This is a genomic window from Paenibacillus sp. DCT19, from assembly GCF_003268635.1.
Classification (GTDB): Bacteria; Bacillota; Bacilli; order Paenibacillales; family Paenibacillaceae; genus Paenibacillus.
The window spans coordinates 6,098,357-6,156,027 of sequence record NZ_CP029639.1; the positions used below are offsets into that span (position 1 = coordinate 6,098,357).

At 47.9% G+C, this 57,671-nt stretch carries 43 protein-coding genes, 2 pseudogenes and 1 riboswitch (1 of these 46 cut by a window edge); of the genes and pseudogenes, 3 read left to right on the forward strand and 42 right to left on the reverse strand.

Features of this window, described 5'->3' with window-relative positions; genetic code table 11:
* Positions 1-836: 836 nt before the first annotated feature.
* The gene (locus DMB88_RS27660) at positions 837-2,198 is read right to left on the reverse strand and encodes an FAD-dependent oxidoreductase (protein ID WP_128103862.1); all 1,362 of its coding nucleotides are present in this window, start codon (positions 2,196-2,198) and stop codon (positions 837-839) included.
* A gap of 502 nt (positions 2,199-2,700) precedes the next feature.
* Between DMB88_RS27660 and pelA the strand changes: the two genes are divergently transcribed.
* On the forward strand, positions 2,701-3,915 hold the full coding sequence (pelA, locus tag DMB88_RS27665; protein ID WP_254438365.1) for a pectate lyase: 1,215 nt from the start codon (positions 2,701-2,703) through the stop codon (positions 3,913-3,915).
* Positions 3,916-4,954: 1,039 nt separating this feature from the next.
* Here the strand turns inward: pelA and DMB88_RS27670 are convergent.
* From DMB88_RS27670 to DMB88_RS27720, 12 genes and pseudogenes are all read right to left on the reverse strand, one after another.
* Positions 4,955-5,434: a glutathione peroxidase gene (locus tag DMB88_RS27670; RefSeq protein WP_128103863.1), complete on the reverse strand. Its 480-nt coding sequence runs from the start codon at positions 5,432-5,434 to the stop codon at positions 4,955-4,957.
* Between the two features lie 323 nt (positions 5,435-5,757).
* Positions 5,758-6,648, reverse strand: a complete 891-nt coding sequence (locus tag DMB88_RS27675; RefSeq protein ID WP_128103864.1) for an ABC transporter ATP-binding protein — start codon at positions 6,646-6,648, stop codon at positions 5,758-5,760.
* 406 nt (positions 6,649-7,054) lie between these two features.
* Complete coding sequence (locus DMB88_RS27680; RefSeq protein ID WP_254438366.1) at positions 7,055-7,171, reverse strand: CPBP family intramembrane glutamic endopeptidase; 117 nt, start codon at positions 7,169-7,171, stop codon at positions 7,055-7,057.
* 36 nt (positions 7,172-7,207) lie between these two features.
* Positions 7,208-7,720 (reverse strand): hypothetical protein, encoded by a 513-nt coding sequence (locus DMB88_RS27685; protein ID WP_128103865.1) that lies wholly within the window; start codon positions 7,718-7,720, stop codon positions 7,208-7,210.
* 443 nt (positions 7,721-8,163) lie between these two features.
* Positions 8,164-11,343: a GAP1-N2 domain-containing protein gene (locus DMB88_RS27690; RefSeq protein ID WP_128103866.1), complete on the reverse strand. Its 3,180-nt coding sequence runs from the start codon at positions 11,341-11,343 to the stop codon at positions 8,164-8,166.
* Positions 11,340-12,599 (reverse strand): TRAFAC clade GTPase domain-containing protein, encoded by a 1,260-nt coding sequence (locus DMB88_RS27695; RefSeq protein WP_128103867.1) that lies wholly within the window; start codon positions 12,597-12,599, stop codon positions 11,340-11,342. The genes DMB88_RS27690 and DMB88_RS27695 overlap by 4 nt, the downstream gene beginning before the upstream one ends.
* Before the next feature lie 38 nt (positions 12,600-12,637).
* Positions 12,638-13,285 carry a beta-mannanase gene (locus DMB88_RS27700; protein WP_128103868.1) on the reverse strand — a complete coding sequence of 216 codons (648 nt, stop codon included), beginning with the start codon at positions 13,283-13,285 and terminating at the stop codon, positions 12,638-12,640.
* Positions 13,286-13,306: 21 nt separating this feature from the next.
* On the reverse strand, positions 13,307-14,590 hold the full coding sequence (locus DMB88_RS27705; protein ID WP_128103869.1) for a vWA domain-containing protein: 1,284 nt from the start codon (positions 14,588-14,590) through the stop codon (positions 13,307-13,309).
* 75 nt (positions 14,591-14,665) lie between these two features.
* The gene (locus DMB88_RS31620; protein WP_254438367.1) at positions 14,666-15,343 is read right to left on the reverse strand and encodes a hypothetical protein; all 678 of its coding nucleotides are present in this window, start codon (positions 15,341-15,343) and stop codon (positions 14,666-14,668) included.
* The gene (locus tag DMB88_RS27710) at positions 15,316-17,082 is read right to left on the reverse strand and encodes a transcription initiation factor TFIID (protein ID WP_254438368.1); all 1,767 of its coding nucleotides are present in this window, start codon (positions 17,080-17,082) and stop codon (positions 15,316-15,318) included. The genes DMB88_RS31620 and DMB88_RS27710 overlap by 28 nt, the downstream gene beginning before the upstream one ends.
* A 1-nt stretch (position 17,083) precedes the next feature.
* A pseudogene (locus DMB88_RS27715) lies at positions 17,084-20,472 on the reverse strand (tubulin-like doman-containing protein).
* Between the two features lie 18 nt (positions 20,473-20,490).
* Entirely contained in the window at positions 20,491-22,284 is a 1,794-nt protein-coding gene (locus DMB88_RS27720) for a vWA domain-containing protein (protein WP_128103870.1), read from the reverse strand.
* Positions 22,285-22,719: 435 nt separating this feature from the next.
* On the opposite strand from DMB88_RS27720, the gene DMB88_RS27725 reads away from it, so the two are divergent.
* A complete protein-coding gene (locus tag DMB88_RS27725; RefSeq protein ID WP_128103871.1) occupies positions 22,720-23,652 on the forward strand; it encodes a hypothetical protein in 933 nt (310 codons plus the stop codon).
* Positions 23,653-23,845: 193 nt separating this feature from the next.
* Here DMB88_RS27725 and DMB88_RS27730 read toward each other — a convergent pair whose 3' ends face one another.
* The 3 genes and pseudogenes from DMB88_RS27730 to DMB88_RS27740 all read right to left on the reverse strand — a co-directional run bounded on the left by DMB88_RS27730 (position 23,846) and on the right by DMB88_RS27740 (position 29,342).
* On the reverse strand, positions 23,846-25,048 hold the full coding sequence (locus DMB88_RS27730) for a hypothetical protein (protein WP_128103872.1): 1,203 nt from the start codon (positions 25,046-25,048) through the stop codon (positions 23,846-23,848).
* 498 nt (positions 25,049-25,546) lie between these two features.
* Complete coding sequence (locus DMB88_RS27735) at positions 25,547-27,115, reverse strand: DEAD/DEAH box helicase (RefSeq protein ID WP_128103873.1); 1,569 nt, start codon at positions 27,113-27,115, stop codon at positions 25,547-25,549.
* 776 nt (positions 27,116-27,891) lie between these two features.
* A pseudogene (locus DMB88_RS27740) lies at positions 27,892-29,342 on the reverse strand (SulP family inorganic anion transporter).
* Between the two features lie 629 nt (positions 29,343-29,971).
* On the opposite strand from DMB88_RS27740, the gene DMB88_RS27745 reads away from it, so the two are divergent.
* On the forward strand, positions 29,972-30,490 hold the full coding sequence (locus DMB88_RS27745) for a pilus assembly protein (protein WP_128103874.1): 519 nt from the start codon (positions 29,972-29,974) through the stop codon (positions 30,488-30,490).
* A gap of 541 nt (positions 30,491-31,031) precedes the next feature.
* Here the strand turns inward: DMB88_RS27745 and DMB88_RS27750 are convergent.
* The 26 genes from DMB88_RS27750 to DMB88_RS27875 form a co-directional block, all read right to left on the reverse strand.
* Positions 31,032-32,702, reverse strand: coding sequence for an ABC1 kinase family protein (locus DMB88_RS27750; RefSeq protein WP_128103875.1), 1,671 nt, complete (start codon positions 32,700-32,702; stop codon positions 31,032-31,034).
* On the reverse strand, positions 32,703-33,080 hold the full coding sequence (locus DMB88_RS27755; RefSeq protein WP_128103876.1) for a phasin family protein: 378 nt from the start codon (positions 33,078-33,080) through the stop codon (positions 32,703-32,705).
* Between the two features lie 98 nt (positions 33,081-33,178).
* On the reverse strand, positions 33,179-33,817 hold the full coding sequence (locus DMB88_RS27760) for a ThuA domain-containing protein (RefSeq protein ID WP_128103877.1): 639 nt from the start codon (positions 33,815-33,817) through the stop codon (positions 33,179-33,181).
* A 419-nt stretch (positions 33,818-34,236) separates the two neighbouring features.
* Positions 34,237-35,832, reverse strand: coding sequence for a cobyrinic acid a,c-diamide synthase CobB (locus tag DMB88_RS27765; RefSeq protein WP_128103878.1), 1,596 nt, complete (start codon positions 35,830-35,832; stop codon positions 34,237-34,239).
* A 99-nt stretch (positions 35,833-35,931) separates the two neighbouring features.
* Positions 35,932-37,023, reverse strand: a complete 1,092-nt coding sequence (locus tag DMB88_RS27770) for a cobalt-precorrin 5A hydrolase (protein WP_128103879.1) — start codon at positions 37,021-37,023, stop codon at positions 35,932-35,934.
* Positions 37,016-37,813, reverse strand: a complete 798-nt coding sequence (cobM, locus tag DMB88_RS27775) for a precorrin-4 C(11)-methyltransferase (protein ID WP_056701998.1) — start codon at positions 37,811-37,813, stop codon at positions 37,016-37,018. Before cobM ends, DMB88_RS27770 begins: the two co-directional genes overlap by 8 nt.
* A complete protein-coding gene (gene cobI, locus DMB88_RS27780) occupies positions 37,810-38,526 on the reverse strand; it encodes a precorrin-2 C(20)-methyltransferase (protein ID WP_128103880.1) in 717 nt (238 codons plus the stop codon). The genes cobM and cobI overlap by 4 nt, the downstream gene beginning before the upstream one ends.
* A 32-nt stretch (positions 38,527-38,558) precedes the next feature.
* Positions 38,559-39,860 carry a precorrin-6y C5,15-methyltransferase (decarboxylating) subunit CbiE gene (cbiE, locus tag DMB88_RS27785; RefSeq protein ID WP_254438369.1) on the reverse strand — a complete coding sequence of 434 codons (1,302 nt, stop codon included), beginning with the start codon at positions 39,858-39,860 and terminating at the stop codon, positions 38,559-38,561.
* Positions 39,823-40,974: a cobalt-precorrin-5B (C(1))-methyltransferase gene (locus tag DMB88_RS27790; protein ID WP_128104638.1), complete on the reverse strand. Its 1,152-nt coding sequence runs from the start codon at positions 40,972-40,974 to the stop codon at positions 39,823-39,825. Before DMB88_RS27790 ends, cbiE begins: the two co-directional genes overlap by 38 nt.
* A gap of 1,030 nt (positions 40,975-42,004) precedes the next feature.
* Positions 42,005-42,652: a precorrin-8X methylmutase gene (locus DMB88_RS27795; RefSeq protein ID WP_128104639.1), complete on the reverse strand. Its 648-nt coding sequence runs from the start codon at positions 42,650-42,652 to the stop codon at positions 42,005-42,007.
* A gap of 120 nt (positions 42,653-42,772) precedes the next feature.
* On the reverse strand, positions 42,773-43,543 hold the full coding sequence (gene cobK, locus DMB88_RS27800) for a precorrin-6A reductase (protein ID WP_128103881.1): 771 nt from the start codon (positions 43,541-43,543) through the stop codon (positions 42,773-42,775).
* Positions 43,540-44,799, reverse strand: coding sequence for a sirohydrochlorin chelatase (locus tag DMB88_RS27805; protein WP_128103882.1), 1,260 nt, complete (start codon positions 44,797-44,799; stop codon positions 43,540-43,542). The genes cobK and DMB88_RS27805 overlap by 4 nt, the downstream gene beginning before the upstream one ends.
* Before the next feature lie 165 nt (positions 44,800-44,964).
* Positions 44,965-46,896, reverse strand: coding sequence for a precorrin-3B C(17)-methyltransferase (gene cobJ / locus DMB88_RS27810; protein WP_128103883.1), 1,932 nt, complete (start codon positions 46,894-46,896; stop codon positions 44,965-44,967).
* Between the two features lie 98 nt (positions 46,897-46,994).
* Positions 46,995-47,246: a hypothetical protein gene (locus tag DMB88_RS27815; protein WP_128103884.1), complete on the reverse strand. Its 252-nt coding sequence runs from the start codon at positions 47,244-47,246 to the stop codon at positions 46,995-46,997.
* A riboswitch (cobalamin riboswitch) is annotated at positions 47,233-47,423 on the reverse strand. It overlaps the preceding gene by 14 nt.
* 243 nt (positions 47,424-47,666) lie before the next feature.
* Positions 47,667-48,491, reverse strand: coding sequence for a uroporphyrinogen-III synthase (locus DMB88_RS27820; protein WP_128103885.1), 825 nt, complete (start codon positions 48,489-48,491; stop codon positions 47,667-47,669).
* Positions 48,492-48,623: 132 nt separating this feature from the next.
* A complete protein-coding gene (locus DMB88_RS27825) occupies positions 48,624-49,265 on the reverse strand; it encodes a GerAB/ArcD/ProY family transporter (protein ID WP_128103886.1) in 642 nt (213 codons plus the stop codon).
* Positions 49,223-49,825, reverse strand: a complete 603-nt coding sequence (locus DMB88_RS27830; protein ID WP_128103887.1) for a GerAB/ArcD/ProY family transporter — start codon at positions 49,823-49,825, stop codon at positions 49,223-49,225. Before DMB88_RS27830 ends, DMB88_RS27825 begins: the two co-directional genes overlap by 43 nt.
* 46 nt (positions 49,826-49,871) lie before the next feature.
* Positions 49,872-50,093: a hypothetical protein gene (locus DMB88_RS27835; RefSeq protein WP_128103888.1), complete on the reverse strand. Its 222-nt coding sequence runs from the start codon at positions 50,091-50,093 to the stop codon at positions 49,872-49,874.
* Positions 50,086-51,282: a Ger(x)C family spore germination protein gene (locus DMB88_RS27840; RefSeq protein ID WP_164848805.1), complete on the reverse strand. Its 1,197-nt coding sequence runs from the start codon at positions 51,280-51,282 to the stop codon at positions 50,086-50,088. The genes DMB88_RS27835 and DMB88_RS27840 overlap by 8 nt, the downstream gene beginning before the upstream one ends.
* 4 nt (positions 51,283-51,286) lie before the next feature.
* The gene (locus tag DMB88_RS27845; protein ID WP_251383545.1) at positions 51,287-52,747 is read right to left on the reverse strand and encodes a spore germination protein; all 1,461 of its coding nucleotides are present in this window, start codon (positions 52,745-52,747) and stop codon (positions 51,287-51,289) included.
* A gap of 374 nt (positions 52,748-53,121) precedes the next feature.
* Positions 53,122-53,457 carry a hypothetical protein gene (locus DMB88_RS27850; RefSeq protein ID WP_128103891.1) on the reverse strand — a complete coding sequence of 112 codons (336 nt, stop codon included), beginning with the start codon at positions 53,455-53,457 and terminating at the stop codon, positions 53,122-53,124.
* A gap of 46 nt (positions 53,458-53,503) precedes the next feature.
* Positions 53,504-54,205 (reverse strand): pirin family protein, encoded by a 702-nt coding sequence (locus tag DMB88_RS27855; protein ID WP_128103892.1) that lies wholly within the window; start codon positions 54,203-54,205, stop codon positions 53,504-53,506.
* Positions 54,206-54,461: 256 nt separating this feature from the next.
* Entirely contained in the window at positions 54,462-54,875 is a 414-nt protein-coding gene (locus DMB88_RS27860; RefSeq protein ID WP_128103893.1) for a DoxX family protein, read from the reverse strand.
* A 55-nt stretch (positions 54,876-54,930) separates the two neighbouring features.
* Positions 54,931-55,791 (reverse strand): M56 family metallopeptidase, encoded by an 861-nt coding sequence (locus tag DMB88_RS27865; protein WP_128103894.1) that lies wholly within the window; start codon positions 55,789-55,791, stop codon positions 54,931-54,933.
* A 1-nt stretch (position 55,792) separates the two neighbouring features.
* Complete coding sequence (locus DMB88_RS27870; RefSeq protein WP_128103895.1) at positions 55,793-56,209, reverse strand: BlaI/MecI/CopY family transcriptional regulator; 417 nt, start codon at positions 56,207-56,209, stop codon at positions 55,793-55,795.
* 248 nt (positions 56,210-56,457) lie between these two features.
* Positions 56,458-57,671 carry the 3' portion of a catalase gene (locus DMB88_RS27875; RefSeq protein ID WP_128103896.1) on the reverse strand. It continues 247 nt past the right edge of the window, so the window shows 1,214 of its 1,461 coding nt (coding positions 248-1,461); its start codon lies beyond the right edge, outside the window; its stop codon occupies positions 56,458-56,460.

The following is a 57,671-nucleotide window of genomic DNA, read 5'->3' on the forward strand; positions in this document are numbered from 1 at the left end:
TACAACAAATCAGTAATTGAGACTCGTATACCAGCGGTTTAAGTATTTCTGTATACAAGATGACTTATAAGGAGGAATCTCAACGGTGATGGAACTACGTTTCCTTATGCTCATGCCTAAAGATGCGATTTTCAATCACAATATTAGCTCTGGTGCAGCACCTATTGGGCCTAAACAAGTTTGAATCTATATCTTACGAACATGAGACACGCTATTTTGCCAATTCTGCACCGATCCGGTATCTTACGAACTCAGTGCACCTTATTGTTATCATTTGGAGTAGATCGGGACACTTTATGAGGCTTTTTCGCGAAATAGGGTTGCTGAGGTTCGTTACAATTCTAATATTGCTCAAATATGGGTTATAAGCTCACCTGAGTTCGTTAGAATTTTGGAGATGAATTTAAATGGTTCGAGTTGCTACTTCTAGACCTAGACGATTCACGTTAGTGCCCTTTAACCTAATGTTCCAATCGATTTTAAGTTATAGGAATGAAACGCTGGCGTGGTAACATTAGGAATTGTCACAGCCACTATTTTAGCTTTGATGCTGCACTTGCAGCATTCGAGGGGGGGGTTCAGGCTTTTCTCCACTAGGATACATTGTTACCAATCCAGAACAGCATTACAAAAACGCAGAAGTAAGAAATTCATCAGTAGTACATCCTACACACTATAGTTCGTCCATCTCCAGCTAATTTTGAGAATGCTGTTTCTCTCAGAACAACCAAAAAGCCAGCGATTGCTCGCCAGCCTTTTGGTTTGTAAGGTTCCTTGGATTAATTCCTTGGATAGTTCCTAATTTACTTTTATGACATCCACTAATTCGAACTTGCTTACACCAACGCCGGTGCTTTCACTTCAATTGGAGGTAGAGCTTGCAGTCCAGCTGTGTTCAAGAAGTTCCACGGTTTGTTGTAATGTGGCTGGAAGAAGAAATCGATGAATGCAAGCTCATCTACCGTCATGTTGTTCTGGATGCAGACCGAGATGGTATTGATCGATTGTGTCAGATCCACCTGGGACATCACTTGTGCACCAACAATGCGGCGAGTTGCTTGTTCATAGACCACTTTGAGCAGCAACTTCTCAGCTGTTGGCATGAACTCCGGACGGTAGCTATCCTCCAAGACGACAGCCTCAACCACCAGACCTTCATCCGCCGCTGATACCTCCGTCATACCTGTACCGGCAATGTTTTGCTCATAAATTTTGATACCTGATGTACCCTGTGTGCCCATATACGGTGTAGTCGGACGAACCAAGTTACGTGCTACGAGTGTTCCCATCCGTACAGCATTGGTTGCCAGTGGAATGTAAGATGCTTTACCTGTTGGGTTGTAATGAATTGCACAGCTATCACCTGCGGCGAAGACGTCTTTCTGGCTGGTTTGCATATATTTATCTACAATGATAGCGCCGTTCGGCAGCATATCCACCTGACCTTTGAGCAGCTCCGTATTCGGGCGGAAACCGATGCACAGGATAACGAGATCCGTTTCAAATTCACCTTTGGATGTAATAACTTTGCTCACTTTGCCATTCTCACCGGTAAATTTCTGTACCGTCTGACCCAATGCCAGCTTAATACCGCGGCTAGTCAGCGTGTCTTCGATGGCATCTGTGAACTCGGGATCAAGGTATTTGTTCAAAATACGATCTACGCTATCAATCAAGGTAACTTCTTTACCGTTCATTTGGAAAGCCTCGACCAGCTCGACGCCAATGTAACCTGCACCTACAACCGTGATGCGTTTGGCATCTTTGGCTTTTTCGATAATGGTATTGGAGTGGTTATAGTTTTTGCAGAGCAAGATGTTATCCATCTCAATACCTTCCAGCTTCGGAATAACCGGCCATGATCCTGTAGTGACAATGAGCTTATCGAAAGTATCTTCGAATTCTTCCCCCGTTTGCAGGTTTTTAGCCTGAAGTTTGTGATTAGCCGTATCAACGGCTGTAACTTCATGCAGCATTTTGGTTACAACGCCCAGATCGGCGAGCTGATTCGGGGAAGAGTAGAACAGTCCATCTGGATCTTTCACCACGCCACCAACATATAGCGCAATACCACAAGATAAGAAGGAGATGTTGTCATTGCGCTCGTACACGGTGATCGTTGCGTCCGGATACAATTTGGCGGTGTTAACAATAGCTGCGGTTCCTGCGTGTGTACATCCGATAACTGCGATTTTCATTTAAAATTCCTCCTTGAGTGTATGAAAAATTGTAGGATTTATAACGTTGATTAAGTTGTGAAATATTTCACTACTTTGTCGATACTGTTCATGTGATTTATTTCACTTTATACACTCATTATAATGTGATCTTTTTCACATTGCAATAGGTTTTTGAAAAAAAGTTGTCAAATACAGTTTAACTCGGCTTCCTGCTATTTAATACGATCCTCGTTCTTGGTACTAGCTATGCATGTGTTGCATACCTTCACGACGTTATTTTCCCCTGAAAATAAGCCCTTTATGCTCCAGTGTGATGATCTGAACTGCTTCAAAGAGGAACAGTAAATGGGTTAATTTTTACCCTCCCTTAACGTAAATTCAGGAAGGTAAATCCAATTTTTTTTCAAAAGCATAAGGTAAATGGGTTGATTTCATTATAGTAAGCGCTTACAATATATGCGTATGATCCTTTATTTGGATTTTATATGATACAAATACCAAAATCACAGGAGGCGTTCATTTGAAGAAACATTCAGTGCCTGCCACACTCAAATTGGTTCCCGTCGCGCTTGCCGTTGCCATGATGACAGCCGGAGTCGCTGTACCTTACGGTGCTTCTGCTGCTTCTGCTGCTTCCACTGCCCCTGCCGCTGCTCTCGATTCCCCACCCGTTACGATCAAAACCGAAGTTCTGTCCTCCAAAGCTTCAGCAGGTGTAGATGTCTCTTCTCTGCTTCATAAGTTTAGGGATTTCAGTAATTTTGCCACTGGTGATCTAGCTAAGGATACAGCCTATGCACTCAATATCGTTTCCTGGCAGATGCCGCATGGTGGATTCTACAAAGACATGGAAGAGCAATATGCAGCACCTTGGGACGGCGTGACAGCACGCTCAGGCTGGAAGGACCCAAATGGCACTGAACTGGGCACATTTGATAATGATGCTACAACATCCGAGATTCGTTTTCTGGCTGATATGTATAGCAAAACAGGAAATCCTGCCTTCAGAGACAGCGTCCGTAAAGCGGTTGGTTTTGTTTTGACCTCTCAATATCCGTCTGGAGGATGGCCACAGGTTTATCCTAAGCGAAGCAATTACTCCGACGCAGTGACTTATAATGACAATGCTATGGTACAAACGATGGTACTAATTGACGATATCGTGGAGCGAAGACAGGGATTCGACAACGATATCCTGAGCAACAGTGACCGCAATAAATTAAAGACTGCCCTTGATAAGGGTATCGATTATACCCTTAAAGCACAGATTATCAATAACGGTCAGCCTACCGTTTGGGGTGCGCAGCATGATCCTGTGACCTATGCTCCTGTAGCAGGTAGAGCGTATGAATTGGCCTCCAAGTCGGGATCTGAATCTGTAGCCGTAACGGCCTTTCTCATGTCCAGACCCCAGACTCCGGAGATTGAACGAGCAGCCAAAGCAGCGTTGCGCTGGTTTGATACCGTTCGGGAAAATGGAACCAAATATAATCGACAAGGACCTGTTTATTTTGAACCAGATGCGGGGAGCGTGATCTGGTACCGCTTCTATAACGTAGATGAGGATGTGCCTTTTTATGCGGATCGGGATGGATTAAAGTACATGAACATTCTGGACATCAGCGAAGAACGGCGACACGGGTATTCTTGGGCAGGAAGCTACGCGCGTAATCTGTTGAAGCTTGCTTCGGATAGCGGGTACTACCCTCTAAGCACACCTTTGCCTGGATCATAAAGCTTATGCCGCTAGGCATCCTTCGTAATCAAAAGCGGACTTTTTGAACAACCTCTTACAATCGAAGTTTACAAAGTTCGCTTTTCAGTACCAAGAAGATGGGATGAAGCTAGAAATGGAGTAGCGGAGCGTAGGTTGAGGCTACGTGAGCAACGGACATTTCGGCTGAATCCTATATTCGGCACTGATGATGCCGCTAGGCATCCTTCGTAATCAAAAGCGGACTTTTTGATCAACCTCTTACAATCGAAGTTCACAAAGTTCGCTTTTCAGTGCCAAGAAGATGGGATGAAGCTAGAAATGGAGTAGCGGAGCGTAGGTTGAGGCTACGTGAGCAACGGACATTTCGGCTGAATCCTATATTCGACGCTGATGATGCCGTCAGGCATCTTTCGTAATCAAAAGCGGATTTTTTGATCAACCTCTTACAATCGAAGTTCACAAAGTTCGCTTTTCAGTGCCAAGAAGATGGGATGAAGCTAGAAATGGAGTAGCGGAGCGTAGGTTGAGGCTACGTGAGCAACGGACATTTCGGCTGAATCCTATATTCGACGCTGATGATGCCGTCAGGCATCCTTCGTAATCAAAAGCGGATTTTTTGATCAACCTCTTACAATCGAAGTTCACAAAGTTCGCTTTTCAGTGCCAAGAAGATGGGATGAAGCTAGAAATGGAGTAGCGGAGCGTAGGTTGAGGCTACGTGAGCAACGGACATTTCGGCTGAATTCCATATTCGCTGCTGATGATGCCGCTAGGCATCTTTCGTAATCAAAAGCGGACTTTTTGAACAACCTCTTACAATCGAAGTTCACAAAGTTCGCTTTTCAGTGCCAAGAAGATGGGATGAAGCTAGAAATGGAGTAGCGGAGCGTAGGTTGAGGCTACGTGAGCAACGGACATTTCGGCTGAATCCTATATTCGACGCTGATGATGCCGTCAGGCATCCTTCGTAATCAAAAGCGGACTTTTTGAACAACCTCTATAAAATGATAAAGGAGCCTGGTTTCTTAACAGAGACCAAGCTCCCCACATCATGTATTTAACCGAGCAGCTTCTCAATCTCTGCTGTCATGGCTTCTGGAGATTCTTTAGGCTCGTAACGACCTACAACCTCACCCTCACGATTCACCAGGAACTTCGTGAAATTCCACTGAATCGTGTTATCTTCACCCTCACCTGGTTGCTGTTCACGAAGGTACTGGAACAATGGATGAGCGTCTTCGCCGTTAACATCGACTTTGGCAAACACAGGGAAATTAACCCCATAGTTCACTTGGCAGAACGATTCTGCTTCCTCACTCGTGCCTGGCTCTTGCCCACCAAACTGATTACAAGGGAAGCCCAATACAACTAGACCCTGATCGCGATAACGGTCGTATAACTTCTGCAATTCGCCGTATTGTGGAGTCAGTCCACATTTGCTGGCTGTGTTGGCAATCACCAATACTTTACCTTGATACAGATCCAGAGGTGCTTCCTGATTAGCGGTAGTTAACGCTTTGTATGAATATACGGACATGACTGATTCCTCCCATGATTGAATTTGGTTTTGATTCTAGACATAAGCTTACCCAATCAGAACGATGTGCGCTCTTGAATAGCCTGTCTTACTAACTATTATAAACATGAACCGTTTAATTACCAAATATCCTCAACACCTATCTGTCTGTAACCACTCGCCTTTCAATAGACTCTTCGCTATGGCAGCGTCCTACATAAAAGTTTAGTAACAACCTCTTACAACCATCTCTAAACAAAAATAAGCCACGTACAATACTGCACATGGCTTTATTCTATAATTTATGACCTTCTATGAAGGGTCTTTAATCATTAATTACCTGTTTAACTTCCCGTTGCCTGATGAACACGTTGTTCTGTACGTTCTCCAGCATGAACCATCGCACTGTTGATTACCCGTGGATCTGGTGTCGTAGATTGTTGTTGACGCTCCCCTGCAAGAGCATAAGGCAAGCAGAGAGGTACACCAGAACGTGGATCAATAACGATATCCGCTTCAATGTTGAATACTTCACGGAGTACATCCGAGTTCATAACCTCTACAGGCGAGCCTGTAGCGATTGCTTTACCCTTCTTGATTCCGATCATATGATGCGCATAACGTGAAGCATGGTTCAAGTCATGGACAACCATCACAATGGTGCGGTTAGCTGTCGCATTAAGCTGTTCCAACAACTGTAACACCTCAAGCTGGTGAGCCATATCAAGGAACGTTGTTGGCTCGTCCAAGAAGAGAATATCCGTTTCCTGCGCAAGTGCCATAGCGATCCAAGCGCGTTGGCGTTGTCCACCAGACAGTTGATCAATTGGACGGTCATGGAACTCTGTCATGCCTGTTACATTAATCGCCCATTCAATCATGCGCTTGTCTTCAGCACGCATTGAACCAAAACCTTTTTGATAAGGGAATCGTCCATAAGACACCAGTTCCGTTACTGTGAGTCCTTCGGGAGCTGTAGGATTCTGTGGCAAGATCGCGAGTTGCTTCGCTACTTCACGCGTAGATTGCTTATGAATGGACTTTCCGTCGAGCAGAACGTTACCAGCCTTAGGATTCATGATCCGAGCCATCGTTTTCAGGATCGTAGACTTTCCTGAGCCGTTGGCTCCAACAAGTGCTGTGATTTTCCCTTGGGGAATCTGGATATTCAGATCCTCAACAATTAGTCTTTCCTCATAAGCGATATCCAGCTTAGACGTCTCCAGACGAAACATTCGATCATCCCTCTCTCATTTATCCCGGTACCCCGGCTATCGACAACGAAAACGAAATTGTAATTCTGATTATTCCGGCGCAAAATATCTTATATACTAAAGATACTGATAATCATTATCATTTGTCAACAGGTAATCGAAATTTTATCTATTTTTTCTAAGCTGGATCGACACATTTTAGCTACTGACTTCAGTTATTTTCCCCTTAAATGCCTGTGTGAATGTGAGAGCTTTTCTCAGCATAAATGCTACTTATCGCAACATTTCTCCGCGAAAATCACCCCAATTATCAATATGCTCTTGCGTTCCAATTATGCAGAAACTCGGATCAGGAGCTCAACCACACCCACATTCATAACACAGTATTCATCCGCCCTCGCATGCACTATATAAAATGCACTCTATCCTAACGCGTTAACAACACAGCAGTTGTATTAAACACACCATGAACGATCATGCCAGGCACGACCGATCCTGTACGTTCATAGGTCCATGCAAGTACAATTCCTCTAATAAAATTCACAGGCATGGCATTCATCGTAGGATAGGGTGCAATTTTTCAATCCGATTGTATCTCATGAAGTTGTAAGATCATTCTTTTCTTATCATCAAATCCAGTTTCATCAGAGTCAAACCTCGCTTCTAATACCACTTGAATCTCATCCATAGGGATGTCTCGAAGCTGTTCCTGAGTCAGTTGAAGCTCTTTCTCTTCCGTATACCACTCGTTAGCCTTTAGGACGGTTGTAACTCCAAGGTCGATAGAGCTTCTTGGCGGAAAAATAGATTCCCCTTCATGATGTAGATCAACATCGAACAGTGCAACTCCATGAAAGATTTCATGCTCGGTCTGCTCTCCAACATACTTGATGCTGGGACGAAAATGGATAAGCTGCTCCCCTTCAGGAGTCGCCACAAGCTGCAGCACATAATTCCCCACTTGCCTTGTTGCTGTAAGTGATCCATCTTGCTTCTCCATCTGATCCGGTGGGTCTGAGATTGGATCCCCTGCATTAGAACATCCCACTACGACACAACACATCAGTATGATTGCTAACCAAACTTTCATCATATGCCCCCTATGTCATCTCATTTATTATATAAACCGCTATATCCTATATAAAATTGAACTTAACATTTACACGAGAACGGAGAGGACAGAAATAATCTGAAGAAGCGGAGCGTTCGCCTGAAAGCTTTCTGCAAGAAAGCTACATCGGAAGCATTAGCTATCCCCGGATTTCCCTTTAGGAAAGAAGAATCAAAAAAATCTGGGGATAACAGCGATCGGAAGATTGTTCTGTCATTGGAGTGGCAAGTGTAAATATTCTTTAGTTCAACTTATATAGACAGCCAAAACCATCCAAATGTTACATGAAAATGAATTGCTGTTCACAAAAAAATGACCCCGGCAAACCATTACCGAGGTCATTTAATATGAATGAATTGCATGACACAAGTCACTATACATAAGTTCATTACATTCAATACGTAAAACGGACAGAAGACTGTCTTCTACGCTTCCGGTTGTGATGATAGCTCAATCTCAGTGGCTCCGCTTTGGATACTGACAATGTTCGCTGGATCCACATCCGTCGGGAGTGAAACCTGTTGGCCGAAAGGATATAAGCGATCTGCCGCCTCCACGGTAAGTGGTACTGTCACAGCAGAACCTTCTTCTCCAGACTCCGCTCCGTCAGAAGATCCTGATGGCGTTGTCCCCGCTCCATCTTGGGAAGACTCGTTCGTAGATTCCGTAGAATCGGATGTTGTGGTCGAATCGGAATCCTGACTTCCATCGTTACTGGATTGGGTATCATCGGTTGTGTCAGTAGAGGTACTCTCCGAACTTCCATCAGAGCTATCCCCCGTATTCCCTTCTTCCGTATCCTGTGATTCACCATCAGATGAATCTACCGCATCTGGTTCCTCATTCCGGTTGAAGCTCTCCCATTCACTTGTGGCATCCTCCAGTTCAACGACGCTACCGTCCGCCAGCTTCAATTGCAGCTTATCCGTCTGCAATCCATCACGGTCTGCTTCATTACGGAAGCGAATGACGAGTTGCGGCGCAGTCGCTGTGCCGCTCTCTTCGGTTGCCGGTACAATGTATGCCATCTGATCGGCTAACGAAACTTCTGGTTCAGCCGGGATCGCAGGGTCTTGAACCGGTGTAGGTGAAGCTGCAGGTGGTTCTGCATTATTCCCCATTAAAGCATACGTTCCTCCGGCAATGCCGAGAATCAGAATCACCACGAATGACCCTAGAAAAACATTTTTCCTCTTCCCGGTCAATAAACGTACCAGGGATGAAGATAACTCCGACTTCGCCCGGTCATAGGTTGGCTTCATGGTCTTACTAGCTCTAGCATAATATGGCTTAAAGGCTGACTTAGACTTGAAGGCTTCACGATCATGCGCCTTGAAGTACGCTACGATCGCATCGGAGTATGGCTTACTCGCTTGAGATCCCCGGACAAACAGCCGTTGATTGCCCGACCATTCCAGAAACGGATACAGACCTCGCTCACTGCCTGCTGTGCTCCGAACAAATTCAATCAGACCTGCATAGTCAAGCTTAGCCCCATTACCTCCACGATAAAAGGCAAGAGGCAAGGCTGCGAACGCATCCTGATCAGGACGTTCTCTAAGCTCATCGGCAAGCCAGCGTCTGGTCCAACGCTGGAGCTCATTACGCTCTGTAAGGGAGAGGGCTTCCAGATCCTCTTCATCACGACCTTCACCACTGAGCCAGGCTCTCGCGGCCAGCATCATGTTCGTGCGTGCGGATACATCTGAGCCCTGACGTGCAGCCCAATCCCGAACCTCACGATCATGCTGCAAAATATCAATGCTTAACAGATGTGCCCGGCTCACTCGCTCTAGGTCAAGATCTTGGATCAGGAAGAGATTAATGACGTAGGCAAGCTTATCCGCTAGACGGGTTAATTGCTCTTGATATGACAAGGCTGCAGCGTCAGCTCCAGATTTACGTTCTGGACGGGCAACGGCCTCCGATTGACCGATCTGTCCCGTAATCCCCATGTCCACAGGCTCTTCCATGGAAGTCGAGACACGGTCCAATACACTCACTCGACTGAGCGCTTCATTGGCGGATTGCACCGGATTCGGTGCAGAGCATAGTCGCTCACGGAGCTCTGTGGCTGTCCGTTCCAGCAAGAAAGCATTATGGATAGACGACGGATGGGATAGCACCCAATTTTCAATGACATCCACCACATTTGCCGCTGACTCTGTTTGTTTTAATTGAGCGTCCAGATAAGGCTCAAATAACAGCTTGGTCAATGATTCATTGGTTAACACCTTACCGAAAAATGCACGATTCAGCTCTTCATTCCGATTTAGCAAACTATATAATTCTTGAACGGCTCGCATACGTTTCTGTGTGCGCGCGTTGTTGATCGCATAGATGAAATAGTCCACGATTCGAGATTGCACGACTGGTGCGGCTACGGTGAAATAATCACTGATTCGAGCTGCAACCGGCTCCTCAGGCACATTTTCTCGTTTAACATTATTTAATTCCCGACTAAGCAGCGTCAGGAATAGCTCATTCAGACGAGCGCGGCGCTGGATGGCTGCTTCGGGTTTCAGATATGTAAGAAGCCCACTTAGCACACCGCTTTTGTTATTAAGGTATAAGTCTTCATGTCCCTGTTCAAGACGGTAAAACAGAGATAACTCCCCGTACGCTTCAACCGAAAGCTCACGTCCAGGCTCCATGCCTGACAGCATCTCGTCGGCAAAAGAATAAAACGGCGTGGCTGCCTCCGGATCATGCAGCAATGACCACGCAAAATCCATATAAGGAAGATTCGCCACTGCTGCATCCGCGTGGGTTACCCTGCCTGACATGAGATCAAACGTAAAGTCCTTCTCTGTATTACGATCTTTGGGACGAAGTGTGCCTCTCTCCACGAACTGAAGATGAATGCCTTTTTTGGCTTGCGGTTCCTTCGCAAACGTCATGAACCCAAGCTGTCTCCGGTAGGCGTAAGGTAGTGCCGTATAGAGCAGACGAAGCAACTCCTTCGCCCCTGCGGTGACTTGCTCTGCGGGCAGATCCAATGCGATATACACTTTACGGCGTGTCGCAACAGCCTGCATCACAGCATAGAGCAGACGCTTGAACAATGCCTCATTCAGTTTTAACCCCGCTAGAATCTCGCTAGGTGCGGCTGAAGACGCTTCAGAGCCCTGCCCAACTTCCCTCTCCCTTGTAGAAACACGCGGTAACACAGACAGCGCAGGCAGCACTGTACCTTGCTCGATGTCATAGGACGTGGCAAATGCCGTATCCAGCCAGCTACCCGTTCTCATCAGCTCTTCCGAGCGTTCAGGAGACAGTACATAGTTATGGGCGAAGAAAGCACTTCGAAGCCCAGTAAAGTCCGCCGCTTGGTACACATTCTGCCCTAGAATCGTCTCTCCACTGTCCAGATGCAGTAGATGTATTGCAGCTGGGAATTTGGTCTCGTCCTTCTCGCTCCGGCCAGTCAGCTCCGCAGGAGCATCATAGACACAGTACGGATGAAGTACTTTTTTGATAAAAGAAGGTTCCAGTCCCGGTGATGCCGCGACCGTATCGAAGCCTTCTGTGGTGCGAAATACCCCTCGCCGCTCTCGGGTATACATCTGCTGTTCAATCGGCGGGGTCATGGAAGACTGCATCATCCCACTCTCCCCTCAATGTACTTCAGCTTGTACAGTAGCCATAGGAATGGCTCGTCCACGCGGATCGGACTAACAACACCTTGTAGCTTCATATCTACCGGATTGCTTCCTAGTGCGGACACAGCGAAGTATGCCGTATCTTTGAAGTAGACATCCATTGTGCCTTTGAACGGACGATCCACCTTCTCAATAAAGCGGCGAATCTCTCCATCGATATTTTCAAACTCCGTCAAGTCGAACCAATCGCGGTGTACCATGTTACGGAACACGTTGCTGTTGGATTTGATGTAATCGCCATCCTCATCCTTCAGGGAATGCAGCATGTCACTTTTGGTCAGCACAACGGCTGTTGGAATGTTTGTTTTTGCCTTGTCTTGATAAGCGATAAAGTCACCGAACAATGTCAGTACCACGTCGCGCGGTTCATCATATCGTGGTGTCCACTCACCCGGCTCATTGCCGAGGTTAATCCGGATTTTGTCCCGAATGGAGCGAATCTGAAGTGGGTCAACCATAAACAGAATGCCGGCTGAATTTTTGATATGCTGTCCGTGAAGTCCCAGATAATCCTGCTCCACCATACCTTCACCAGCCACGTCAAAAAACACCAATGTCAGTGGAGCTTTATCTTCGTCCTTGAACACAAATTGGAAAATAAACGGCTCCTGCAGCTTCTCCTTCTGCGTTGAATCCAGCAGATCCCCCCGCTCAAACAACGGCTCTTCATAATCCGCACGGAATCTACGGCTAATCTCTGCATTCAGCGGCATACAAGCAGCATCAAAATGATCGGCTGTGTAATGCTGTAACGTATGGATGAGCGATGTCATGTACACCGATTTACCCACTTGGGAAGCCCCAATAATGGATATGATATTGCTTGGCGCCTTGCCTGCTGTCACAGGTAGCTCATTATGACAATGCGGGCACAGTCTGCGGCGGGTAACGACACCATACCGATCATTTAATCCCATCACAATGTTATCTGAATAAATGCGATGCTCCTCTGGTACGTCATGCGGGGCAAGCACGGCCTCCATATCAAACACCGTATCAAGCCCAAAGCGTTCACGATAACGATTCAGCTTCGCATCTTCCCCGAGTGCGTAGTCTTCATCGTCGTCTCGGTGATGAGCTGCTCGGAATACAACCTCTTCCGGCGAGAATTTACTGAAACAATAGGGACATACAATATCGTAAAATAGCGGCCGTTCTTCTGGCTGCTGTCTTTTCAAAAAACGACTAAAAAAGCTCATAGCCACTCCCCTCCCCTAATTGAAAGTCAACCTATTCATTAGTCCGATATTAGCCGGTACACCGTTCCATACTTGGGGCCGTCCGTGAAGAATAGTCTGACGTATTCATCCTTCCCGACCTCAACAGGCGGCATCTCATTTCTTCCAGGTGCAAAATCATTTACAAATGGATACACCGTACCGTCTTCCTTGTTAAGCGGGACACTCCCCTGTTTACGAACATAACAGAGAGCCTCCTTCGGAACCGGTGCTTCGGTCGTAACGGTCATGAATACACTTTTTCTTTTCTGAAAAAAACCACTCTTATACCGAATGGAAAATCGAATATCCGCCTTGCCTGCACTCGCCATCACCGTGTTCTCATCGTTCGACTGACGGAGCAAGACAGGCTCGGCATCATCCATCCTGCAGATATAAACCGTATAACGGATCGCTCCAAAACCGGTTATCCGATCCACGTATCCGTTACTTGCTTTGTATTCCTCACGCGTATAGAGCTTCAACTTACCTTGCGCATGTGCATCGCCGCTGTTCTCCTTGCCCAGCATCGCAACCTCCAGCCGTTCAACATACACAGCCTCGACAGCCTCTGGCCAGAGCCAGCGGAGCGTACACATGCCCTCGTCCACCGCCAGTGTCAGTTTGCGAATGGTGGGCGCCGAAGGATCTGCATCTGTAAATTGCATGTTCCTAAGACCTCCCGATGTTTAGAATCCTTTGCTTCGTGTGTCTCTTGCGCGCCCTCCGAACCCTTCTGCCGAAGCGTTCCCTCTTCTGGCATCGCGCCGGCCGCGATTGCTCCGTGGTGTATTCTCCTTCATCGGAATAATCCATGTAAACAGGGTCAATACGGAAGCCAGCAGGAGCATTGCGCCAAGCCTTACAAATGCATCGCCGACAGGTGATCCGTCCAGCCCCCATTCTAGAAGGAGACCGGCTAACAGACCTGAGACTGCTCCACCGACGCCGAAGCTGAGCGCCAGATGACGATTATCAAATACCAGTCCAAGAGATACACCCAGCGCTACCCCAATCAACAGCAGGGCAGCTACGCGGAAAATAGCCAGATACGTGCTATGCTCCATCATACCCGTACGTTCCGTAACCAGTGTTCGCTCATCAATCGTATCGTAAATCTGCTGGAATGCCAGGTTAAGCCCACCTGCATCCGGCACATCATAATAAAGGCCACCTGTCTGCCCAGCAATGCTGCGCAAAAGATCCGTTCCCGAAGGGTCTACCAAGCTGAGTCCCACCGTGTTGACCGCAATCTGTTCATTCACGTATTCCGATAGAATGCCAGACGTATCGACTTCACTCATACCGTCAGATAACAATATCGCAACGGTACCACGCTTCGGATCTTGTTTGCCCTTAATCTGTTCCATCGCTTCTTTCAAAGCCGCATCAAAATTCGTTCCGCCTGAGGTTGTCACGATGCTATCGATTTTGTCATATACCTCATTCTTAGCTGCTTCATTATCCAGCGCAATGAACGGCTGCAACAGTTCTGGCTCATCCGCAAATGTAATGACGGCTACCTGCTTATCGCTCTCCATTTGGCTAATCAGCGTCTTCGCGGCCTCAAAGCGGCCATTATTCGGATCGGTCTCTGTCATGCTGCCTGAATTGTCAATCATGAGCACGATATCCTTGACCTGCTTCACACCGCCTGGATTGATCTGATACAGCAGTTGTACTACTAGCCCCACCACGAATAAGAGTGCGAGTGTTGCCGGGACAAGTAATTTCCAAGATAAGCTCAGATATCGCAGCTTCCATGAAGCACCGTTAAGCTTCGGTGAGATCATCTCAGCAAGTAGGCAGAATAGACCCACACTTAGTGCAACAACACCGAAATATAATCCCATCAGCAACAGACGAGGCATCTCTCCAAGCCACTGATGCAGCATGATTTCCCCTGCCGCAAATCCTACTGCTCCGCCAACGAGGCTGAACAGTACCAGGAGAAGATTGATTTTTCGCTGCATGTTCACATGCATCCTTTCTACACCAGCCCTTAATGAGGCTGAATTAATACAAGCGTGAGTGATGACGAGGGCTGGCTACCGCACGGGAGACAGTTTGTCCGCAAGACCTTCAGGATGCAGCTCATATCCGTTATCTGTATAGGACTCGTAATATACCTTGGCATTACGATAGACCATCAGATCCTCGAGATGGAAGCCTCCCATAAGATTCAATTTCTCTACGCCGCTGCTGCGCTCTTCATACACGACACCAAGCTTGTAGATTCGTGAAGTTTCCTCGGCATGTGCCGCATAGTCCATGAAGGCACTATCATGGTCGCCAAAGAAATACTTTTCTTCGTACCGATGTTCCTGCGTATAATCGAACACCCTAACACGTACAACAGCCTGATCCTCTAACGTGCGATATAATCGACGGAACAGGTCATCACGCGTTAACACATTTTTATCTCCATACGTAATCGTGACATTGGCACGCTGTAATAGCTCTTCTTCAAAAGGGACACGCAACGGTTCAGCGCTCAGTAACAGCGCATGACATACGTCCATAAGACGCTCCAATACACGTTCCTTGCCCCGCGTAGCCAGATGGTTCATATCCCCCATATAGCGGTCTTCAAACCATACGGCCCGTCCACGCTTGGCCTCTAGATCCGTAACTAGGTCTTCCGTCACTTTGCCGTAGTATTCCATGACATTTTGTCCAATGTACTCATCCGCTGCGGCTATGCTCGCTTCGGCTGTCTCACGCAATGTTTGTTCCAGTCCCTCAAGGACTGGGTGATGCCTCGACTAAAAGCGTGAAGCTGCTCCATCTCCGTATCGTAGATGCGCAGCAATTGCAGTTCATTTTCAATCCGTAATAACTCCACCTTCGGTACATACACTCGTTCAAGGATACAGTCAATCACGTTGCGTACATTTTGTTTATCACGGAATAAGGCTCTTTTGAACGGTTGATCCTGTACCTGCTCCTGCAACCGCTGCTCAAGAACAGCTCGTGCCGATTCAAGCTGCATGGATTTGTCCCGAATCAATCCAAGCAAGCCTTCCCGTACACTTCCCATTCCATGATTACTCCAAGCCGCCCACTGGAAGTAACCTACCTCCGGGTGTTCATCCCGAGCTTGTTCTGCCTGCTGACGAAGAGCACCTTCGGTACTCCGCTGACGTACACGCTCTTCGACCTTACGTGCCACATTATCACGGAAGTACGCTTCAGCTCCATGACCGAACAGCGCTCTCTCCGCTTCACGTAGCGATAGCGGCTTGAGATCAGCATAGCTGACGTTATGGGTCATGATGCCGCTCATACCACTGACCAGATCCTCACCTGGTAATAGCCCATCAATCTTACGTTCTATTGTAATCGGATCAAGGCCAAAGAACGAAAGCTTGTCCTTGATGCCCCAATCCTCCGGTTCCTTCCGCATCTGTTCAAGCAGATGCCGGTAGAAGTGATATAGCACAGCAAGCGCGATAGGCTTGTTGGGACGCCTGATCTCAGCATAACCTGCGCTGGCATAACCATGCTGATCTGAGGTGGTGCGAATGTTATTTTTGAATGAGGTATTGTTGTAGGTGTTCGCTCCTGTGCTCGAAATGGTGCCAGCAGCATCCATATCCTGTTTACGATTCTTGAGCAGACAGATGCGGCAGATAATCTCGGCATTCTCTATCCAACCACCAGATACCCCTGTGCCCCGTTCATTCTTATCTGACAAAATATACACCAGGTCAAACAGCGGCGAAGCCGGATGGGTGACCGGAATAGAAATGCCATCTTCCGTCACGAGCAGACGACCGCTAAAGGTATAATCCAAGCCCTGCATATAATCAAGCTCTCGCAAAAAGGCCAGTCCTGCTGCACTTGCATACCCGTATGAGTTCACTTGCTCCATTTCACTAACCAGAACATGCAGATCTGTCTGCACCGATTTGAAGGATTGAGCCAGTATCGTCTCCGTCAATTTCGTAAGCTCAGGCAAAAGCACATTCAATGGGTCATCCGCTCTAGTTACAACCGTCACATAGATGCGATCAAATGAAGAATACAGACGCCCGTATTCAGCGATCCGGTTACTCACCCGCCGTAAAGTACGATTCAGACCCGCAAGTGCCTGATCTGAATCGTGAAACTGACGGTATATGTCTTTGCGCAATGTTTTGGATGATTCGGACTGTGCCGTAGACAGTGGTAAAATATGCCGAGCGACCTGACTATCCTCAGCTCGTTCGCCTCTACGCTCCTCTTGTTGATCCAAGTCTTCTGTTCCAACCTGTACATAGACCACGCCATCCCCGTTATCCCACTTCGTTCGGTTGATCTCACGGACAACAGGTAATGCCGGCGCAACCAGGTCACCTACGAACAAGAACAAGGCGGGGTAATGGATGCTGCTGCGACCATCACCCAGACTGCCCTGACGTTCCTGCTCCGCCGTATACGATGCCGCGAATTGCTCCAAGCTGTGCTTCATCCTGGCAGCCATCTTACTTCAACCTTCTGCGAATGTCGTTCAGCTTGGACGACATCGTTCTGTAGAACTGATAGATATCCTCGCCATTCGCCAGCTCGACACGTTCGTATTCCAGACGATCACGGGATTCCATGAACAGTGCAGCAAGTTCATCCAGTTTCGCAAGGAGAGGAGCGATATCCTCCGAAGCGGTCAGATCGTTATCCCGGCGTGAAGCTTTGCGAAGCAAGGTGTTCCGATCCTTCTCCGACAATCCACGGAAGTTGCCAAACACCTCATATTCAGCAAAGTTACGGCTCTTCATCAGATTGGCGAACGGCTCCCATGCATCTTCCTCGGGGTCACGATCATAGACATACAGTGCACCCTTCTTCACAATTGTGTCCGTATAGAGGGCTTCAATGAAGCGATCATACCACTGCTCTTCATCCTGATGCTGAGCAAGGATTGCTTCAAGCTCAGATGCTTTCACCGAGATTGCATTCATCTTCGCCAGTTCCTCGCGTACACGCGCAATCAGTTGTGGAGAACGCACCAGGTTTTCTTTGGCCATATCTTCATTAATACTTCCGAAAATATCCTTCACGCTGACCCGTGGCAATCCTTCGGATTGCAGACGTTTCAGTTCAATGACCGCCCGCTTCACTTCACCAAGGTTTGGTGTAGTTGATGTCAGACGCATGTCGTAGCTACCTAACTTCGCGGATAGATCAAACGGCTCTGTCGTTACTACCGCGTAGCGGTTGCTTGTGTTCTCATCCAACGTCTTCGCAATAATGATGTTGTATCCGAGCGCTTGCTCGAATTCAGAACGAACACGGGCATTGTACTGCTTCACGCGGCTGTTCTCATACACATCGCCCCATGATTTCTCTGGAATCGGAGACGGAAGATACGTCCAGTTATTTTTCTCCGTTTGCACGAGGTGGCGGCCAATTCCTTCTTTGTCCAGAATGGTACGCTCGTAACTTTCTTCATATACTTTCAGCGGTGTATACACAAAGAGCGGCACACCGTTACGTGTGTTCAACCAGAAGATTCGGTTACGAACCTCGCTCTCCTTAACCGTAAAGTGAGACTTCCCTACCGCATTGTTCTGATAATTGCGAATTCCTTTGAGAATACCTGGTGCCTGTGTTGGTACGGATACGAATCCCCATGATGGGAAGTGAAGGCTACCCGTGCTATTGCTCAGGTTAAATACGGGCACCGCTTCATCATCCAGTTTACCTGCGATGTGCCGTTCTACGAACTTCTCAACAGACTCATCCTGACCATATTTGATCACGAGGAAATCTTCCATCGAACGGGTAATCAGGTCGCCGAACTTCTCGGTCAAGAAGTCTGAGATGGAACTTACCACGTCAATCTCGTTCTCCTTCACCCACTGGTTGGAGTTCTCTAACAGTTCACGAGAGAAGTCACGGATCAAGTCATCCGTATCACGCTTGTCTAACAGCCCATCCACCACGCTGACGATATCCGGTACACTTACCACGTTCCAATAATACGTCTTGTTGCCTTTGTGATCTGCCTGTTCTTCCCCGCGGGTCAGAATATCTCCGTTCTTGGAGAAAATCGAGCTGAGTGCATTCAAAGTTTCGCTAAATACGTTATAGATGCGGCTGTTCTCTTGGTTGAGCAGTTCATACAGATCCTCATAGAACTCGATCATCTGTTCGTTCCGCTCTACATCAGCGTGCAGCCAGTATTCATGAATTTTGGCTTCAATATAAGCATTCTTTTTCTTCTCTTTGGAGACGAAGGCGCTCTTCGCATCACCAAGCTTCTCTTCAGACTGTTCTTGGGCAGCCTCGATATCGCGTGGAATGCGGAAAGCATTCTCCCGTAATGTCTCAATGTACGATTGGATCATCTTGAGAATACAGAAGCCTTTCTCCGTATAGATGAGACGAGAAACATAGAATGGCCCCTGCTCTGGATGCAGGAACATCCGGCGAATCTGTTCGGTGAATTGCCCTGCAATCTCACCCGGATGCTGTTTTTTCGCTTTGATATATTCTTCACGTGCACGTGCTAGGAAGTTCTGTTCCAGCTCTGTGTCCATGTTCACCACTTGGGATTTCACGACATTGTTGTAGGACAGACGTTCACTGTTCTGATAACCTGGAAGCGGCTCCGGCACGCGGGATTCGAATGCCTTCACTACGCTTTCGAGATCAATGCCTAACTTACGAGCGAATTTCTCGGTATCTTCCTGATTTGGTGCTTTGGAGAACATCGTGCTCATCTTGTCGAACATCCGGTACGCCAGATATGTCGTCATTTCTTCAATCGGCAGTACAGCCGAGGATGCACCGATGATGTTGTAATCATAGTTCGCTGGGTACACCTTGTTCATCTGTGCAATGTTGGTACGAATGTTGCTAATGTAGTCATGGATCGCGAACTCTTCACCAGACTGCTTCTCTTCACTCGCCATGAAGTTGGTGATATTCTCTGCCGTAACATTCATACAGTAATCGTACGCATTTTCCAGCAGTTTACCTTCCGTGTTCGTGGCTGAGATCAAGTGACACAGATTAAACGGTGGCAACGGGGAGTTAACGGTCAGGATATTACCGTACTTCTGCGTAAAGCGTTCACCGCGGCTGTCCACGTTCATCCAGTAATCCAGCTCTTTAAGCGCAGCATAACCGTTCTTGCGGATATATTCCCGCGTATGCTCACTCAAGCTTTTGTTGGACAAGTTCACGTCTGGCGTGAACAGGTAGCCGAGTGTATTAACGCGGTCAATCCCCGCTGAGCCATGATCACGTTCGATGATGCCACGCACAATATACGAAATATCGAGGAAGCACCCACTGCCAGTCCCCCGGACAGACCCGTGAGCAGGAACACCATCAATTTCTTATTTGTACCTACGGAAAGTGTCTTAATCTTCTTATCGATGGCTTGCACCACTTGGTTGATCTTCGTGAATAACAGCAGACGACCTGCCTGACGAACGCCTGCGGCTCCGTTCATGCCATCCGTAATGCTCAGCTCTGGCGAGAGCCAGTCCGTAATATAAGGCTCCAACACACTGCGGTTCTGCAGCAATCCGCCAATCTCGGCATTGGACAGTAACACGAATTCGTTAATCGGGTCTAGACCGATTCCTTTGTATCTCTTGGCACGATCCTGTTCGTTCGTTTCGAATGCAAGAAACTCGACGTTGTCTGGCTTCTCCATTTTCTTCTTAGACACTGGATCTTGTGGCAGCTTGAAGCGACGATTAATCTGATACTTGAGACGAAGCAATGCATCGATCCCTGTTCCCCCAAGACCAATAATCAACATCGGGTTATCGATGGTATCAACCCTGATTTTTTCGCTGACAATTCCTCCGCCAAGCGATACATCCAGTTGCTGAATATGTTCTCTAACAATCGGTTTCATTCCATGTCCTCCCTTTGGTTACACTAAATACTCAATCAAAATGGTTTTATCCGCTTGTTGCAGCGGGATGCTCAGCCGATCACCGTTCTTCAGTTCAACGCCTGAGCTTGCATCGACCGCACGGCCGGATTTCTCCAGCGTGCCTCCTGCCGTGTTGCGTATCATAATCCGGTCACCATTGCCGGGTGTGAATATATATTTTTCGGTTTCCTTAAGTTCAGGGTCTAGCTGCAGCAATTGATGCAGATGGAACTTGCCCCGGAATGATGCTAGCTTTTTGTATTGCGGATAGGACTTGTCTCCTGTGTTCTCATCACGAATCTCAACGACCATCTGACCGACAAACCCGCGATTTTTACGTTTCAGCCAGCCCATCAGGAACCAGCCTCCAACCGCTACAACGATCAGAGCGATGACACCCAGAATCACAGGTAACCATGGGAATGGCTTGTCCTCTCCACCGGCTGATGTCGTTGGCTGAGTTCCACTTCCTGCTGCTCCGCCAGCATTAATGATGACTGGAGCGCTCTCCCGGTAAAAGCTATCTTCCTCTGCTCGAATAATCAACTCGTATTGATGGTTATCTGGAACGGTGAACGTACCAGCAAATCCATCTCCTGTGTTCTCGATCGGCTGTTCCTCACTTTTACCTGTATCCACATCATTGATCACCAGCGTTGCTTTCATATCAGCATACAGGTCTTGATCCTGTAATGGTTGACCACCATTCTCCAGCTTCGCGGTTAGATCAATCTTGTCGCCTTTTTTATAGGACTTGGTCTTAATTGGATCCACGACGAGTTGCAGATCGTAGTTAAACAGCAGATTGATATCAATACTGTCCTTCGGAGCCCCTTTGACTCGCAGCTTCCAATCTCCCTCTTCCGGTTTGAGCAACTTCACCAAGGAATAGCTCTTCGAAGTAGATAGCTTGGCTGCATCGGAGTTCAGATCGACAGCATTGCCAGCTGGATCGGTTAATTGGATCTCGACTGGCTTCGATGACATGATCGAGATGTTAGCTTCTAACACACTATCATTCGGCACGTTCACGGTAACTTCCTGATAACTGCCGTTTCCCGTAATGGAAGGCAGCTTTACGACATTTAATTTGGCATGATCTGCGAATATTTCGCTTAGAATCTGTGGCAGATCATCCGGCGTATCCGTGATAAAGGACTTACCACCTGTCTGCTCGGCTAGGTCAGCGAGTGCATCCTTGTTCAGTTTGCCATCGGCATTCAGACCAATCGTATACACGGGAATGCCTTGTGCCTGTGCTTCCTTAACGGCTATGTCCAGATCCGCATCGGACTGTGCCTGTGTACGACCTTTTGTTTTGTTAAAATCGTTGTTACCATCCGCCAGCAGTACGATCATCGGGGAATGAGACGGATCAGCACCATGGTTCAGGATGTTCACAGCCTCGGCAACACCTACTGAAATGTCGGTGTATGGCCCTCTACCCAGCTGATCAATAAAATCCTTCAGGTTGCTTTTGTCTGCATCTGACTGAATCTCTAGCATCGCCTTCTCCCGCTCGACCTGATCGGTGTATGCGACAATCCCTACCTTGTCCCCTTGGACAGGTAACATATCAATAAACATTTTCATGGCTTCATTGCTAATCTTGTCACGATCACTTGTGTTCATCGAATTACTTACATCGGCCACAAGTACCGCATCAATTCCGCTTGATTGTGTCTGAGCCGCTACCGCCTGAGGCAGCAACGTCGAAGGCAGCAGTAGCGTTAGTAATACCAGCAGAACCAAGGTTCCACTAAGCCAGCGTATTTTGCGTGTGCGCAGCATGAGGTGTACTCCTTCACGTTTGAGATTAAAATGGGAATAGTTTATTATAGGCGTCAAGCCTTAAGGAAATCTTAACAGTCTACTAATAAATTCTGAAAAGCACCCCTATCTTGAGTTACAATTCTGTAATGACTGGCAATAATCGACGATTTTAGCCTTTTGGTTGGAACAAATATTCCAACTATGGAAATATGATATAGTTATTGCCATCAAACCGCAATATAACAACGTAGCGTGCGATCACCTTTATTTGTACGCACAATAACGCTATCTAGAGAGGATCGAATTATGGTTACATACGTATGTCTCGCCATATTGTTTCTTTTTGTCCTAATTAGAGCGGTTCGATTCTATCTTCACAACCGGAAGCCCGTGACCCGAGAAGATTCAGATCGCACGCTGTACACTATACTGAACGGTGAGCGTGATTAGAGCATGAGCACAAAACAAGTGGTTTCTATTAGACCTTTTAACCGGACGACATATGCCTTTGAAAAGTTGCGTGTGTGCAAGCGATGTGGACAATATACCTGCTTATGGGAAGATGAATGCACATCCTGTGGCCGCAGCACACTGATTCATGTTCAGGAACATGCTGGCTCAAGGGTTAAGCGCCGGATCGCTCGTGATTTCCTATTTACGATTATTCTGGGGTCTGCTGCTACCTATTTCGGTGAGACGACCGATCAAACGATGCTAGCCGCAACCGTGTCTCTCCTGCTCATCGGATGGCTCATCTATATTCATAAACGCGCCTTTCCTGTCCAACAACTCCGCCAGATGAAGCGGTTGTTGTACGAGGAACGGGAAAAGATCCGTCAGGGCATCAACCGCAACTGGGCGCTAGTCGCCGAAGCTCGACAGGAGGATGAAGCTCTCGCATATGAGATGCTGCGTGAGATTGGCTCACTCGTATACAATGATCGAATTCGTCTTCAGCAAGTGGCTCTACTTCAATCCTTCGTCCTTCGGAGTGACATGGATTTACAGTTGAAACCACTGCTGCTTCGCAATTTTGAGCGACTGCTCGCTGAATATATCGGTGAGATTGCTCGAATCAAGCCTGATCTGGTTCGTGAAGATGCCATTCGTTACATCGCTACGTACGAAGTGAATATTTTACAGCTACACAATGGCATTCAGATCCTAACTGCCGTGGCCGCCGCGGCTGTACGCAAAAGCAAATATATTGAGTTATTCCCTAGTCTTATTACCCGCTACGCCCGCTTTATGCCCAAGGATCGATTCATGCGCTTGTATCACACCATAGAACGTTACCCCCATAAAGCGCGAGGTGGACTGGCAGAATCAGTCGGTCGGGTATATGACGAGAAATATCGAGATCATTACGTCGAGGTACAATCTTGATATCTTCAATAGGTGAATGAGTGCAAACTTAGATCCCTGTATATAGACGACAGAAAATGAGTTCATCCCTGCATCAAATTAGGGCACGTGTATGTTCTTCATGATGATCATGTATAGATCTATACAAAGGCACCCCACAATTCTTTAGAATGCGGGGTGCCTTTGATGTATTATTTGGATGTATTATGAATGATTACGAATGACTTAGGGATATGGATTCGTCCTGTCTACGACCATCTCTTCCTGCTCTGAGCGGGTAGATGAGAATATATGGAATCCAAACTAACACAGCACATAATATTGCACTGCCTGATAAGGAAAGGTTCATCTGTCCAATCACTGTCGTCTCATCACTTCCTCCCAGCAGGATGCTGGTGCCTAGGAAGTTCAGAAGTGTTCCGCCAGCGTAGAACAACATATGCTTCCACAGCAGCCGCTTCACTAAAATATAGAACAGTGCACAACCTATCATGATGATAATAGACGGCATAAGCCATTGTTCCGATTCAATACTTCCGGATTCTGCAGCTCTTCCCATAAAATAAGCAACACCCCATTGCAGCACAAATACCAGCCAGCCTAGACCTACATTACGCGTTGATGAGTCTCGTTGCTCTTGCTCGTCTTCAGCACGCATTTGTGCGAGTAATTCTTCCTCTTCTTCCTCCGTTAATTCGTCATAGTCATCGGCCTCCATCCGTTCTTCCACTCGCTCCAGATACATATCGTGCTGATGACTTAATTGTTCTGTGTACGAAAATGCTTCTTGGTCTCGGTCCATACGGAGTTTCCTCAACAGCTCTGCCTCAGGTACATAACCATCGGTATGGATCGTTGTGAATTTCAATTTGCCCGTTGATGCAAGACGTTCTATCCACGCTTCAGCATCCTGCTCTTCATAAAATGGCACACTATGAACTCGATCTTTCATGTTCTGCTGATATACCAGGTGTATGACAGGCATGATTTGCAGACCCGAAGGTGCCTTCTGCACATAAGCATTAAGGCGTTCTATCATATGTTTGCCGTAATACACCGTTTGAATCTGAGACCAATCGAATTGATTCTCCTCGTTCATTTTGGTATGCGGATTCCACTGGCTATATCTAATTTGGTTATTGTGCATCTGAGTCTGACTGAGATGGTTTTCCGCCCATGTCTCCTGCTGTAATTGATGATACGAACGATAGGCTAACACGCCGCCAAAAGGAATCGCACCAAGAAAGAACCACGTTAAAATGGATAGATCTACGAAAAGTAGAATAACAGGCGCAATCATGAGCAAAGCCCCGATAATCATATATGCATACAACGTGGCATAGCGGAATTTTCGATACGAAGGTGACATGGATCGTTGCTTCTCGACGAGATCATGTGAATGGATATACGTACTCATACGAAGTCCTCCTTCTAAAGGGCTTAAATATGGATTAAATATTTGCTTTATTTTCCGACCCGACGATTCATTGAGATGTCACTTGTCTTGGGTGGTGGAGGAGGATCATCGTTATCCTTAAGAGCATCATGCTCTTCATAACTCGCCTTCTGATAGAACTGGGCATTCTTCATCATATATATCGCAACTGGTTGTCTTCCATTTCCACATAACCATGACCCCAAATCCCACTTCTTGTATACCCGAATTATCCACATTCGCAACAATTCAGCTCTATTGGGGTGAAGATACTTCAAAATTCATACCTATTCCATTACGTACCAGAATCTAATGCGTTTCTCCCATGGAAAAAAGGGCCACGGCAAACTCCTGCCGTGACCCTTGTTCGAGAACTCGGTACCGTTGTACCGGAGTCCTCTCGTATATGTGCCATGCTTACATCCAGCATGGCATCATCGTTACGCCAGCATGGTTACACCACCGCTGACGTAATCCATCTTACCGTCCGCGACGTGAATCGCGACGGTCGCCCTTCGCAGAGCCGCGCCCAGCGTTGCGTGGGTCGGCACTGCGTCCACCCCAGCCGCCGCTGCTACGTCCCTCGGCGCTACGGCCACCACTACGGCTGCTGCTACGCTCATCGCCGCTGCGACCTGCACCGCGTCCGCCTTGACTGGCACCGCGACTGCTGTCGCTGCTGCGCGCGGAACCGCGTCCAGCGCTACGCTCGTCGCCACTGCGTCCACCACTACGGCCGCCGCTACGTCCACCGCTGCGTCCACCTTCGCCGCCGCGGGAACCACGACCACCACGACCGCCATCTCCACGGTCGCTACGACCTGCACCGCGGCGAGCACTGCCTGTGCCAGCAGAGCGTCCGCCTGAACGCTCATCATCACCTTGACTGTTGATGGTACGACGGGTTGCTCCAGTAGAAGCTACTGGGCCTTCACTTGTCCACTGAATACGGTTCAGCTTCTGGTTTGTACCTTCTTCAATACGCGCAAGCTCAGGTCTGTCGTGCTGAGTTGCAAAGGTTACCGCAAGACCTGTTCCACCCGCACGACCTGTACGGCCAATTCGGTGAATATAACTTTCCGCATCATGAGGAATATCGTAGTTGAATACATGCGTTACGCCTTCAACGTCCAGACCACGTGCCGCTACATCCGTAGCAACAAGGATTTGCAACTTGGCATCACGGAATGCTTTCATGACATTCTCACGCTTGGATTGGGACAGATCCCCGTGAAGCTCGTCACTTTCGTACCCTGCTTCGCGCAGATCTTGATTCAGCTTGTTGGCACGACGCTTCGTCCGACAGAAAATGATCGCGAGGTATGGGCGATACGTATCAATCATGCCACGAAGCGCATCAAATTTCCCACGATCCGTGCACTCCAGCACCTGCTGGCGAATCTGATGGATCGGAATAACCGATTTCGAGGATACTTTTACATCCTCAGGGTCCTTCATGTAGTTCTTAGCCAGCATGCGAATGCCCTTCGGCATGGTTGCCGAGAACAGCATGGTCTGACGTTTGTGTGGCAGTTCACGAATAATCGTCTCTACATCATCCAAGAAGCCCATATGCAGCATTTGGTCTGCTTCGTCCAGCACCAATTTTTTCACGTTATCCAGCTTCAATGTGCCACGGCGCAAGTGATCGAGCAGACGTCCCGGTGTACCAATCACGATCTGAGTACCGTTCTGCAATTTGCGCAGCTGCTTCTCTACATCTTGTCCACCATACACAGCAAGCACATGCAGCTTATCATCATTGGCTGTCAGCTTCTTCGCTTCTTCCGTAATCTGCAACGCGAGTTCACGTGTAGGCGCAATAATTAACGCTTGCGGTGAGCGGTCAGATACGTTGATTTTCTGAATGATCGGCAGCAAAAAAGCCAGCGTTTTCCCTGTGCCTGTCTGTGCCTCAGCAATAATATCACGCCCTCCGAGTAGTACCGGAATCGAACGTTCCTGTACTGGAGTCGCCACGGCGATTCCCTGATGTTTCAGGATTTCGCACCATTCTGGACGAATGCCCAGTTGTTCAAAATTAGCCAATCGTTACACCTCTGTATATTCATTTAGATAAGTCCATTTCATAATGACCTGCGTAATAAATTGAACCAGTTTCCTTTACAATGACCTCTCCAATGACTTAACAACCATCTAATCAGTGTAAAATGTCTATTTCAACCTACATAGTTTCCCTTATATCAACCATGATTATGAAATGAATTTTTTAAAAAGCAATCCACACGTTGCTCTTCTTCTCCATACCCTGTAGTTTACACGTTAGTCAAGCAAAACAAAAGGGGATACCGCGTTCGCTAGTAACTTGTAGCACAAATTACCGAGATTTGTAGCAGGACGCTTCTAACTAAGATATCCCTAAACCCCTAACGAATCTGTCGCATTCTATTCCAGCCTATTAAGCAAGTTGTCCTGTCTAACGAACTCCAGCCGCTCTATTACACGATATATCCGCAAAAACAGAGGACATATTGGCGATACTGGCAGTATAACGTGCCTGTGATTCGTTAGAAAAACAAAAGCATGCATTAACCCCATATAAGACGTGTTAGGTTTGTTAAAACTAGAACAGCGGCGCCTCTCCCAAGTTAAACTCTGAGAGAAGTCACCGCTGTAAGGAAGAAGCTTATAATTTTAATAGATCAGTTCATAAGAGCTTGCTTGACAATCACTTTAATTGAGCGATATAAACCATTTCATTTATCTACCGCTATAAATCACTAGATTCCACCGCTACCAAAACATACTTCGTTCAGCTACAGATCATATCATCCTGCCGTGGTTCAAACGTAGTTTCAATCAGTTTATGATCCATGTCCTACAGACGTGGCAAACCCGCTTCGCTCTAACAAGAGTGAGCTTTCTTCATTCAATCCACGCAGATGAACGGTTTTGCCGAGTTTCGCATATTTGAATTTCACCTTACCAATCGCAACGACGGCCGTGTTATCCCAGATATGTGATCCGCCAAAATCAATTGTAATTTCGTCCGGATCAGCCTCCGCGTTGAACTTATCAACGAAATGAGAGGAGGAACCGAAGAAAAATGGTCCAACCACGCGATAAATCTTCTGTCCTTGCTCTTGGCTTGTCTGCACATGAATTTTGGTCTGTTTCCAGCCGAAATGCAGCACACTGAGTACAACCCCAACCATAACCCGATCGACAGATCGTGGGTATAGACTACAATCGCTACGGTAACCACCATAACAATCGCTTCTGCCCGAGGTACACGAGCAATATTTTTAACCGAACTCCAGTCAAAGGTTCCGATGCACACCATAAACATGACACCTACGAGTGCACCCATTGGTACCTGCTTGACTACACCACTGAAAAGTAGCAATAGTATCGCCAGAAACGCTCCTGCGGTGAAGGTGGATAAGCGTCCACGTCCGCCCGACTTCACATTAATGACCGACTGTCCGATCATTGCACAACCGCCCATACCACCGAATAAGCCGTTAACAAAGTTAGCGATCCCCTGCCCACGTACTTCCCGGTTTTTGCTGCTCTTTGTCTCGGTCATCTCGTCTACAATCGTTGCAGTCAGTAGAGATTCAAGCAAACCTACCAGCGCCATAGTGAAGGAATAAGGTAACAGAATCATCAGTGTATCCCACGTCCAAGCGATATTAGGCAAATGGAACATCGGGAGTGTACTGGCCAGCTTACCCATATCATCTACCGTTTTCACATCTAAGTGAAAGACCATGGTAATAATCGTCATGACAATGATCGCAATGAGAGGAGCCGGTACCGCTTTGAAAAACCTTGGCAAAATATAAACAATCGCCAGCGTGCCCGCAACCATCGCGTACATCATCCAGTTCGCGCCTGTAAAATGTGTGAGCTGTGCCATGAAAATAAGAATTGCCAGTGCGTTCACAAATCCGGTTAATACCGAGTGCGGTACAAAGGTTATGAATCGTCCAACTTTAAAAATACCTAATATAAACTGAATAATCCCCGTTAATATGGTCGCTGCGAATAAATATTCCACGCCATAATCTTTGACAAGCCCAACCATGAGTACTGCCATGGCACCCGTTGCGGCCGAGATCATGCCCGGTCTGCCTCCGGCAATAGAAATTACGATGGCAATCGTAATGGAAGCGTACAATCCGACCATCGGATCGACACCTGCAATGATGGAGAAGGCAATCGCTTCAGGAATAAGTGCGAGCGCAACTGTAATACCTGCCAGCACATCTCCGCGAATGTTGCCAAACCATTGTTGTTTTAACGTATTCATATGTTTCTTGCTAATCCTCCCGCTCTATACCACCAAATTTAAAATACGTACCCGACCATCGAGAGAACGATTCATCACTGATTTACGAAGGCAACCAGCACAAAATAGCGGAATCATGATCCGCAATGATGATCATCTGCACCTGTGGTATGGCTTCATAACCGTCCAAAACTACTGCACAGCAAAAAATAAAATGCAGGTCTGCACCGGCATCCGTTCCAGTGTGAATCTACCTAAATTCCATCGTTGCATTCCGGGCGTTTCGATACCGATGAGTTATCATGAAAGAATGATACTTAAAGTTCATGATACTCGTGGTTTTCCCCTCTCAGAAAAACCGGATCCGTTATGTACTGACCTATTATTATAGACAAGGTGCCCTATATGTACGAATACGTTTATGTGGAGATAATAGCGAATTATCTTTTAATATCTTCCTTTTTCTATAAATTACTCTTACATGCTTTAATTAGTCAAAAAATATAACTTGCTCTTTATGCCGTCATGGTTTAAATTCAGAAAAAATACCTATTATAGTTAATTACACGTAACGATTTACATATTATAGAATTAACCGGTCTATCATGCCTTGTTCCATTTTATATTTGCGATTTGGAGGATTATGTTTCATGAAGAAAAGGGTAACGATCACCTTAGTGCTGACCATCGCATTGACCACATTTATCACATTTATTGTAGGTGTCACCTCAGACAGGTCACATTCCGGCAACTCACAAGACAGCACACTTCCAACGGAAACCACCTACTCGGTGATCCATACGTCCGCGGATGGAGAAGATGAGACTGAACACTCTACAAAAGATGCAGATTGGGAACACAAAGCCATTGGCGGCACTTCGGTTCCTAACGCTTTTACCATAAGTGCAGGTCGTGGACACCTCAAACTTGTCATGAAAAATAATAGTAGCCATCCAGTTCAAGTTACCCTGACACATAAAGGGAGCACGGATAAAATCTATTTCGAGAAGACAATTGCTGCTCAAGATACTCTGATCTGGACTAATTTTGAAGAGGGGTATCCACAAGGCATGCGTGGCGGAAGTTATGTCCTAGAGTGGGTTGGCGGCGAATATGCCGTGAATGGTGAGGTTTCGGGTAAACTTGCATCCAACATTCATGATTTCTAATTGCGTTAATTTAGATAGCTGAGGCATTTAAAAAGAGCTATGCATGTGTATAGGCTTGGCGTTATAAAATGTTCGGTTCGAAGAATAGAGCCGGGCAGAAATAACATGAAGAAGCAAGGTATTTGCCAAGAGCTTTCTGAAAGAAAGCTCTTAGGCAGCATATACTTATCATGCGATATTCCCCTTATTGAAAAGCAACCAAAAATTTGAGGAAAGTTCATTCAATCAGTCACGGACATTCTCGAACTTCATATAAAACTAAACGAGGCTGTCTTCAAGTCACCTATGTGACTTGAAGACAGCCTCGTAATATTTACTCCCCAATAAATCACGGTTCTAGCTATATTTTTGAACTAAACATTTACACCATAACGGAGAGGACAGAAATAACATGAAGAAGCGAAGCGTTCGCCTTTATCCCCGGATTTTCCCCTTTATCAAAGGGAATCAAAAAAATCTGGGGATAACAGCGATCGGAAGGTTATTCTGTCATCGGAGTGGCTAGCGTGTAAATATCCTTATTGTTTATTTCAATATTAGTCTAGAACCGCCCTGATTTAAATATCGAATAGAGCAGAAACGCCACCATCAATATAGCCACAAGAAATCCAATCTCAATCACCGGAATGTCCCATAGCATCGTTGCCTGATGACTGATTGATGAACCGATGATAAGTCCAACCATAATGATACAAAAGGCAAGCAGTACGATACTGAATGATAATCGGTTGCTGATCTGATCCAGCCTGCGCAGCAGCGTCTCCAGTTCAGGCACACTGACTTCCAATCGCAGCTTTCCTTTGCTGATAATCGAAGATAACTGCCGCAATTGTCCTGGCAATCCAATCACACTCTCTGCCATGTCGGCAGCACTACGGAAGAGTTTATTTTTGATCCTGCCTGGGCTGAATCGTTCCTTAATCAGTTTACGTCCAAAGGGCTCCGCCATATCCACAATACTCAAGGATGGGTCGAGATGCTCAATGACACCTTCCATCGTCAGTAGCGACTTGCCTAACAATAGAATATCCGCAGGCATCACCACACGGTGCCGCTGAGCCACGCCGAACAGGTCATTGAGTGCCTCACCTACACTGATTTTAGAAAATGGAATATCGTAATACTTCGTTCTGAGCTTGTCCAAATCGACATGTAGCCCGCGAAGATCCATATCATCAGGCATCATACCCAGCTTCTCAATCGAACGAACCATACTGTCCGTATCTTTGCGCATCAGTCCAATAATAAGCGTAGCCAGCTGTTGCTTCATCTCGTCACTCAGCGTTCCTACCATGCCAAAGTCAATAAAGGCTAATCTACCATCCTTGAGTACCATCAGGTTACCTGGATGTGGGTCAGCATGGAAGAAGCCATGGATGAAAATCTGATTCAATAACGAATCTACCAGCCGCTGTGCAATATCGTTCAGGTCATGTCCTTTTTTAACTAATTGTTCACGGTCATTCAGCTTGATTCCTTCAATATACTCCATCGTGAGCACACGGGAAGACGTCTGATCCCAGTAAATCGTCGGAATCTTCACCTTCTCGTCCGGTTGATATTGCTGTGCGATCTTCTCGGTATTTCTCGCTTCAATGGTGTAATCTAACTCAGCCATCAGCGCTTGTGCATACTCCTCAACCATTTGCGGAATCTGGTACTGCTTCACCCAATCCCAGCGCTTCTCAGCCATCGCGGTCAACTCGCGCAAAATATCCAAATCGCGCTGCACAATTCGTGAGATGCCAGGTCGCTGAATCTTAATCGCAACCGCCTCACCGCTCTGAAGTTTACCCAAATGCACCTGACCAATGCTGGCCGCAGCTACAGGGGTATCCTCGAACCGGGAGAAGATCTCTTCCAACGGTATATCCAATTCCTGTTCCAAAATACCCCTAGCCGTCTCCGAAGAAAACGGTGGAACCTGATCCTGCAGTTTCACCAGTTCACGAATGACCGACTCAGGCAACAAATCTGCCCGTGTGCTCGCCAATTGCCCCAGCTTAACGAAAGCCGGCCCCAGCTCCTGCAGCACTAGCCGTATACGCTCACTCAGTGTTTTGGTCGTGTGGGCTTCACGCGACATCCATCGGCGGGGTAAGGCGAGAATTTGGAACAAACCCAACTCCTCGACCATATAACCGAAGCCATGACGCACTAGCGCCATGGCAATTTCCCGGTATCTGCCGACATGTTTAATTCGTACAGCCATCTACTCGATCTCGTTTCCTTTGAGAGGAGGAACTTCAAGTGGAGCAGGGGAGCTATCCGTTTGAAGCTGTGGTGTCTGATTCAGTTCTGCAAGTTTCTTCTCAAGGAGCGCTACACGTTGCTCTAGACCTGTTACTTCATCTTTTGAAGGTACGCCCACTTCCTGCAGCACACGTCTAACCTGTTCGTGAATTACTTTCTTCAGCTGACCCTGCTCCTCGTCGCCTCGTTCCATCAGACGTTCAACTAGAGCCTTAGATTCACCCGGCGCGAGTTCACCGCGTTTTACTAGATCATCCACTGTTTTTTCAATCTTTTCTTTGCTTACGACGGTAAGACCTAGCCCTAATGAAATCGCCTTTTTGAACAAATCGCTCATTCCTGTCATCCCCTCTTCATTGATGCATATATTATACCCCTATTAGAGGTCGTTCAAAAAGTCCGTACACATGATTAACACAAACATATAACGATTGGTTACACGTAACGCGCAGCCCATTTGCCTGCTTGGAAGACCAACTTACGATAAGTCTCGTGGGCAAACGTCGGCACATGATGTCCTGGCATCAGGTACACGATCCGCCCCAAACCATATTTATGTGCCCAAGCCGCTGGCTTAGGCCCTTCTTCCGACTGATACTCAAGCAAAACTTTCGTTTCAGAGAAGGAACCAAATTCAAACTGATAAGGCTCTTCTTCCAGCGCAAATCCGGTAATGCCTTCTGTCACAGGATGTGACTGCTCCGTAACTGTGAATTCCAGTGGAGCATACGGTGGATGATGCAAAAATTTGGCACCGATCATCTGCTTGAGTTCATATCGATTTTGGAGCGAGATTCCGTTATGCAGAATGACTAAACCGCCGCCATTACTTACATAGGACAGTAATCCTGCCGTTTGCTGTGGAGAGACTTTTCCCTTCCAATCGTCCATATATGAAATACACACATCAAATCCTGTGATATTTTCTTGTAATAACATATTGCGGTTCTCACTGCATTGCACAGTCATAATATCTTGAAAGATTCGGCTGATCTCAGCATCCACGCCTTGAAGCGGGTGCCAATCGGGATGTGTATAATCGCCGAGCAATAACGCCTTTTTACGATGATCCATTACATGTAATCCCCTTTCTAATTCCCTATTATCAAGTGACCGAAAAAGATGTCCCCCTTGTCATCCAAATAGCAGGTTACCCTTGTTTGAAACCTTCATGACGGTGAGTCCGGTTTACTTAAGCCACGATATGCTTATGCCTGTCGTTCAGATTCGCGGATATGTTCACTACTACTTCTTAGTATAGCCGCTTTGTTCATAAGCATATCCTGAATTCTGTGACCCTTTAGAGAGTTCGTCCCAAGAGAGCCACAGGTGCACTCGTCAATTGTATATGTGTCATTACTGACCAGTCCAGCGTCCACCGATGCTCTGGGTAGTATTTAAGTCATTCCACATATGCAGGCAAAAACCTTTAATTCTGATGATTAGCGGCCAACTTCACGACCAAAGTCTCAGATAATTGAACGAGGATAGAGTCACTCTACTTCCTTCTGCTTACTTTGTCGATACATGCGACAATGCTCTACCCATCTGTAAGCAGCTCCAGGGTTAGAACCAAGATGCACATGGGTGTACCCAGCTAGAATATGACCTGAATTGTATCCCTCTGGCTTCAAGCCTCGCATGCCTTTCGTTTCATATGCGTAAGGAATCGTGTCTGTATCGTGATAGGTCATCGTAGAATAATGGAATTCATGACCTCGCAGTGTATCTCCCTTTTCCAGCAAAAATGAATCCTGAACAGCACTTGCCTCACGATATCCAAGGGCTGCGCGCTTGGTTTGCATCTGTACATGTGCAGGAACAATACCCGCCATGTTAAACGTTACCCCTTGGCGATCCGTTAGCGATTCTGCAAGCACCATATAACCTCCACACTCGGCAAATAAAGGCATGTGCTGACACGCCGCTTCACGCAGCCCTTCTAGGAACAACCTGTTCGTCGCAATAGCTTCAGCAAATTCCTCTGGAAAACCACCGCCCAGATAGATGCTGTCTGCATCCGCTGGAATCCCTTCACCCGCAATTGGACTGAAATACGTAAGCTGCGCGCCAGCTTCCTCAAGCAGCTCCAGGTTATCCGGATAATAGAAGTTAAACGCCGCATCCCGTGCAACTGCGATGACAGGACGTGCTTGGGCATGTTGTTGTTGATCGCTTAGGCGTTCCTGGTGTTCCTGATGTTCATTTTTTTCTTGTTGATCTTTTTGATCCTGTTGGCTTTGTTCAGATTGTTGGTTTTGTTGAGATCGCTCCTGTTCCGAGGGATGCTTAGGCTCAGAACGTTGCTCATCATCAGAAAGCTGCTGCTCTTCCAATTCAGATACCAGGCTCCTCGATTCCAGCGGAGGCGCTGCACCTGCAATCTTCAGAAGTAAGTCCAGATCCGTCCCCTCACGCAGTGCATCGGCCGCTCGCTGGAATAACGGGTCAAGTTCACCCCGCTCGATTGCGGGAACCAAACCAAGATGACGCTCGGGAATCGACATATCTTCCTCTCGTTTCAGCCAGCCCACCACGGGGATGTCACACATTTGCTCAATCGCCTTCTTCACAATCTGGTAATGCCCTGAACTCCCGCAGCGGTTGACGATGACACCAGCAATATTCAGCTCAGGCTCCAACTGTTGAAACCCAAGCACAATCGCCGCCGCACTGCGTGCCATACTCCGAACATCCACAACCAGGATCACAGGTGTCTGCGTGACCGTCGCAATCTCGGCAGTTGAGCCGGTATTGCTGAGCGGGTCTTTGCCATCATACAATCCCATGACTCCTTCAATGATCGAAATATCCTGTCCATCTGCTGCTTGCACAAATGTATTGCGTACATACTCCGGTGAGGTCATCCATGCGTCCAGATTGCGAGATGGCCTGCCCGTCACCGCCGTGTGATAGGTCGGGTCGATGTAGTCTGGACCGCACTTGAAGCCCTGTACACGTAGTCCCCGCTCATCAAGAGCTTTCATTAAACCTAGCGTTACCGTTGTTTTGCCTGCGCCACTTCCCGTGCCCGCAATGATTAACCGAGGTCTGTCCTGTTTGGCATGTTGTTCAGCAATCGTCATCATATGAGTTCCCTACCTTGTCGTCATGATTTCGTTATCGAGATGGAAATGATATAACAAAACCGCACCGAATACCGATGCGGTTATCTATATAATTTTAGTTCAATGTTTAAACGGAATGCGTGCGATAGAAATCGTCAGATTACCGCTTTTCTTCTTCTCCAGCAACCAATGGTCTGCCCCAGAGGAGAGTAGTGCCGCCGGCTCACTGACGCCATACGCTCCTGTATATTTGAATACCGTCTCGGACGGATTCGGCAGAGTGACCGTGTTTAGTTCAGCAGGGGAATAGGTAACCAGCTCCCAGCCGTACTTTTGGCATAGCGCGAGCAAGCCTTCCTCATCCTTTTTCAGATCAATGGTGGCTACGTTACGCACACTCTTCACGGAAAGAGACTGTTCTGCAAGCGTCGCGAGAACCTCCTGCTCCAATTCTTCCAAGGATGTTCCACGGTTGCAGCCCATGCCTAGCACTAGACTTTTGGGACGATACAATACACCGTTGCTCATGAATCGCTGTTGTTCATCATCAGTAAGCAATCGATCACTAATCACGAGTGCCGCATTGAAGGCAAACGCCTCTGTCTCCGCCATGCTACCAAAAACGCGAATATGATCAGGGACTGGCTTATCGTATTTCCACCAATTTCGCTCTCCCGTCTCCTGAATCAGCGCAACTGGCTCCTCATTCACAACCGCTGCACTCACGGGCGTAGCCTTATCGAAGCTATCTACTGTCCAGCCCAGCTCACGACCAAACAGATCCACCGGGATTGTCCCCTGCACATCCGAGGCCGTCGTGATCACCGGACGTGCGCCAAGCACCTCTGCCACCTGGCGGGTCAACTCATTGGCACCGCCTAAATGACCGGACAACACGCTGATAACATGTTCTCCGCGATCATCAATGACCAGAACAGCCGGATCCACCTTTTTGTCCACTAATAGCGGCGCAATCATGCGTACCACGGCACCTAGAGATATGAATAAAATAATGCCATTATAGCGTTTGAACAAGTCCGGCAGAATCAGCTTCACGGAGCCCTCGAACATGTTGTAGCCAAGCTGCTGCTCATCTCCACGGGCGAACTTCGTCATATAATAAACATCCGTCCCCGGGAATTGTCCAGCCATGTTGCGTACCATCTCAACCCCATGCTTGGTGATGGCTACCGCTGCATATGGATTACTCACCAGACTTCACTCCTTTGCGGTACCCATGGGTGAAGGATTTGTCATACAGCTTGGAGCGATGCGCATCCCGATTCACAAGGTCTGGATCAAGCGCCCAGCCAGCGAGAATCATCGCATGCATTGTAATGCCTGCGGCACGCAAGTCCGCGGCAAGATTAGCTAGCGTTGTACGCACAATTTTCTGATCTGGCCACGTGGCACGCTGCACCACCGCAACCGGTGTATCTTCACTCCAGCCTGCGGCGAGGAATTCAACGACAACTTTTTTGGCAAGTGTAGCACTGAGGAACAACGCAACGGTACAGTGGTGCGATGCGAGGTCACGCAGCTTCTCCCGTTCTGGTACAGGCGTGCGTCCTTCCGCGCGAGTCAGAATAACGGTCTGGGTCAGCTCAGGCACAGTCAGTTCTGCCCCTAATGCGGCTGCCGAAGCAAATACCGAGCTGACGCCTGGAATAATCTCATAGTCCACACCTTGCTGCTTGAGCAATACCATCTGCTCTAAGATTGCCCCGTACATCGCCGGGTCGCCTGTATGTACGCGAGCTACACTGCGCCCATTGCGCGTTGCCTCCGTCATCAGCTCGACTTGGCGCTCCAGATCCATGCCTGAGCTTTGCAACACTTCCGCTTCCGGCTTCGCCGTAGCAATGAGCTCATCATTCACGAGTGAATCGGTGTAGAGCACCAGATCGGCACTTCGCAAAATGTTTGAGCCTTTTACCGTAATCAGCTCCGGGTCTCCTGGGCCTGCACCTACGATATATACTTTCGGTTCCAATGTTTTCATTTGCTCACCACCATCAGGCTCAGATATTCCAGCTCCTGCCCTTTCAGTTCACGGGCATCACGCCAGATCAGTTCATATGGAGAAGTGACTTTGGTAACGACCGAGGCTTTGCCGCCGAGACCCATCTCCTCCAGCAGTTCCAGCATAAGGTCAAGCACCTTCGCCACTTTGATAAATACAATCGTATCGTGATGCTCAATCGCTTGTCGCATGGCCTCTTTGTCCGCTGTAGCTGGGATAATGCCCACCTGCTCGTCACCATCCGCCAGATGGATATCCAGCGCTGCCGCTGCACCTAGTACGGAGGAGATCCCCGGAATAGAAGAGATTGGCACTTCAGGGTGCAACTCGCGCATCAGACGTGCCAAGTGAATAAATGTGCTGTATAGATTCGGGTCTCCTTCGGTCACAAAAGCAACGTCTTTCCCTTCCTTGAGCGCACCCCAACATGCCTCAACGGTTTTACCCCATTCACGCTCCAGTACAACAGGGTCTTTCGTCATCGGGAAGATCAGACCAAGCATTTCCTTCTCTTCTGGATTCACGTACAACTCCACGATCTCATGGGCGTAGGATTTACCACCCTTGCGTTTCTTCGGATAAGCGACTACAGGGCATTCCCTGATCATACGGTATGCTTTGACGGTAATCAGCTCCGGGTCACCTGGCCCCACACCCACGCCATATAGTGTGCCTACTGCTCCCATGCTCATGTTGTTATCCCCCTTGTTCTGTCCTTCAACGATCATTCTGCCGCTCCTGCTGTTGTTCCCGCTGCTGGTGCTTCTGTGTTCTCAGAAACAACATACTGTCCTGTAATCACATAAATCGGGTTCAATCCGTCAAAACGAGTCATGTTCAAAATCGGCTTGCTACGCGCCGTCTGAAGCAACGTCACCGATGCGTCCATGCCTGCTTCGCGCATCGCCTTCATGCTGTCATGCAGCGTCTCAATTGTCGCTGCATTCACTACGATGCGTCCCGCTGGGCGCAGCCGGGACGCACATAGGGCGATCAGCTGCGCGAGTTCTCCGCCGCTGCCGCCGATGAACACCGCATCCGGATTCGGTAGTTCGTCCAGCCCTGCTGGTGCTTTGGCATGAAGGACGGTAAAGTCCGTCCGGAATTTCACTCGATTGGCCTCGATGTTGACGAGGTCACCTTCATTTTTTTCAATAGCGAAGACTTGTCCCTTCGGAGCGAGCCGTGTGCACTCTACAGCAACCGACCCTGAACCTGCGCCAATATCCCAGACAACGCTATCCTCTGCGAGCTGCAGTTCGGATAAGCTGAACACACGCACTTCGCGCTTCGTGATTAGGCCTTTCTCCGGCTTGCGCTGGTGGAACTCTTCATCCGCGAAGCCAAACCCTTTGCGTGGTGCTGGTGCATCTTTGCGGCGCAGCAAAATCACGACGTTCAGCGGACTGCATTCGGCTGCCGCCAGCTCGTCCAATGTATAATGACGGGCACGCTCATCTTCCGCGCCCAGATTCTCAGCCACGTAGGCGTCATATTCGGTCATGCCGAATTGTTGCAGATAAGCTGCAATGGCCGCCGGGCTGTTCTGCTCATCGGTGAGCAGCGCAACTTTGGCTTTGCCATCGATGCGCTGTGCGAGCCCCTTGAGCGGACGCCCGTGCACACTTTCGAGCACGGCGTCCTGCCAGCTCTCGCCGAGCTGGGCAAATGCGAGCTGCAGTGAGCTCAGATGAGGTCGGATCTGCAATTGATCCGAGCCAAGCTTACGCGCCAGATACCCGGCAATGCCGTAGAACAGCGGGTCTCCTGAAGCCAGCACAACGATATGGTGTGTGGCTTGAAGCGCTTTTATTTTCACAACGAGGTCACTTAAACCACTCTTAATCGCAAGCTTCTCGCCTTCAAATGCAGGGAAATATTGCAGTAAACGTTCACCGCCAACAAGTACGTTAGCTGCTTGGATAATGTTCAAACATTCGGCTGTCAGCCCCGCTGCGCCGTCTTCGCCTATGCCAATAATGTGGATTTTATGATCCTTTGCTCCAGTTGTTGTCGTCAAGTTCACTGATTTCCGCCCTCCCAAGTTCCATTCCTTTCATCGTTACCAATACCACTTCCACCGTCATGCCACCGCCCGCATGCTCCAGACAGTGCCGACAGGCATATGTACATAACCGCTCAAAATAGGGCAAATACCCTGCTTCGGTCATCATATCCGCTACCTGAGTCGCCGTGTTGGCTTCCTCGATCGCTTGCGCCAGCTCGTCTCCGGCTCCCGTCTCCCGAGCGACGGACGCAAGAAATCCAAAATCCACCGGCGCACTCTTGGAATGCACCATCATGACACCTTGTGCCACCTTGGCAAACTTACCGGGCATGCCGACCAGACTGATACGTTTCATCCCTAACCGCTTGCCATGCTTGATCGCGAACCCGACAAAATCGCCCATCTGAATAAAGGCTTCCTCTGGCAATTCGGGCATCATCTTCATCGCGTATTTCTCACTGCTGCCCCCAGTGGTGAGGACGATATGATCGCAACCGGAAGCCTGGGCTACCGAGATGGCCTGTACCACGCTGGCTTTGTACGCCGATGTGGAGAAAGGTACAACCACGCCCCGTGTACCCAGAATCGAGATACCACCGAGAATGCCAAGCCGGGAATTCAGCGTTTTCTTCGCGATTTCTTCCCCGTCTGGCACGCTGATGACCACACGCACCCCTCGCGCTGTGCCGTGTTCGGCCAGAACCTGCGTTACCGCTTCGGTGATCATGCGGCGCGGAACGGGATTAATCGCTGCTTCGCCCACTGGAACAGGCAATCCTGGCTTCGTCACACGCCCAACGCCGATCCCGCCGTCCAGCTCCATCCCAGGCTCATCTCGCCAGGATACGTGGGCAATAATCTTCGCGAGATGTGTTGCGTCCGGATCATCTCCGGCATCCTTAATCGTGGCACAGGTTGCCACCCCATCCTCTAACCCTTGCTCGATCAGTTCGAACGAGTGGTCAAAGCCCGCAGGAAGGGACACGACAGCTTGTTCAGGCACCGTTCCGGTTAGTAGTAACTGCGTTGCCCCTTTGGCAACGGCTGTGGCACACGCCCCTGTGGTGAAGCCAGATCGCATCGGTTTGTCGGGATCGGGTGCTTCACCGCTTTTCATGCGTTTCTTCTCCATGGTCTCTGACCTCCCGTCCTTTCTTATCATTTAAATTGTCGGATGTACTTGAGGTAACTACGTTTGCCGCAGAAGGGGGAGACTCCGGGGTGGCCGCTCCGAGAACGGATCGTTCTTTCGATCGCCGTTGTCCCCAGATTTCTTTGATTCCCCCTTATACTAAGGGAGAAATCCGGGGACAAATGCGACCGCTCCGCTTCTACAGAATCGATTCCGTTCCCTCCGCTACCTCCTGCGTCTCTGGCACACTTCGTTAGTACAGTACATTCCTCCAGCCCTGATTTAAATGACTAAACCTGGGCTGGAGGGCGTTTGGGGTAACTATTCATTCACCGCTGCTAGAAGTTCGCGGTGAATGGAGTTACTAATCCATAGACCTTACTGCCATTTTAAACATGGCACGTAGAGACATTACAGCCATGGATTAAAGGCTCAACCTGGGCTGGAAGGCGTCTGGGTAACTATTCATTCACCGCTACTAGAAGTTCGCGGTGAATGGAGTTACTAATCCCTAGACCTTGCTGCCATTTTAAACATGGCACGTAGAGACATTACAGCCATGGATTAAAGGCTCAACCTGGGCTGGAAGGCGCCTGAGTAACTATTCATTCACCGCTACTAGAAGTTCGCGATGAATGGAGTTACTAATCCCTAGACCTTGCTGCCATTTTAACCATGGCACGTAGAGACATTACAGTCATGGATTGAAGGCTCAACCTGGGCTGGAAGGCGCCTGAGTAACTATTCATTCACCGCTACTAGAAGTTCGCGGTGAATGGAGTTACTAATCCATAGACCTTACTGCCATTTTAACCATGGCACGTAGAGACATTACAGCCATGGATTAAAGGCTCAACCTTGGCTGGAAGGCGCCTGGGTAACTATTCATTCACCGCTGCTAGAAGTTCGCGGTGAATGGAGTTACTAATTTACAAACCTGGCTAACACTTTAACCATGGCGATAACTCGTTATTTCAAACTTTGTATTTGACGAAACAGTGAGTCGCCACGAGTAATTAAACAAGAACTATTAGGATTTCATTGCCATGATTGAGATTGCGTTGAGGGCAGCGACGACGATGGTACTGCCGCCTTTGCGGCCAATATTCGTGATAAACGGAATATCCAGCTTGCGCAGCTCGTCCTTCGACTCAGCAGCGGACACGAATCCTACAGGCATACCAATGATCAAGCCTGGCTTCGCTTCGCCTTCTTTAACCAGACGGATCAGTTCCAGCAGTGCAGTTGGTGCATTACCAATCGCATAGATTCCACCTTCGTAGGCTTGAGTGGCTTTACGCGTAGAGATAATGGCACGCGTTGTATTTAACCGTTTCGCTTCCTCCATCACGTCTGGATCAGAGATATGTACATGCACGTCTCCGCCGAAGCTGCGAATACGGTCTTTGCTCACTCCCGCTTGAATCATCTGTACATCGGCAATGACGGATTGACCAGCACGCAGTGCTGCAATCCCGGCTTGGATTGCATCAGGGTGAAATACCATGCTCCGGCCCAGTTCAAAGTCAGCAGATGCGTGAATGACACGTTGCACGACTGGGTACTGCTCGTCCGTGAACGGATGCTCGCCCAGCTCCTCGGTGATCATCTCGAAGCTTTTTCCTTCAATTTCCTGCGGCTGTACTGTCAGCGGTTTGAAATCTGTTTTGAAATCCATCATGTACTCACTCCTATAAAGGGATTATGAAATTCATTCATTTAAAATTAAATTTTGAAAATTTGGACTATATGTGCGTAATCAAAAGCGGACTTTTTGAACAAGCTCTGTATGTGCGGATTATGGCACCAGTACACGGCTCAGCTCACTTAGTACACCATCAAATTCATCAAATACCGTTCCAAACTCCGCCTCAGGGCGTGAGATCAGCACCACATGAATGCCCAGTTCTAACGCAGATTGGATTTTCTCATCAACGGCTCCGGTTTTGCCGCTTTCCTTGGTGACCATAACGGTTGTGGCATAGTGCTTGTACAACGCTTCATTCATCTCACGTGAAAATGGCCCCTGCATCGCAATAATATTGCGCTGTTCCATCCCTAGCTCATTGCATTTCTCCATATTATCGAGACGCGGAAGCATGCGAGCAACGAGACGAATATCCGGATCTCCAAGCAGATGCTTCGTGAAAATTTGTAGCGTCTTGCTACCCGTCGTTAGCATGACAGAGCCTTTAAGCTCCTTCGCTTTTAACGCCGCTTCATCATACGAAGAAACCACATGTAACAACGGATGATCGTCGTAGGCAAGTCCTGTACGCTCGTAACGAATGTATGGAATGCCTGCTTGTTTGGCCGCCTCCATTGCATTGGCATGTGCCTCTTCAGCAAATGGATGGCTCGCGTCTACAATGGCTCGACTTCCTTGGTTTTGCACCAGTTCTACCATCGCTGGAATCGTCAAACGACCTGTACGTACCGGCAAACCTGCCTCAGACAGACTATTCGCCGCGCTCTCTGTCACCACAGATGTCAGTACCTCTGTACCTTGCTGCTGAATTTGTAATGCGAGCTCCCGCGCATCGCTTGTTCCACATAACATGAAGATCATGAGCCCTTCACCTGCTCCTCCGCTACAGCAATCTGTGCGTTAGTTGTCGTCTCATCTGCTCCGGCAGGCGAAGGCGCATCAACGTGGTGACCCGTAATAATTTCTTGTTCGTGATGAGTATGATGTAACTCGCCATCGTGATCGTGATGGAAATCGGGCGCCAACTTCTGACCAGCGTTATCAATATTCTTCTCGTGTTCATCTACCGCATGCAGATGCAGATGCTCATGGTGCTCATGAGTGTGATCGTGAGCATGTCCATGATCGTGTGCGTGATCATGGGTCTCTTCGTGATGATGTGTATGCACATGATCATGGTGATGATGGTCATGCCCGTGATCGTGATGATGGTGATCATGGTCATGGTGATGATCGTGGTCGTGGTCGTGATCATGATCGTGGTGATGATGGTGATGTTTCGCCGCTTCCAGTCTGAACTGGCAATTGTCACAGTTGGCAGCTACACGTCCATTTAAGCCTTCGTTGGCTCGCTCCAGTACCACTTCCACCAATTGTGGATGTAAACCGAAATATCCTCCGATCTCCACCTGAACATCTGGATGTGCTGCTGCGAATTCTGCAGTCATCTCATCAATACGTTTAATAAGCACACCTGTGAACAGGAAATACGGCATCACGATAATTTTTTTGGCTCCAAGCAGAAGGCAACGTTGCAGTCCATCCGGGAAGGAAGGCTGCGTTACACCGATGAAGCTGCTCTCTGCCCACTTGTAGGGCAACTTCTCCCACAACATACGAGTCATTTTGAAAAAGTCACTATTCGCATCAGGGTCACTACTGCCGCGTCCAAGCACCAGGATTGCAGTCTCTTCATCGGTTGCAACCGGTGCAGTCGCTACAGCCGTTCCCCCGCCGGAATTTGCAGATACAGGCTGTGCTTCCTTCAAACGGGTTTGCATAATCTGAATGACCTTCTCGTGCACACCGATCGGACGTCCATAGATGAATTCCACTTGCTGATAACGCGCTTTGGCGCGGTCAATGGCATTTGGAATATCGATTTTGGCATGACCCGCTGCAAACAAAATAATCGGTACAAGCACAACGCGAGTCGCACCCTTTTCTACACATGCCGTTACGCCTTGAGCAATACCTGGTTTAGCCAACTCCAAAAAACAAGTTTCCACAATCGTATTCTCAGGTGCTCTCTCTGCCACCGAGTTTGCAAACTCCATTAACTCCCGGTTTCCCTCAGGATCACGGCTACCATGCCCCACCAGTAATATCGCATTCATCTCCGGTTAATTCCTCCCCAGCCTGATCTTCAGATCTAGGCATCTCATCAATTCGTATTTGTATTCCATTCATCGCACATCGCCAATCGCATGTTTCTGAAAAATAGACCTTTTTCATAACACACACATATAGCCTTGTGAGTTCTTGTCTGTTTGCGCAGAAGACTAGTCACCACAGATTGGATTAACTTCCACCGTAACGGGTGCATCCACATGACGGAAGCCTTGAATCACGCCAACACGTTTGAAAAATTTATGAAAACGCTCATTCGGATGTCCTTTTTCCCGATACTCCGCGACAATCCGTTCCACGATGCCACCAATCTCATCCCCCTTAATGCCTTCAGCCACAGGTTGTGCAGGGTGAGCATTACGTCCAAACTTCTTACCGCCAAGGAACAGGTCATACCCGCCTTTGCGATACACAATTCCGATATCTTCAAGCACCGCACCATAACAAGCCATTCCGCAGCCATTGAGGGCAACGCTTGTTTTCTTCGGAGCATTCAACCCGCCAATAACGGCCTGCAAATGATTAGCCATCGGCACAGCATCATCTTTCTCCATATCGCAGAAGTCACAAGCCTTCACTTTAATGACATCCCCGATCGGGACTACGATAAAATTGGCTGCGCGCAGCTCATCTACGAGCTGATCCGGCTCAAAGGTTGGCACACGCAATATAATCTGGTGCTCTGGTGTATACTCCAGCTCCCCATCCTCACTCGCGCACTGTGCGAGCAATGCCATCTGCGCGGCAGTGAACTTCTTATTGCCGACGCCAGGCGATACGCCAACTTCGAACAACGGCGGCTTCTGCCCTGGTGCGGGCGCAGTGCGCACCGCCGTTGCGCCTGCGGCCTGCGGTGCATGGCCAGCCACGCCAGGCGCAGCAGGCGCCGCGTCCAGCCAGCGGCGAGCGGACTCGCCCGCCAGGGCACCGCCTACCGCGAGCCGCGTTAGCGCTTCCGCCGCCAGCTCAGCGGCACCCGCTTGCGGCGAAGCAACCGCTGCGCGCTGCGCGGCTTCTGCCGGCGCTGACGTTGGCCGCTCGCCAGCGAGCACGGCGGTGCCGCCGCCAGCCGGGTGCGATGCCTGCGCAGCAGAGGCTCCTGCACCGGCAGGCGGCTGGCTCTGCGGAGCTGGGCCTGTTCCGGCGCTCACGCCGGGCATGGCTGGCTCCGCCTGGAGCTTCGCGGCTTGCGCTTCGCGAGCCGCGTCCGCGCCCGCTGCCTCACCGGAGGTGGCAGCGCGGGCTTCTCTTGCGCCGAGCGACCATGGCTCGGCTTCGGTGCGAAGTCGCTCATGAGGTCTGAGCGACTGTTCCGTGGTATTCAGCGTATATTTGCGCTGATACCCACGAGGAGTGACCATGAGCCCTTCGTACATCATGGTCGAAGAGTTACCGATGATCACGGTGGTCAGCATCCCGATATCATGGTTAAGCATGTCCTCCAGGGTAGTCATAACAACGTCCTGACGATCCCGATAGGCGCTTTTCACCAATCCAACCGGAGTTTGGGGATCACGGTAACGAAGCAGCATTTCCTGCGTCTCGACAATTTGGCGTGTTCTGCGCCCACTGCGCGGGTTATAGAGTGCAATGACAAAGTCCGCTGACGCCGCTGCTTCGACCCGGCGAATAATCGTTTCCCATGGGGTAAGATGATCACTTAAGCTGATCGTACACGCATCATGCATCACCGGTGCACCAAGCAGAGAAGCACAGGAATTAATAGCCGATACGCCTGGAATCACTTCAACGGCAACACCGCTCTCAGGTTTCCATCCCTGCTCCATCAATACCTCATAGACTAGACCTGCCATACCATATACACCGGCGTCACCACTGGAGATTACCGCAACAATTTTGCCCATTTCGGCCTGCCTAACCGCTTCTTGAGCCCGGCTTACTTCCTCTGTCATCCCCGTCCGCACGATCGCTTGTCCGTTCAACAACGGCCGAATGAGATCGACATACGTGTTGTAGCCGATGATAACCTCGCTCTCCTGAAGCGCCTCCAGTGCACGATTCGTAATATGTTCCATCGCGCCTGGGCCAAATCCGATGACCAGCAACTTACCTTGACCTTGCATCGCTTTTCCTCCTCCATCACCCTAAATAAACCTGCACATTCTACAATTCCGTTTTCAGCGTCTTCTATATAAATAGGCTTAATCAAGCAGCGTTTTGTTCAAAAATGGATAAATGCATTCGACCAACAACGATTCTCATAATAATCTCTCAAAATCAAAAAATCCCATCCTACAATCGGATGGGATACGTATGTACGTACACTCAAGAAAACAACCACAAGACATAATGCGAAGAGCACCGTCCAGTTGTTGAATACGCCAAATAAAAGGCCTATCAGGCGAACCGTCTGTCCGCCTGTTTCCTGATTATTCGTACACCACTCCTTTCCGCGAAGGGTTTGGTGACACATGCAAGGTAGGTCTCCTGGCTCTGGATCATTAGCTTCTTCTTCTGCCTTCCCCGAATGACGAGTGACATCAACCAAAAAAGAGCTTCACCATTACAGTGGCGGGACCGCTCGGGATTTGCACCCGATTCCCTGTTATCTCTTGCCTGACGCAAGAGCACCTTGCTTGTTTTCATATATGAGCATAATGTGAATAATTTGTTTTTATCATAACATCGCTTCGGAAAAAATGTCCATGTTTAAGATATGAATGTACCAGCTACCTTTCTTCTGTTTTATTCGGAGTTATTCAGGGTGTATCCACTTGAAAACAGCAAAAATCCTGACCCAAAAATGGATCAGGATAACATGTACATTTCTTATGCATGGTACGATCTTTATGCCAATAGACCGTTTAGTGCACCTATTTTTATCGAGTGTCGCCTAAGCTTTGTCCACGTTTGCGGCAGCATAATAACGTCCTAGCTCCACAATTAGGGCACCCATCTTCTCTTCTTCGGGCACAACAAGTGCCTCAATGCCTTCTTCCCGCATCGCATTCGCCGTAACTTTACCTACAGAAGCAGGAATGACCCCTTCACGAAAGGCTTTCAGCATCTCTTCCAGCTTTCCTTGGGATGTAGCGTATGCCGTCAAAAAGCGAACCTGGGGTCCACTTGTAAAAGCTACCGCATTAACTTCATGGTTCACAATCTCATTCAATAGCAGTTCTAGTTCATGATCCTCTGGAGGGACATGGCGGTAAGGCAGCACTTGTCGAACCTCTGCACCCTGTTCTTGCAGCCAGTTTACCAGCTTTGGTGCTGTCTCACCATGTAGCTGCAATATAACCTTTTTTCCAGCAAGATCATGTGGCTCCAATTCCCGAATTAATCCATCTGTACTGCCATCATCATCCCGAACTAACGGATTCAGCTTACGTTTGCGAAGTGCATTCACCGTCTTGTATCCACGTGCGGCAATAGAAGATTCCGATAGCGAGTCCAACAATTGTCCCGCAATCTCCATATCCTCCGCCATATCAAATAGCGCATCCAATCCCATACCCGTAGTCAGTACAGCCCAATCCGGTGGATCAGAGATCCAGGATACCAGACCATCGCGAATATTCCGATCATCCAAAAACACCGTTCCCTGTGCAGGTCGCACGAGTGGGACTCCGCCCATTTTCTCTACTAATATAGACATTTCTTTGGATTTGCGTGGTCCTGTAAGTGCTACACGTATGCCTGCCAAATGTTGAGCCATTCCAAGTTCCCCCAGTTCGTTCAGCCGAACGTTCTTCAGTCTGACTACAGTATACAGGGTAGTTCTGTAGAGGGAAACCTCGTTCATGCTATTTGGTGCATACTCAGCTATAACGTTTTTTTATGAATTGGATCAGGAAGGCTGAAGCTCTCCCGCTTGACCATCTGTACCCTCATCACTTTTTTTCTGATCTTTCGAAGTGGATTCTTTTGAATCCGACGTTTGCTTATATCCTCCACTGCTGCCACTCTGCTTAGCCGCGGAATGTTGTCGATCTTGCTTGCGAGGGTGCAGAAACAGAAATATTAGAATCGGCAACAACACCTCAAACAAAATGGCAACCCACGTCCATTCTCTTGTAAATCGAAAGAGTTGGACTGCATTACGGAAAAACCAGAACGCGCACACAAAACCGAGCAAAGCAATCGGCCCAGTCAACACTTTACCGGACACTTTCGGAATCATTCGTTTCATCCCCCAGCAGATAAAATAGAGATCAAACGCAATTTTCGTAATCATGGTTGGTAGCGTTGCTGCGGCTAGTGCTAGATCGAAACGATCAAGGAAATCACTCACTTGCAACTGCCTTGCTAATTCATACGAAGGGTATACCAGCCTTGATGCAATAGGAACCCCGATCGATGTGATCGTTTCAACCAAGATCAGCATCATTAGGAGCGCTGCAATCATCACTCCCCAGAACACCGATTTGAAGCGAAAGTCACTACCTTTCACAACAAACGGCAATGCAACCATCTCTCCAAAAAAGGACATGATATACCAACTTCCCTTGCCAACCCGGCCATATCGATATCAAAATAAGGCATCAGATTATCCAGGTCAATCTGCTGAATAAGCATGAAGGGAACGATGATGGAGTTCACCAGAAATAACGTGATATACAGCTCCGACATTCCGATCAGCGAACCCAGCCCACCCCTCACAATAAATACAACCATGACCATCAGCGACAGGATGATAATGGATATTGGTGTAGTCTCCAGCAAGGTAATACTAACGTAGTCACCTATTAATCGAATATCCCGAGCGAATACAAAAAGGAAAAACACAATATACAGTAGAGCCAGGACCCGACCCATAAACGGATGTCGTACAACTAAGGATTCAAACAGATCCTGATTCGGAAATCGTCGCTGGACACGGCTCAACATCCAAAGCACAGAAATCATCACCAAAAACACGGGAATATAGGACAGATACGCATGCTGTTCAGCATAATAAATCGCCTGTGCATGCGGCTGTATCAATGTGGTTGTGATGCTAAGCAGCATGACCAGCAGAATCAGTTGACGATGGGTGACTGCCTGATTCATAACATGTCTCCTTTCTTGCGGGAATGATCATCCCGCTCGGAATCGATTAGGGTAATGGCAGCCAGTGTTGAATGAAGTGGGTTAGCCATACCGTAACGAAGAACGTTTTGCTTAAATGGGTGACATAGAAAAAGATCCCTGTACTAAACCCAATGATGGTGTACGATATCCAGCGATTAATCGCTGCCGCCTGCTTCAGATGTTTGAAGTCCATCCAGAGCACAAGAATAACCATGAACAAATAGGTGAAGAGTAGTGGTCTAATCATGAACGATTTCCTCCTCACTAAGCCCGATCGGTTTGTTGACGATGCCTACATTTTCAATGATGATATGTGGTTCAATCACAACGTTCACATCAGGATATACGTCATCCCAACGATCCTTAATCTTGTCCCATTCTTTAGGCAATTGCTGATGAATAGCACGGCCGAGACCAAGGATATCCGCATTGTATTTACTCTGTATGAGTCGTATACCTTCATTAATATCTTTCTTAATCTTGACATGCACTGCCTCGGTAAGCTTCATCATTTCTTCCTCGCGGAGGTCGCCATAATTGGACTCGTTATCCACCAACACTCCCTTAGCATACATTTTAATCGTCACGTTCACCTTGCCATTCTTAATCTTGGGATCATACGAGGAATTGTTCTCATTCAGCTTCACGAACAGGTTTCCTTTCCCTCGAGGAGCCTTAATCATGATTTCCGGTGCATTCGCTTCGCCCATCGCCAAAATCAGGGCATCCGCGGGTTCCTTGTCAATCATGCCTACCAGCTTATCTTTCTTGAAGATTGCTAGCCCATCCAGCTTTATATTGGTTTTGACGTTCTTCCAGCTCTTCGGCACATTATCCACCACGGAAGCAATGGGTAGAAACGGATCTATGCCTTCGCTAAGGATCGCATCGATAAAAATCTTAAGTGAACGAGGTGTACGCATATTTAAAAAGCACAACTCACGCACCATCTCTGAAGGGAACTTCTCAATCGGCGCATCCGTGTCCAACACCTTATAGGCAGCTCCCCTCGTTACAATCGGCATAGCAGATAAACGATTGAGCGGATAACGTGTAAATAAATCCAACATGGGGGCAACGCCCTCGCGAGCCAAATCCTCGCCAATCATTAATGTCCGGCGGTGTGCATAGTAGATCTGACGCGAAAGTGCCTTCTGACCTTTATTAGAGGTTCCCCGTAACGTCTCGGACGTATTGGACAACATGAACCATGGTTTATCACCACTTGTGCCTCCACCGCCTCCTTCACTTCCCGAAGCACCTGATTGTCCGGGTAATGCAATCTGCAGGCTTGTTCGGTATTGCTGTTCTTCTTTATCCACCGCAATTCCAATAACAAAGGCGACATCATTAATTTCTCTCCGATCCCAGCATCCAGTCAAAAGAGTGCACAGCAGCATTATCCCTACCAGTAGATATCTTCGTATGCATACCATGCGTTCACCACCCTTCTTCGGATTCAGGCTTACCATTGATGTTTGTATTCATTCTCTTCTGGTCACGGTGAACAGTAGAAGGACGATTAATCATCCTCCACCAAGGTGCACGCATGATAATATCCTTGGTATCTGTCTTGCTGTATGGGCTCAGACCTGACAAATACGGAACGCCAAATGAGGTCATCTGTGTCAGATGTACCGAGATTAGAACCAATCCAATGACAATGCCGTACAATCCGAGTGCACCAGCAAGCAGCATGATCGGAAAGCGTAATAATCGAACCGTAATGGCAAAATTGAAGCGGGGAATCGTGAACGATGCAATCCCTGTCATCGAAACGATAATAACCATCGGTGCAGATACAATACCTGCCTGAACGGCTGCCTGCCCGATTACCAATGCACCGAGGATACTGACAGCTTGGCCTACTGTTTTTGGTAACCTGACCCCGGCTTCCCGCAGAGCTTCAAAGGATAGTTCCATGATGAGCGCTTCAACTAAGGCTGGAAAAGGAATGGCCTCCCTCGCGCCAGCAATACTTAGAATTAGAGTTGTTGGTAACATATCCTGATGGAAGGTTGTAATTGCGATATAAAGCGCGGGTAGGAATAGGGCAATGAACACAAATAAAAACCGAATCCAGCGAATGAGGTTACTAATGAAGAACCGCTCATAATAATCCTCGCTCGCCTGAAGCATCTGCCACATCGTAACGGGTCCAATTAAGGCAAATGGACTTCCATCTACGAAAATGGCAAAGCGACCTTCCAGCAAATTACCTGCAACCGTATCTGGTCGTTCAGTGTAATGCATCTGTGGAAATGGGGAATACGGATGATCTTCGATCAGTTCCTCGATATATCCCGTTTCCAAAATGCCATCGATCTTGATCTTGTTGAGACGTTTCTTCACATCCTTAATCATCTTCGGATCTGCAACATCATCCAGATAGGTCAATACAACATTTGTTTTGGTGTCTGTTCCAATGGTCATACTCAACATCTTGAGCGTAGGCGTCTTGAGCTTAAACCGCAGTAGCGCGGTATTTACACGCAGTGTCTCCGTAAATCCTTCCCGTGGGCCGCGAATAACCGATTCTGTCTGAGGCTCCTCGACACCGCGCCGGACACCGCCTTTGACATTGAATAGCCACGCCTCCTTACTGCCGTTAATCAACAGTAGAGCTGAGGATTCAAGTACACCGTCAGCAGCTTCTGCCCACGTTGCCACTTTCTTTACCTGGGACAGAGCCACGCGGGTATCATCCAGAGGAGCTTCGGGTTCATTCGTACGCTGCTCCACCAAACCACGAATGAGAGGACGCAACATATGCTCCTGAATATCCGTTGAATTTACGATGCCTTCGATATATACAATGACGCCCTGAACCTCTGGTGAGACCATGACATTACGAAAGATCACATCTGAGCAATCCGAGAAAATATCCTTTACCGCCAGCATATGGCTTTCATGTGTAAGACCAATCGGCTGTCGTAAAATGGGTGGGGACGGTAATCCTAATGGAACATGAGTCTTCTCTTTTGCGTCCCGGGAACCGCCTTTACCTGATGTATGATCCGCCATCTACCGTCCCTCCTCTCTTGTTTTTATACAAGGTAGCTTGTGCCAGAAGGAACGGAATTATGTGGCTGATCTAAAACTTTGATAGTTCTATGTCCAAGTTGAGAACAGATCGTATATTTATCTAGGGTTCCAATACCTACATACGGAAGCAACAAAAAAGGAACCCTGTGCATACAGGATTCCTGACGTTATTGAAAGTTGTGTCAACTCAGTTTAGAGCACTTTAAACTTATCCGTTCGTTGATACTTGTTTAGTCTGCAAAATAGTCTTCAGGCACGTAACGAATTTCTGAACCCGCATATATGGTCAGTGCATGGCTTTCCTTGTTGTACTCTACCTTGTCCCCTTGGACATAATACCAATGCTTTACTAGGGGCTGATCCTTACGTTGTACAAATCGAAATACATTCAGCTCCTGTCTGAGCTCAAGAATCTGCTCGACTGTCTGCTTGTCTAACCCTGTGACAGTAAAAATAAAGTGGGTTCCATCATGCTGATATCGATAGGACGACGTGTCTGTTTTACTATTCACCAGCCCTCGTCCTGTCACCCCATGTTTAACCATAAACCACTCTTGCTGAGTCATATACGCATCCCCTATTCTTCGAATTTATCCAATCCAGTTCGATTCATTAAGGTAGATCAATCAACATGAAGAAAACATCCTCACTCGCTTGAAGCTCCAACGATGGCGTCTCTTCTATACGAGCGGTATCACCTGTAGACAGGTGATATTCTCCGTTCAAAGCAAGCTTGCCTTCAATGGCAAAAATGTAGCTGAGCCGACCAGCTGCCTGCTGAAATGACAGCGATTTTCCTTTATTCAAACGACTGAGATAAATGGTCATGTCCTGTTGGATGGATGCAATTCGAGGCCCGCCCTCTGTAGATACAATTGGAACAAGTTGTCCAGTAAGCTCCTCTGGATCAAACGAAGTCGTCTCATAAGATGGTTTCAACCCTCTGGTGTGCGGCATAAACCAGAGCTGGAGCAAGCGTACCTCCTCCTGATCCGAAGCATTATGCTCAGTGTGAATGACACCACTGCCCGCAGACATCCGCTGAATGCCGCCAAATGAAGTGACCGCCACATTACCCAAGTTATCCTCATGGCGTAGTTTACCGTTTAATACAATCGACACGATCTCCATGTCACTGTGCGGATGTGCACCGAAACCACGCCCTGGAGCAATGACATCATCGTTGGCTACGCGCATTGGACCAAAGGCTGTGTTCTCAGGGTCTTGATATTCTCCAAAAGAAAAGCTGTGACTTCCACGTAGCCAGCCCCGATCAAAGCTTGAACGGGCATCGGATGGAATAATGTTAATCATGGCGTGCATCCTCCTCAACATTCTTATTTTTTCTTAGTAGCATACTTATTCTCATTGTACCAAAAACGTAGTCCCATCGTCCAAAACAAAAAAAAGCCTTGGCTCGCTTAACCGTACTCCCGTAATCATACCCGGAATTCCGATAAGCGAGGCAAGGCTATTTGGGTCGATGAATATTGACGATCTTTATTTTTAACTCTATCTGTTAGTTCATAGCAAATTACTTTAATCTCCAACTTAGACTCATGAACCTTCGTTACGCACTCACGTTCTGGCGCACATTGCCCTGTCTGGATAAAAGCTGATCCAATGCCAAGAAGCGGCTACCTGTAAACAACAAGGTTAACGAACCTGCTAGAAGCATGTAATCTAGTTCGGTTCCGTTTAAGAATGGTGCACCCACTTTGGCTGTGAACAGCACACCCACCATTATAGCAACAAATGCTGTGGCGAAAACACGTGTGCCTAAACCAAGAATCATTGCTGCACCCCCAGCTAGCTCAATGACCGCTACAACCGAGGCGAGGAAGCCAGGGACACCAATGCTCTCAAAGAAACCAACCGTACCGCTAATCCCACCTTCGAATTTGCTCCAGCCGTGTAATACAAAGATCAATCCAATCATAATTCTAGAAAAGAACAATCCGATCTCTACAGTTCTCGTATTCATATCAATCATCCTCCTAAAAATTCATATCGTTTCAAATGACATCTTATCCATGTGCTCACCCAATGGACCAAACAAACAGGACGGAAAGTAACAAGATTACGGTAGCTGATGTCAGTACTGCATAACGCGGCAAAATCAATCTGACATCTTGTTCAGGATCGAGCAGTCTAGATATTCGGACATTGACTGACGTATCAGCGAACGACGATTGAACTGCCATCCCTTTGACATGCCATTGCTCTGGATAAGCACGGATAAGCTTGAGCAAAGCACTGCCAATACCCGCTGCATTACCTGTTCGTTCAATAGCTTCGTTATCAGCCAAAATCTCTCTAACCACATGGTAATGCTTCGACGTATGCTTCAATACAGGCAGGTAAGGCATCATGATGGCAAATACCGACAACAACGTTGTTTTTAGTGGATCGCGGTGCCATAGATGGTGAACCTCATGATAGACAACTGCGGTTTCTTCCTCGGCATCAAGCATGCTCAGCAGTCCACTAGATAACACAATATACGGTTTCCAGAGACCGATCGTAAACGCAACTGGTGACCGCTTGTCCACGATAATAAAGCCTGGGCGTTTCAGATGTTGATACTTTGCCTCGAATTCCCTCGACAGCGCCACATTCTCCAAGGTACGAAGCTTCTGGATTGCCGCCCGTGTCTGCATCATCCGATCCAGTAACAACCAAGCTGTGCCAACGAATGTGAGACACACCAATACGATCAGGACGTGTCCGACCGATACCCAGCCTAAGCGGCTCATCCAGTGATTGCACAGCCAGAGTAGATTGAACGGGATATCCCAACCGAAAATTTTGTACATCGCGTACATAAACATCTGCATGAACACAAACAACGGAATGCCAATGCCGACGGTGAACAGTAGCTTCGAGCGGGCTCTCCACATGTCAGTCGTTATCCTTTTTCCATTGTTTGATCTTCTGCTCCAGTCGTTCAATCAAACTTGAATCTGCTTCCTCCAATGCATCCAGCATATGATTCAACGCCAGCGCACCGAATTCATCCACCAGTTCATGGGACAGCTCTTTGGATTGGTTGTTCATGAACTCCTCCTTACTCTGTACCGGCTGGTACAATGACGTTCTGCCCTTCTGCGACTTGCCCAGTAGCCCTTTATCCACGAGCCGATTCATAACCGTCATCACGGTATTGAAATTAACATCCTTATCTTTCTCAAGTGCGGCCTGAACTTCGCGGATACTGCTTCCCGGACGAGCCCACAAAATATCCATAATCTTCGCTTCCAGCGGACCAAAAAAACGATTCAGCCCACGTTCACCTACTTTAAAATTATTTATTCTCATTTTCCGACACCCCTCACACTACCCATTGTAGTGCCATCAAGTAAGAAGTCAACCTCTATGTTAGCTATTTATTGTAAATGATTTGTAAATATGTTTTCCATTTCAGCGAAATGACTGGAGTTAATGGAGTGGCTCTTGATCTCCAAAAAAGCACGAAGACCAGGCAGTTCCGCAAGTCATGCGGTTCTCCCTGGTCTATATATATGACGATCTTATCTGATGGATATAATAAGGAAAATTAGTACTTTTTACCGACTTTGTGGCGGCATATGAGCCGAAATATCTACGCCAAGTCCTTGAGCTAACCGACCACCGAATTGTCCATCTGCCCGGAAGAAGTGGCATAGTGCACGCATTTGAGTATCTACAGGCACTCCCTTCAGATCATTCACCAAATTATCTAATAGATGTTGCTGCTCTACAGGAGTAAATGAGCGATACAGCTCCCCTGCCTGCGTGTAATCATCCGTCTTCTCCAGCTTCTCCCGTGTAACCTCACCGTGCAGTGGAGCCCGGCTATCCCTATAGGTAGCATCTTCCTGTGGGCTGCTGCTAGAGCTGTTCGGTTCATAGTTTACCGGGGAAGGATCCTGGTTCACATTCATGAGTCCATCCCGCTGGTGATTACGTACTGGTGCGTACGGGCAATTCACTGGAATTTGCAAATAATTCGGCCCCAGACGATGGCGCTGCGTATCTGGGTAAGAGAACAGACGGCCTTGCAACAATTTATCCTCCGATGGCTCAATGCCTGGTACTAAAGCACTTGGTGAAAATGCAGCTTGCTCTACCTCGGCAAAGAAATTCTGAGGGTTACGATTTAATGTCATCGTTCCTACCGTTTGGAATGGAATGACGTCTTCAGGCCATGTTTTGGTTGGATCGAGCGGGTCAAAAGCAAAGTCATCCATTTGCTCTGGTTTTAATAACTGTACCTGCAGCTTCCACTGCGGGTATTGCCCGTTCTTGATATGATCGTGTAAATCCCGAGTCGCATGATTAAAGTCCTGCCCCTGAACCTCGGCAGCCTCCTGACGCGAAAAGCCACGAACGCCTTGGGCAGACTCCCATTTGTATTTTACATAATGAACTTCGCCTTGGGCATTGATCCATTTAAACGCATGCACGCCGAATCCATCCATCTCACGATAATTAGCAGGCGTACCCAGATCAGAGAACAACCAAGTCATCATATGCGTTGACTCTGGGGTAAGGGTCATAAAGTCCCAGTATCTTGCCGGGTCTTGAATATTCGTATCTGGTGCTGGCTTTAATGAATGAACCATATCAGGAAACTTCATCGCATCCCGAATAAAGAATACAGGTAGATGGTTGCCTACAAGATCGTAATTACCCTCTCGTGTGTAGAACTTCACAGCAAATCCACGAGGATCACGAGCCGTCTCTGGTGACCCTGTTCCATGAATAACGGTGGAGAAACGAACAAGGACATCCGTCTCCG

What these genes read in the sequence shown, in the direction of transcription:
- DMB88_RS27755 (WP_128103876.1), bottom strand. Translation starts at nt 33,080, where the DNA reads ATGAGCGATTTGTTCAAAAAGGCGATTTCATTAGGGCTAGGTCTTACC.
- cobI (WP_128103880.1), bottom strand. Translation starts at nt 38,526, where the DNA reads ATGAGCATGGGAGCAGTAGGCACACTATATGGCGTGGGTGTGGGGCCA.
- DMB88_RS27765 (WP_128103878.1), bottom strand. Translation starts at nt 35,832, where the DNA reads ATGATGACGATTGCTGAACAACATGCCAAACAGGACAGACCTCGGTTA.
- DMB88_RS27705 (WP_128103869.1), bottom strand. Translation starts at nt 14,590, where the DNA reads ATGCAGCGAAAAATCAATCTTCTCCTGGTACTGTTCAGCCTCGTTGGC.
- cobM (WP_056701998.1), bottom strand. Translation starts at nt 37,813, where the DNA reads ATGAAAACATTGGAACCGAAAGTATATATCGTAGGTGCAGGCCCAGGA.
- DMB88_RS27855 (WP_128103892.1), bottom strand. Translation starts at nt 54,205, where the DNA reads ATGATTAACATTATTCCATCCGATGCCCGTTCAAGCTTTGATCGGGGC.
- DMB88_RS27760 (WP_128103877.1), bottom strand. Translation starts at nt 33,817, where the DNA reads ATGGATCATCGTAAAAAGGCGTTATTGCTCGGCGATTATACACATCCC.
- DMB88_RS27795 (WP_128104639.1), bottom strand. Translation starts at nt 42,652, where the DNA reads ATGGATTTCAAAACAGATTTCAAACCGCTGACAGTACAGCCGCAGGAA.
- DMB88_RS27670 (WP_128103863.1), bottom strand. Translation starts at nt 5,434, where the DNA reads ATGTCCGTATATTCATACAAAGCGTTAACTACCGCTAATCAGGAAGCA.
- DMB88_RS27820 (WP_128103885.1), bottom strand. Translation starts at nt 48,491, where the DNA reads ATGGCTCAACATTTGGCAGGCATACGTGTAGCACTTACAGGACCACGC.
- DMB88_RS27725 (WP_128103871.1), top strand. Translation starts at nt 22,720, where the DNA reads ATGAGCACAAAACAAGTGGTTTCTATTAGACCTTTTAACCGGACGACA.
- DMB88_RS27870 (WP_128103895.1), bottom strand. Translation starts at nt 56,209, where the DNA reads ATGAGAATAAATAATTTTAAAGTAGGTGAACGTGGGCTGAATCGTTTT.
- DMB88_RS27850 (WP_128103891.1), bottom strand. Translation starts at nt 53,457, where the DNA reads ATGACTCAGCAAGAGTGGTTTATGGTTAAACATGGGGTGACAGGACGA.
- DMB88_RS27675 (WP_128103864.1), bottom strand. Translation starts at nt 6,648, where the DNA reads ATGTTTCGTCTGGAGACGTCTAAGCTGGATATCGCTTATGAGGAAAGA.
- DMB88_RS27710 (WP_254438368.1), bottom strand. Translation starts at nt 17,082, where the DNA reads ATGGCTGCCAGGATGAAGCACAGCTTGGAGCAATTCGCGGCATCGTAT.
- DMB88_RS27695 (WP_128103867.1), bottom strand. Translation starts at nt 12,599, where the DNA reads ATGAGCTTTTTTAGTCGTTTTTTGAAAAGACAGCAGCCAGAAGAACGG.
- DMB88_RS27700 (WP_128103868.1), bottom strand. Translation starts at nt 13,285, where the DNA reads ATGCAATTTACAGATGCAGATCCTTCGGCGCCCACCATTCGCAAACTG.
- DMB88_RS27825 (WP_128103886.1), bottom strand. Translation starts at nt 49,265, where the DNA reads ATGTCCTTTTTTGGAGAGATGGTTGCATTGCCGTTTGTTGTGAAAGGT.
- DMB88_RS27830 (WP_128103887.1), bottom strand. Translation starts at nt 49,825, where the DNA reads ATGAATCAGGCAGTCACCCATCGTCAACTGATTCTGCTGGTCATGCTG.
- DMB88_RS27730 (WP_128103872.1), bottom strand. Translation starts at nt 25,048, where the DNA reads ATGAGTACGTATATCCATTCACATGATCTCGTCGAGAAGCAACGATCC.
- DMB88_RS27660 (WP_128103862.1), bottom strand. Translation starts at nt 2,198, where the DNA reads ATGAAAATCGCAGTTATCGGATGTACACACGCAGGAACCGCAGCTATT.
- cobJ (WP_128103883.1), bottom strand. Translation starts at nt 46,896, where the DNA reads ATGCAAGGTCAAGGTAAGTTGCTGGTCATCGGATTTGGCCCAGGCGCG.
- DMB88_RS27840 (WP_164848805.1), bottom strand. Translation starts at nt 51,282, where the DNA reads ATGGTATGCATACGAAGATATCTACTGGTAGGGATAATGCTGCTGTGC.
- DMB88_RS27845 (WP_251383545.1), bottom strand. Translation starts at nt 52,747, where the DNA reads ATGCTGGCGGTAAAGGATATTTTCTCGGATTGCTCAGATGTGATCTTT.
- DMB88_RS27745 (WP_128103874.1), top strand. Translation starts at nt 29,972, where the DNA reads ATGAAGAAAAGGGTAACGATCACCTTAGTGCTGACCATCGCATTGACC.
- DMB88_RS27805 (WP_128103882.1), bottom strand. Translation starts at nt 44,799, where the DNA reads ATGAATGCGATATTACTGGTGGGGCATGGTAGCCGTGATCCTGAGGGA.
- DMB88_RS27865 (WP_128103894.1), bottom strand. Translation starts at nt 55,791, where the DNA reads ATGTGGAGAGCCCGCTCGAAGCTACTGTTCACCGTCGGCATTGGCATT.
- DMB88_RS27720 (WP_128103870.1), bottom strand. Translation starts at nt 22,284, where the DNA reads ATGCTGCGCACACGCAAAATACGCTGGCTTAGTGGAACCTTGGTTCTG.
- DMB88_RS27685 (WP_128103865.1), bottom strand. Translation starts at nt 7,720, where the DNA reads ATGATGAAAGTTTGGTTAGCAATCATACTGATGTGTTGTGTCGTAGTG.
- DMB88_RS27835 (WP_128103888.1), bottom strand. Translation starts at nt 50,093, where the DNA reads ATGATTAGACCACTACTCTTCACCTATTTGTTCATGGTTATTCTTGTG.
- DMB88_RS27815 (WP_128103884.1), bottom strand. Translation starts at nt 47,246, where the DNA reads ATGTGTCACCAAACCCTTCGCGGAAAGGAGTGGTGTACGAATAATCAG.
- DMB88_RS27750 (WP_128103875.1), bottom strand. Translation starts at nt 32,702, where the DNA reads ATGGCTGTACGAATTAAACATGTCGGCAGATACCGGGAAATTGCCATG.
- cobK (WP_128103881.1), bottom strand. Translation starts at nt 43,543, where the DNA reads ATGATCTTCATGTTATGTGGAACAAGCGATGCGCGGGAGCTCGCATTA.
- DMB88_RS27690 (WP_128103866.1), bottom strand. Translation starts at nt 11,343, where the DNA reads ATGATGCAGTCTTCCATGACCCCGCCGATTGAACAGCAGATGTATACC.
- DMB88_RS27790 (WP_128104638.1), bottom strand. Translation starts at nt 40,974, where the DNA reads ATGGAGAAGAAACGCATGAAAAGCGGTGAAGCACCCGATCCCGACAAA.
- DMB88_RS27860 (WP_128103893.1), bottom strand. Translation starts at nt 54,875, where the DNA reads ATGAATACGAGAACTGTAGAGATCGGATTGTTCTTTTCTAGAATTATG.